Origin of the sequence: Legionella steigerwaltii (genome assembly GCF_001468065.1) — a bacterium.
Taxonomy (GTDB): Bacteria; Pseudomonadota; Gammaproteobacteria; order Legionellales; family Legionellaceae; genus Legionella; species Legionella steigerwaltii.
Window position 1 is genome coordinate 57,672 of the sequence record NZ_LNYZ01000008.1, and the last position, 57,671, is coordinate 115,342.

A 57,671-nucleotide genomic window follows, 5' to 3' on the forward strand; every position below is an offset into this window, starting at 1 on the left:
TTGGTAAAAATGATTGTCATTTTTCTTCTGGATGTGAGAGAGTTTGACAATCATTTTTTTATGAAATGAATGATTTTTGTAAGTCAATCGTATAACTATTAGATACCGGTGTTTGTATTATGAAGGAATTATCTGCCCCTAAAAGTACTGTGAGCCCAGATGTGGCTGAAGACAAACTTAAAGCTTTGCAAAAAGCAAAAATCGATCAAGATCTATTTATCCAGGCGTTATTTCAATTTTTGCAAAGGATGTTTGATTCAACTCTAAAATACGAAATTGATTCCGAAGCAAAAACTAAGTTAACTGATCTAGCTAAAGATTGTGGCTATCAAGACTTACCTACTGCTTTAAATTCTGCAAAAAATGCACGCGGACAGTCCCCACTAACTCAAGCACTGCAAAACCAAGATTTCTCTCTGGCGCAATCTTTACTGGATTCAGGCGCGAAATATGATGTCCAATCAATGGATGAATATGGTATTGCAATTCATAGTCAGCGAGGACAACAGGCGCTTCAAGAACACACAATCACTGCTCCTGAGGGTGCTTTTCAATCACGCCCAGATGAATTGCATCGAGTTAAAGAATTTGGTCTTGTGCTGGGTATCGTCATGGTAAGTGTCGATAATACATCTTCTCAACGAGCAGAGGTTGGTCCTACTTATGCATTGATGACAGAGGCAGTAAGCGACTACAGTTGTAGTAACCAACCTGCAAAAGAGGACTTCGAGCAAATCAAAGAAGCGTTCGTTTTTACAAATAGAGAAGCAAAATTTGAATTCAGCACTCCTGAAGGGAGCCCTGAAGCAGGCGCTGCGCTTTCTGAGCGAATAAAAGACAGAGAAGTAACCTCAGTCCCTATCAATTGTAATGGACATGCCATGGGTTTATCCTTTGTGCCGGTTGAAGGAAATCGCGACAAAACTTATTTAGTATTCACTAATAGAGGGGAAGGAGCGAAAGGAAAATATGGGACGCAAATCTACGAGGTGGATACGAAGGATGTGACCCCAGATTTTATAAACAAGGTGATGAGCGGTCATGATCAAGGACTATCACACGCACAAGTTATGGCTGAAATTCATCAGGTTACTAAAGGTAAAGAGCCAATATATACTATCGATCAGAAAAAGCAATCATATGATAATTGTACTATAGCGAATACCCGCGCAAACATTCATGGGGTTCTCCTATGTCAAGAAGCAAATCGCAGAGGTGGCTTTGAGAATGTGACACCAGAGGTGAAAGCTGAAGTTAAAGGACGATATAAACAGTTTACTAGTGATATGAGAGATAAAAAAGTCCAAAAATTGGAAGGCTTGTTACAAGATCATCCCAGCGATCCTGATTTAAAAGCTCTGGCTAAGGGGTTTATGGAAAAACCCAATCATAAACATTCGGATGTATTACAAGCTGCAGTTACTGAAGAAATCCCCATGAAAGCGATGAAATAGAGAATTTGCAGTGCTATTAGAAGGGGGATTTAATCTAATTTGTCTATGAAAAGTTACTCTAAAGATCGCTGCAATAGTTAAGATCATCTTGACGTTTTTTCGTGAATGTTCCAAACGCTTTGGTGAGTCTATTGTTGATATTCTTTAGCGCCAGCAATAATTAATTTGTATACCCGCTCACTAATAATACCCTGTTCGAATTTCGCTTTTGCATCCCAAGTCATAAGCTGGCCCTTTTGGCGTACTAATTTACGTGTAGCAGAGGTTACATCATTAGGATCGCTTTCAAGTAAAATATCTCGGACCTCTTCGTCAAATACAAGATACTCTCTTAAAGCGACTCGTTTTTCGTCTACTGTAGGCACAAGTTTTTGCCAAATACACAATCTAATCGTTTCCAAAATATCAATAGTTCTTCCTAAACGCTCTTCACCTGAGAATGAGGTGACAAGACGGCGCATGGTTTCAGCAACACCCGAGGTGTGCAAGGTTGTATATACTGGGTGCCCAGTAAGTGCAGCTTCCAATGCGGCACTGATTGTTTCTGCATCACGACACTCACCCACCATAATTAAACGTGGTTTACGACGTAAAGCGTTTCTTACCCCATCAGCAAAACTTGGCAAGTGGCGAGGAATTTCTGACTGGCTTACTACAGCAGATATGGTTTCAATTTCATCATAAACAAATTCTATTGGCGATTCATAGGTCAATACTTTACGGTTTGAATCTTCCGTTTCAATTAGGTCACGAATAATAGAAGCCAATAATGTCGATTTACCCGAACCTGTTGCTCCTGTTATAAATACGATTCCCTCTTGAGGAGCAATTGCTTCAAGCACATTATCTGGCAGATTCATCGTCTCAAGTCTAGGAGGTGTTGTAGGAATTGTTCTTAAAGTAATCTGAATGGCATCATGACCTTCTACAAGACATGCTGTTCCATTGACCCGGTACCTGTATCTAACTCCACGATTAGGGCGGAATTCATAGTGAGTATCAATATCCTTACCTGAAAGAAGCTGTGTTGTGGCGTTAGGGCCATAGATTGCATTAATTAAATCACCGAGTTCTGTATTGGATAAACGACGATTTGTGATGCGTAAAAGTTTTCCATACACCTCTGCGTAAATCGGTTCGCCTGTTTGAATTGTAATATCAGAAGCACTTAAGCGTTCTGTATGTTCCAGCATTTTATCCATAAACAGTGGCGTAAAACGTGTTGGTTCATCAGGCATTAAATAAGTTTTATTGTTCATACTTAAAATCAGTGAATACTATTGTTATCGTTAACTGGGGCAATCGTAGGCTGCCAGGATTTATCTGTTATTATAATTTTAGAACGATTTGCTAATTTTTCCATGTTTTTAAATTGTTCTAGCGCATTTTCATCTTTAGACACTGCAGCTCTCCACTGCTCGCTATTCACATTTAGAGCAGGCAATGCAGTAATTCTTAGTACTCTATCGTCAATATGAATTTCAGAAGCATCACCTGTAATCCCCAAGTCTGTATGAGAAACAAAAGGAGGGGTGACCATATTCATTGCCAATAACTTCCTGTAAAGAATCATTCCAGTAAAATCTTCTTTGATGCGGGCTATGTTTTCCTCAAGAATGGTATTGGCTTGAGCAATACCATTATTCCAGCCTTTTTCTACGTACAGACACCATATCTTCTTCTCTACCTTGGTCTTAGGCAGCAAAGTCCAGTGAGGGTATTCCGGTTTTACATAATCCAACCATAAGTATTGCCGCCAATTTGGTGGTGTAGTAACAAAATGTGCTTGTTTTGCCACTCTGTATGTACGATCGGAAATGCGAATGGTTTGGGCATCCGCAAGATTGAGGGTATTCCTGCCTTCTAAGAGTACTGGGGGCAAAATGTTATGCTCTAGAATCAAAGAATTAAAATCATAAATGGCGTCGAGTCTGCGCGATTGTCTAATAAGATGTTCATCAATAATTTTGGCTCGATTTGCCAGGCCAGCTTGGGCGCCAAGACTTAAAGCAGTTTCCTTCAAAGCAATTTGACGAATTTTACCGTTTTGTCTTTTATTTCTATCCTTTTGGTTAACATTGGCCATAGCTTGTAGTCCTGCTAATGAGTTTGTATCACCCATATATTTTGATGAGTGACATCCAATCAATAAAGCAGATAAAACAACTATTAAACTAGGAATAAATTTTGGCATAGCGCAATTCAACAACCTGACTGTTAGGGTATACGTGAATATTAGCTTTTTGAGCAGCTTGGTAATCAATATCACGCAGGATTTCAGCTAAACTTTGATCTTTAATATTAAGACTAATTAATATCGGAATTGAAGGGGCTTTTCCTAAAACACGGAGCCTGAAATGTGCTGATTTGGCAATACGAGCAGTTAACTCTTCAATAGGGCCAGACCAGTCTACGCTTGCTCTGGCTTGTAAGTTATACGCATTAGGTATAGTCAATGTGTTGTCTACAGGCGGCGGCATAATTACTTTTTCGACTCGAGCCATTTCATGCATGGAATCACTTACCGATACTGCTGCCTCTGCTAATTTTATGTTAGCGTCATCACTGGGATTGTTCATTGGTGGCTTTTTAAAGAGCACACCATGTTTACAACCTACAAGCAGGATTGAAACAATAAATAGCATGACAATCTTGTTGTTCATTCAATGTTCTTAATGTCTTGGATTATTCGTTTGATTGAAACAGGAGCTAGGCTGCTTGTCAAGCCTATAAATAAGGAATTGTATGAATTTAAATGAAAATAAATTTCGAAAAAATTTTTGACTTTAATTATTTGCAGCCTGGGCGCAGTAAAATGAACTGCTGGGTTTTTGAGTGTATAAAAGTTCCTGGTTCGCCTGTTCAGAAGCTCAATTGAGTTTCTCAAATAATGCATATACAACTTGGCCTGCTTGTTTCAGTTTAATTTGTCGCCACTTTTTTTCATCTAACTGAATTACAGAAGGAGACTCCACATAAATCAAACCTCCCCGTTTGAGAATATTGCTTTGCGTTATATTTGAAATACATTGAGGGAGGTAGGTTTGTGCAAAAGGAGGATCCAGAAAAATAATATCGAATTCTTCTTGGCTGTGCTGAAGATACCGTACTGCATCTGTTTGGAGAAGTCTGAGTTTTGGACTGTCGAATGAGGTAATTATTTTTTGTAAATTGGCATAAGCTTTGGGTGATTGTTCAAGGAACACAACTTGCCCAGCACCTCGGGAAAATGCTTCCAAACCTAAAGCACCACTCCCTGCAAAAGCATCCAGGCAGTGTGCTTCTCTGATGTCATGCATCAGCCAATTAAATAAAGTCTCACGCACACGATCCGGGGTGGGACGCAGGCCTTCTACATCTGGGAAAGGTAGTTTTTTTCCGCGATATATCCCGCCTATAATACGAACAACCTGTTTCACGATTTACCCACAGTGACTAGTAATAATTTATCGGGATTGACTTGTTGTTTGAATGCTTGTTGTACTTGTTCACTGGTTATCGCATTGACACGAGCAGTATAGGTGTCAAGAAAATCTTCCGGTAAATGATAAAAAGTCATGCGCAATAAAAGCGTTGCAATACTGCGATTACCTGATAAAGAAAGTGGAAAACTCCCAATGAGATATTGTTTTGCAGCATTCATCTCTTCATCAGTAGGCCCCTGATCAATGTAGGTTTGCAAAACACTCTGAATCACATCCAATGCTTCTTTCGTTTGTTTGTTCTTGGTTGATAAGCTGATGAGGAAAGGCCCGTTTCCTGACATAGGAGCAAACTGACTTTCTATCCCGTAAGTTAAGCCACGTTTTTCCCTGACCTCCACTGCAAGTCGGGAAACTAAAGCACCTCCTCCTAAAATATAATTTCCTACAAGGAGAGGAAAATAATTGGGAGTATGATGATCAATACCAATCTGGCCAAGGCGTATCATCGTTTGTGATGATGGAAATGGAATATTGATTGTTTCTGCATGAGTGAGTTGGGTAGCTTTAGGTATAGCTGGGGCTGGTTGTCCTTCTGGAAGTTCTTGAGTCAATTGATCGGCAAGTTTGTGTGCTGCCTCGCTACTAATTGCTCCCACCATAACCAGAATGGCGTTTTTTGCAACATAATAACGTTTGTTAAATTCAATCAATTGGCTTTTATTCAGTGCATTGACCGTCGCAGCTGTCCCACGAACAGGATGTGCGTAGGGATGCTGTTGGTATAAAGCCTGAAAAAAGCCGATCTGGGCTACGTCATTAGGTGAATCCTGAGACTGTTCAATGGCCATCAGTTGTTGTTTCTTTTCTCTTGAAAATGCTGCATCAGGAAAGTCGGGATGATTAATGATTTGAGTAAAGGTATAACCCGCTTTGGATAGCGCCTCTTGGCTAACTAATGTTCTAAGACTAAATACCACCATATCTCTATTGATTTCGACTTTATATTGAACGCCTACGTCAGCCAGAGATTCAGCTACGGCTGTTGCAGTTTGACCAGAATTTCCCTGATTCATCATGCTGCTGGTTAAGGCACTGAGTCCATATTGGTTTTCGTCATAGGCGGATCCCGCCGCAAAAGCGATGCTGATATCAAGCATAGGTACTTCCATAGCTGGATAAAAAACAACTTGAACTCCATTTTTAGTGAACCATTTTTCGGTTTTGAATGTACTCGCAGTTGCTGGATGTGACAGTCCAATCGTTATTGCCAAAATACATGCGCTAAAAATTCTCATGGTGTCACCTTTTGTGTTTGAGGTTCTAAAATTGCAGTAGTCATATTCTTTTCTTGAAAATAACGTTGGGCTGTTTGCTGAATTTGTTGTGGTGTAATAGCATTGATTGCTTGCGTATAACCCACACTTTTTTTCCAACCAACTCCGATTGTTTCTAAAAGACCTAATTCAGAAGCTTGTCCGTAAATGGAGTCTTTTTCAAAAGTTTTTTGCGCGATGATTTGATTTTTAATGCGTTGCAATTCGGCATCACCTACCAGATTTTTTTTCAAATCATCCAATTCTTTAAGAAGTCCACTTTGTAAATCGCCAATTGTATGATTTTGATTAGGGGAGCCATACACGATAAACTGGGTTTGATATCTTGTGTAGGGGTTGTAATAGGTATCTGCATCATTAGCAATATGCTTGCTACGAACTAGATTCTTAGAAAAACGAGCGCTTTCACCCGCGTCTAAAATTCCAGCGATGAGCTCTAAAGCATAAGGCTCATATGCTTCTTTGGCAGTATTTACGCTGGGAACTGAGTAGCCTATCATGAGTAAAGGTAATTTTGCCGCAGTGTGAATATGAACAATCTTCTGACCTAATTCAGGTGGTTCTTTTTTTAATTTTCGTTCAGGAATGGGTTGTTTGGGCAACGCGCCAAAATAATTTTCTGCTAAAGCACGAACTTGTTCTGGATTAACGTCCCCAACAACCACCAAAGTCGCATTATTCGGTGCATAATATTTTTTATACCATTCCCTCAGATCTTCAACCTGCATTTGTTTCAAATCACTCATCCAGCCAATAACAGGATGATGATAAGGAGCACTTAAGTGCGCCGCTGCCAAAAAACGCTCAAAGGCGAGTGCTTGCGGATTATCATCTGTACGCAGACGTCGCTCCTCCTGGATTACTTTGATTTCTTTATTAAATTCATTGGCATCGAGAAGCAAATGATTCATACGATCTGCTTCCAGCTCAAAACTGGTAGCAAGTTTTGAAGCATCTGTTTTTTCAAAAAAAGCAGTATAATCATTACTGGTAAATGCATTCGCTTGGGCACCCATTTCAGCTATGGTTTTGGAAAAGACGCCTAAAGGAAATTTTTCAGTGCCTTTAAACATCATGTGTTCCATTGCATGGGATATGCCTGTAATCCCACCAGGCTCATCGGCGGAGCCTACGTTATACCAGATCATTGATACGGCAATAGGAGCTCGGTGATCTTCTTTAACTAATATTTTTAATCCATTATTCAAGATAAACTCTTGAACTTGGCTGAAGGTCTGGCAAGATAGTACCATGAGTAAAGTAAAGAGTATTTTGCGCACAACTTAACCTCAAAGTAAAAAAGATGATAGAATTTCATATTTTTCAGGATTTGTATACTATATGATTAAATGGTTTAAGCGAAGTCATGATTCTACCCCTGCAGAGGCTGATCAGTCACAAAGTGTTACTGATTCATTGCCCCAAGCTCCTGTGGAGGTAACTGAACAAAACCAAGACCTTGTAAAAGAAGGGATTTTTGCACGTTTCAGGAAAGGATTAAGTAAAACACGCCACCAGCTAGGTGATGGAATTGGGCGCTTGTTGCTCGGCAAAAAAGAAATCAGCCAAGATTTGTTGGATGAGCTAGAAACCCTTTTAATCAGCGCTGATTTGGGTATGGAGACAACACAAGCCGTATTAAAGCAGTTGACTGAAAGCTTAGCCCGTAAGCAGTTATCCGATGGCAATGCTGTTTATGATGCGCTGAAATCTCATTTACAAGCAATTTTAAGTCAAAACAACCAACCTTTAACTTTAGAAACCGCAGATCATGCTCCATTTGTTATTTTAATGGTCGGAGTGAACGGTGCTGGTAAAACGACTACTATAGGGAAACTGGCGAAACAATTTCAGCAGCAAGGTAAGAAGGTCATGCTGGCTGCGGGAGATACTTTTAGAGCAGCGGCAGTGGAGCAGTTGCATGTTTGGGGGGAGCGGAATGATATTCCCGTGATTGCCCAGCATACGGGAGCAGATAGTGCTTCAGTAATTTTTGATGCCTTGCAAGCAGCAAAAGCGCGTAAAATAGATATATTAATTGCTGATACGGCGGGTCGGCTGCATACACAAGACAATTTAATGGACGAATTGAAGAAAGTGAAACGAGTATTGCAAAAACTTTGTCCAGAAGCTCCTCATGAAACGATGTTGATATTGGATGCAAGTATCGGGCAAAATGCTTTGGTTCAGGCCCGACAATTTCATGAAGCAGTAGGACTGACTGGGATTACCATGACTAAATTGGATGGTACAGCTAAAGGCGGGATTTTGTTCGCTATCGCAAATGAACTAGGAATACCCTTTCGTTATATAGGGATTGGTGAAGGGATAGAGGATTTACGACCCTTTGATGCAGCGCAATTTGTTGGTGCACTATTCAATGATCACATTTGACCAAGTAACTAAACGTTATCCAGGCGGTTTTGAAGCACTAAGTCAAGTGAATTTTTCCTTAAAAAAAGGAGAAATGGTTTTTCTTACTGGGCATTCAGGAGCAGGAAAAAGCACCTTACTAAAATTGATCGCTCTTTTAGAATGGCCTACTTCGGGTCAATTAACGGTAAATGGCCTGCGTTTGAATCACTTAAAAAAGCGCGATGTTGCTGCGCATCGCAGTCAACTGGGTATTACGTTTCAATCACCCTATTTACTTAATGATCGTACAGTATTTGATAACGTTGCATTACCATTACAAATTCAAGGTATGGCATATCCCATGATTGCCAAAAGAGTGCACGCTGCCTTGGATATGGTGGGTTTATTAAGCAAGGAAAAAATGCTTCCTGTCCATTTATCAGGTGGTGAGCAGCAACGTGTAGGAATTGCGCGTGCAGTTGTGCATAAGCCCTCCGTATTATTGGCTGATGAGCCTACAGGAAATCTTGATCCCAAACTTTCTACAGAAATCATGTCTATTTTTGAACAGTTTAATCAAGTGGGTGTAAGTATATTAATTGCTACACATGATTTGGCATTGATAGCAGGAATGAAGCATCGCATTGTCATGCTCAAAGGAGGACGGATGTGTTAAAGCGAGCAAAAGCAATCCTTTCTTATCATCTGCAGGCAGCAGTACAAAGCTTAAATTTATTATGCCGAAAACCTTTGGCAACTATGATGACTTCTATTGTGATCGCTATTGCTTTAGCCTTACCAGCCCTCTTTTGGGTATTTTCTGATAATATAGCCAAATTAACTGCAAGCTGGCAGCGTGGAGGACATATCTCTCTTTATTTAAAACCCGGTTTATCTGAAGCAGAACAGCAGCTTGTACTACAAAAAGTGCGTGAAACGGATGGTGTAGCTCAAGTTTCCTTAAAATCCTCTACTGATGGTTTGTCAGAATTAACCCATCAAGAGGGGATGCAGGATATTATGCGTTATCTTCCTGAGAATCCTTTACCTGCTTTAATAGATGTAGTACCTGCACTGATTGTTGATTCACCTGCAAAATTGGATTTATTAGCGCGGCAGTTAAAAACTGTATCCCAAGTAGAAAATGCAAAAGTTGACATGGAGTGGATAAGTCGTTTGCATGCCTTGCTAGGTTTTGCAGCGAAGTTTGCCGATGCATTGCTGGCTTTATTAGCAATGGCAGTAATTATGATTGTTGGCACTACCCTGCGTTTAGCGCTTCATAGTCGACAAGAAGAAATTCAGGTTTTAAAGTTAATTGGAGCAAAAGATCCTTTTATTCTTAGACCTTTTTTGTATTCAGGTGTTTGGTATGGTGCTTTAGGCGCTGTTTTTGCTGTTTTTATGGTTAATATTTTTATTTTCAGCCTAGGTGCGGCTGTAAATCAGTTGGCAGTTGCTTATCAAATGCACTATCCGTTAACAGGCCTGTCAGTGCGGCAGATCTTGCTACTTGTCTTGTTTGCCATTATACTAGGATGGATGGGTGCACGTTTATCTGTAAAACGTCAATTGGCTTCCATTGAACCACAATTATGAGTTTTTGTTCTTACTTTTCACCTAATTTTTACAGAGAAATTTTAGAGGAAGAAGCATGAGTCAATATTTGCAACTTGCCGAAATGAATTTACCTGTGGGCAGTCTTGATTCTTACATTCACAGGGTTAATCAAATTCCTATGTTATCATTAGAGGAAGAGATTGCCTATGCTGAGCGTTTTCATTCTGAAGGGGATCTTGAGGCTGCACGACATTTAGTTCTTGCTCATTTGCGTTATGTTGTTCGCGTAGCTCGTGGTTATTTAGGCTATGGCTTGCCTTTGAATGATTTAATTCAGGAAGGCAATATTGGATTAATGAAGGCGGTAAAACGTTTCGATCCTAAGATGGGTGTACGTCTTGTCTCCTTTGCAGTGCACTGGATAAAAGCAGAAATTCATGAATTTGTTTTACGCAACTGGCGTATTGTTAAAATTGCTACAACTAAAGCACAGCGTAAATTATTTTTTAATCTTCGCCAAATGAAAAATCGTTTGGGTTGGATGAGTCATGAAGAAGTGACTGCTGTAGCAAACGATTTGGGCGTAAGTTGTGAAGATGTTTTAGTCATGGAACAACGTTTGAATGCAATGGACACACCTTATGATGCTCCTGATGCAGATGATCATGATGAATTTTTTACAGCCCCTGAGCGTTACTTGTTTAATGCGAATGACGACCCTTCTATAGTGTTAGAAAAGGAAAGTGCTGGGGAGCAAGGCCGTGAGAAGTTGATGCTTGCCCTAGAGCAATTAGATGAGCGCAGTCAGGATATTTTACAACAGCGTTGGTTAGCTGAGGAAAAGCTGACATTACATGATTTGGCTAAAAAATATGGTGTGTCTGCTGAGCGGGTCCGACAGCTTGAAAAAAACGCCATGAAAAAATTGCGACAGTATATAGAAAGTGTTTAAAAACGTAGGTTGGGCCTTGGCCCAACACTACAGATTCACATCAAAAAATCACAAACCAATCGTTCAACTCGTTCATCAAATAGAACGCTCACATGATTTGCCTCAGGGAGTAGACAAAGTTTGGCACCTGGGTATTTTTTACAAAATTCAATCGATTCTTTAGTGCTAATCGTTTTATCGAGCTCCCCGTGAATGCATAAAAAAGGGATATTAGGTGATTGAGAAATGAAATGGCGTAGGCGCACTAGCTTGATATCAAAACGTGCTTGCTGCTGCATTACCTGGCGTAATTGCAGATACCCATGACCACTTAGCTTAAATTTTTTTGCGATTCGGTTAACAGGACTACGCATTTGTGTTGGTGATGCTATTAAAATCGCACGCTCGGGTTTTTGGTTCAATTGCCAATCGGGAAGTTGACCGGCTACATTCAAGGTATTAAGTAGCATAGAACCACCAAAAGAATGTCCAATAACTCCATAAAAAGGGCCATATTGATTGATTGTATCCTTTAAAATTGCAACCGCATCAGTCCAAGGTAACTGCAACCCCTTGGCCTCACCATGTGCAGGAAAATCAAGAGCATATACTTCATATCCTTGTTGATGTAGCACTCTGATTAGGCGCGCCATATAAGCTGCGCGTGATATCCATCCATGAGTGATCAATATTTTTTTTCCTTTTGAGTTTTTCTGTGGCGCAAAACGATGCAATACATGATGGCGTGGAAATTCATTATGTATGACTTCCGTACGCCGCCCCTCAATAAACTCACAAGCCAGTTTTGCGATATCCCTATACTCTTTTTCCAATGGCAAAAAGATAGGAGTAATAAAAGCCTGATAACACAGTTGTGCGTGTAAAATATCTCGTACATGGATTAATGATGAAGTTATCATAATTATATCCCCTTCAGAGTTTACTTTAAGTTTAGTCTAAAAAAGAATAAATAATCGTTTAATAAGCATTGCTCACTAATGGTTAATGTCAAGTTAAGGAAAATCCGAGAAGAGGGGGAGAGAAGATACTAGGGTATAAGATGGTCGTGATCCGGCTAAATTATACTTAATATATTTCATAACTTTATCTCTTTAGCTCAATTTTATAAACTAGGGTCATAAAGAATTTAATTTTGGTTTATTTTAGGGAGCTTGGGATGCATACTTCAAATAATATTTATCATGATAATGGACAGGAGTTTCATGGCTTTATGGCTTATGATAAGGCACTTGCTGGCCCTCGTCCTGCAGTATTAGTTGTTCATGATTGGTCCGGTCGTAATGAGTTTGCATGTGAGAAGGCAAAATTACTTGCTCAGATGGGTTATGTTGGTTTTGCTGTAGATTTATATGGTCACGCTCAACTTGGTTCCACTACAGAAGAAAAACAAGCGCTGATGAAACCGTTGGTTTCCGATCAAAATTTATTACGCCGACGCATCCAAGCAGGATTAACTGCCGCATGTTCTATGTCCGAAGTCGATAGCAAACGAGTAGCAGTTATTGGATTTTGCTTTGGCGGTATGTGTGCACTTGAGTTAGCACGTTCTGGAGCTGATCTCAAGGGAGTAGTTAGCTTTCATGGTTTGCTGCATAAACCTGGCAGTCTAAAATCTGAACCAATTAAAGCTAAAATTTTAGCTTTGCATGGCTATGACGACCCTATGGTTCAGCCCGATCAGGTGCATGCATTTTGTAAAGAGATGACTGAAGCAAATGCGGATTGGCAAATGCATATGTATGGGCATGTGCAGCATGCTTTTACGAATCCACTTGCACATGATACGCAACTGGGAACCATTTATAATGAGGTTGCTGCTCAACGTTCCTGGCAATCCATGACCAATTTTTTGCAGGAAATTTTTAGGTAAATAGCTCTTCTATTAGGTGAAGCGAAGTAAAATTCGAGTATTTAGGACTGTTTCGCTTCGTTTCATCTAGACTGCTCATGGTTTTTGGTTAACGAACGGATGGATTAGCGGAACAGGGAATAAAAAGTTAAAAAAAATATTTCAAATAGGGCTCGATTGTAATTCGACAAACAATTATAATCCCCGAAAAATAATCTTACTTCCGTGTTTTTTTCCATAAGCCTTTTACTTTGATGCTAAATATAATATATTGAGAATGTAATTTCTTGCTCGCTTCTTTTTATTAAAAAAAAGCAATAAAATCAATTAAACTGTGGAAAAATAGCGCAATTAGTAGGAGTGGACCAATTTGAGTTTTTCATCCGGTTATAACACTATGCAGTTGCATCATTTTTTTGAGCAGTCAGTTGATAATTATTCAAGCAATATTGCCTTAATTTGCGATAACGCATTTATTTCTTATCAAGAATTAGAAAATCGCGCAAATCAATTAGCCCATTTTCTTTCTGAAAACAAAATATCCAAAGGGAGCATTGTCGGTATTCTATTAGAACGCTCTGTAGAATGTTATGTCGCTATACTTGCCACGTTAAAAACAGGTGCTGCTTATGTGCCTATTGAAGTAGATTACCCAGACGAGCGCATTAATTATATTTTTTCTGATCTACCTTTTGATGCTGTTTTAACTTCGTCCATGCAATTGGTTCAAAAAAACCTGACATGGCCAACTACTTACACACTTGACATACTTGCTGAAGAAATTTCTAAACGCCCTACACAAAGATTAATTCAAGAGGGTTTGAGTCCCGATGACTTGTGTTACATCATTTACACTTCAGGCTCAACAGGAAAGCCTAAAGGAGTGGAAATTACACAACGCAGCATTTGTCACTATGTTCAAGTTGCAAGTAAGCTTTATGATATAACCAGTAATGATAAGGTATATCAAGGATTTTCTTTAGCATTTGATGCTTCTTTAGAAGAGTTTTGGATGGCCTTTGCCAATGGTGCCGCTCTTATTGCGTGCACGGCAAAAGAAGTCCGTTCTGGTTTAGGTTTAGTTTCCTTTTTACAACAGCACCGCGTTAGTGTTTTTTCAACAGTGCCTACATTATTGTCTACTTTAGAGGGACAGTTGCCTGATCTGCGCCTTTTAATCTTAGGAGGCGAAACGTGCCCATCTACTTTAGTTAATCGGTGGAGTAGAGAGGGACTGAGGATAATCAATACGTATGGTCCTACTGAGGCAACGATCGTCGCAACTTATGCGGAGTGTCATCTCGAAAAAGAAATCACTATTGGAAAACCCCTGCCAGGTTATGAAGTACTTATTGTGGATGAACAACTGCAAGCAGTAGCGGATGGTGAAGAAGGTGAGTTGTGTATTGCTGGAGTTGCGTTGGCTCGAGGTTACGTCAATCGACCGGAAAATACAGCCGAAAAATTTGTTTTAAACCCAGCAAATAAAAATCAGCGTTTATATCGAACAGGTGATTTGGTTTCAAGAGATCCTAATGGTGACTTACATTTTGCAGGGCGCGTGGATGATCAAATCAAATTGCGCGGATTTCGCATTGAATTAAACGAAATCGAAACAGTGATTATGCAATATGCTGGAATTAAGCAGGCGGTGGTTTCTTTACATGTACTGGAACAGCCTACCCTGGTTGCTTATTTGATCCTTGATAAAAATCATGTACTTGATGTAAATGAGCTTAAAGACTTTTTAAGATCGCGTTTACCCGATTACATGCTACCTGCGTTAATTGAAATTTTAGATGCTTTTCCAGTTTTGGCGAGCGGTAAAGTGAACCGAAAAGAGCTCCCTAAACCAGCACAACAAAAGACAGAAAATATTTATAAAGCACCTGATTCTGAACTAGCGCGTGAAATTGCACTTGTCTGGGAAAAAGTGTTTGATTGTCAAAATATTTCTGTAAACGCAGACTTTTTCTATGATTTAGGTGGGCATTCATTACATGCTGCTAAAGTGATTTCTAACTTACGTAAAATACCTGCCTTAAAAAATATCTCAATTCTTGATTTATATAAAAATCCAACAATCAGTCAGTTGGAGCAAAAATTTAATGATCCTAATGCTAATCCTCAAGTGAACGAGGAGCAATTGGCTAAGAAAAAATATAGGGCACCTCAGTGGAAGTATTATTTATGTGGTGTCGGTCAATTTTTTGGGTGCTTGTTGCAATATGCAGTAGGTACGTTACAACTATTGGCCGTTATTTTGTGTTACAGCTGGGTTAGTTCTGAGTATTCAATTATTTCCAGAGAATCACAGCTTGCGTTTTTAGCCTTGTTTTTATCTATGCCCATCATTTCACTATTTATTACCATCTGTTTGAAGTGGATATTACTTGGCCGTGTGAAACCTGGTGAATATCCACTTTGGGGATGGTTTTATTTTCGTTGGTGGTTAGTACAAAGACTGCTCAAGAATTTGTTTTTAGCTAAATTTTTGGTTGGCTCACCATTAGCAGCCATATATTATCGATTGTTAGGTGCCAAAATAGGAAAAAACTGCCATTTGGGTTCCATGCAAGTTTCTGCCCACGATTTGTTAACTATAGGTGATAATACTTCTATAGGGTCTGATTGCAGACTTAATGGTTATATAGTTGAAGATGGCTGGTTAAAGATAGGCTCTATCCACATAGGTAATAACTGCTATGTAGGTTCACGTGCGGTTGTGGGTTTAAATACTCAGATCGAAGACAATGGGGTTTTGGATGACATGTCCATGCTTCATAATCAAGGATTAATTCCTCAAGGAGCTTATTTTGCTGGTTCTCCTGCATTGCCTGGTACTGTTCCTGCAGATCACATAACCCGGAAAAAAATTGCAGTCGAAGAGTCTACTATGCTGGAGAATACCCTTTTTGGTATTTTGCATTATTTAGGTGTTGTGTTTGTCATGGTGGTGTATTACTTATGCCTAATACCCTCCATCTCTTTGATTAGCTATTACTATGATCAAAGCCACTATTTCACCACAATGTTTTTTGCTATACCTTTAGGCGCGATACTCTTTTTAGGATTATATTATTTATGCATAGTAATCTGTAAAAAGATCATTATGGATAAGATAAAACCAGGTGAATATCCCTTAAAGAGCTTTTATTATTTCCGCCATTGGATTATGGTGAAATTATTGGATGGCGATGAAATCTCAGTGATGGCAGATACCTTGTACTTGCCTATGTTTTTACGCTTACTCGGTGCAAAGCTAGGTAAAGGGGTTGAACTGGGAGAAACACCCCATATTATTCCTGATCTGGTAACCATTGAAGAAGGTGGCTTTGCCGCCAGTTCAGTCGCTTTGGCTTGGCCCAGCGTGTGTAACGGTTTTATTTCTTTTGCGCCAGTAACTGTTGGACGAAGAGCTTTCGTAGGTAATGTAAGTTTATTACCAGCGGGTAAATCGATGGGGGAAGGTGCTTTATTAGGATGTTTATCAGTGACGCCACCAGGAGATAAAGCAACGGCGCCTTATTCTGCTTGGTTGGGGTCGCCAGCTGTCTTTCTGCCAAAACGAGAATTATTTGTTGGTTTTTCCGATAAGGATACGTTTTATCCATCTAAAAAACTCTACTGCATGCGTTTAGTCATTGAGTTTATGCGAATTATTTTACCATCAACATTCTCATTGATTGCTTTATTCAATATGCTTTATGTTTTAGATTATATGTTAAGCGAATACTCTTGGTTCATTACAGCGCTGGTTCTACCACCAGCCGAAATGTTCTTTACGGTTTGCCTTGTTGGTGTATTGGTAGCTCTAAAATGGCTGATGTTGGGTAAATTAAAACCATTAACCAAGCCTATTTGGGACCCATTTATTTGGAAAAATGATGTTATTGAGTATTCATATAACTATTATACGAACCCACATTTAACGAATAAAGTTTTGGGAACACCTTTCGCGCTTTGGATACACCGTTGTCTAGGAACTAAAGCAGGAAAAAGGATTTTTACAGACAGTGCTGAGTTTTCAGAGTTTGACTTAATTACTATAGGTAATGATGTCTGTATTAATGCAGAGACAATTATCCAAACTCATCTCTATGAAGATAGAATATTTAAAGTATCTAATGTAACTATCGGTTCTGGTTGTAATATAGGCGTCGGTTCAATTGTTCTCTACAACACGTTAATGGAAGAAAATTCTTCTTTAGGAAGCCTTTCTTTATTAATGAAGGGTGAGCGTTTGCCGGAAAATACCCATTGGGCAGGTATTCCTGCTCAATCGACAGCTCTTGGAGCTCAACATCAGCAAGTTGCTCCACAGCCAGCGATTACAGAAGAAGTTCCAGAAGAAGCGATTCCAGAATTATTGTAGCCTGGTTGTTTGCAAGGAGTCTCTAGAACTAGAATGTGTCTATTAAATCCTGGCTGCAAGCAGCCAGGCTAGATGCTTTTAAAAGATGTTATTAAATCACATGTGAGCTGTAGGCTGATCAACTAACTGATTGGATTTGATATAATCAAATAACTGGGGTGCAACTTCCAAGATATGCAATAAACTAGGAAAAGCCCTATCAATCTCTACCTGGTTTTTTCGTTCCATATTAAAAACAATCCAATTTATCCAACACTTATGGATGCTCGCGTAGAATGCATTTTCCAGGTTATCCTGCAATTTACATCCTGTACTACGATATCCATCAATGAATTGCAATAAAGCATTTTCGTTAAACCCATTATCTGTCGCAATTCCTGAGAAGGTAATTAATCCCGTAAAAAATTCCATGTCAGGATTAATCAAACCAGCTAATTCCCAATCGATAATCTTAAGATCAATTTGCTCTGTACCCGTATCAACAAGGAGGAGATTGTGCGGCTGATAATCACCGTGTCCATAAACCATGTGTGCTCGACTTTGTTGATAAGCAGTTTGGGTTTTCTCAGCTATTTTGGCAAACTTATCTGTCAATTGTGGGTATTTAGGTAATAACTCGTTCAACCGAATAAAATTCAGTGAATAGTTGTATTCAAATATTTGGCCTTTAAATAGATTGTTCAGATTAAGAGTTTGACCTAATTGGCCATTATGGATTTGACCTAATAATTTACCTGCTTGAAATGCTTGCTTAGCTTCCACAGGACCTATGGGGCCAGCAAGTGTACGTGAAGGAACATAAGGATAGACTAATACAAAAAAATGATCATATTCAAACACTCGTTCATAATTGATAGCCTTGGCTAACACTCCTGGTATTTGATGTTCATCAACAAAAAATTTTTGCAAACGTTCCATATTATTGTAATCGTGCTTTGTTCTAGCGCGTGGAGCGGTTCTATCAACAATTTTGATAACATACTCATTTACTTTGTCTTCGCAACTTGTTTTTACATGGAGCACCCTATTAGTCAAACCGCTATTTAATTCCTTCGGGGATTGTACTAATTGACCCAATTTATAATGGGTTAACACAGCATTAATTAAGGGATCATTAAAATGATTAGGTATTATTTTTTCCAACGAAGAATGCATGAAAATCCTTATTTTCCAATAAATTGCGTCATCGTAAGATAAATACAATGAGTAATCAACTAAGATTGCAATGCTGGAAAATAGTGTAGCCTGCTTGCTTGCAACCAGGTTTTTCTAGAATGTATCCATTAGATCCTGGCTGCAAGCAGCCAGGCTACATTCAAGTAGGCCTACGTTCTGTGGTTTGTCTCTGAAAGAATCTACCCTAATAAGTAATTATCAATTAATCGTATGTCACCAATTCGTATTGCAGCAAAACGCCGATTTTGATGTTCTTCAATATATTCTACGGCGATGCCCTTTGCGGTTAATTGTTTTATGATTTGTGCACATGTTAACTCTTTTCGTTGAAATAATGCAGCAAACTCTTCGGCTAAAGCCCTTTGCTCATTATTGAGTCGATTATTGCGTGAACTGTATGCCAAACTACTCGGTTCTCGAATAGTTGGGCAGGCTTTAATGTCTATATCCATAAAAAATGCCTTAACCATTCCTTGAATTAATAAGTATTGTTGGTAATCTTTCTCGCCAAAATAAGCCCTATGTGGTTTGACCAAGTTAAGTAATTTCAATACTACAGTTAATACTCCATTAAAGTGACCTGGCCTATGTTGTCCTTCCATCAGCTGGCACAGTTGATTTTCATGTACCTGGTAATTGTATTGATCAGCATACATTGATTGTTCATTCGGAAGAATACAAAAATCAACACCAGAATCCTCCATAATCTTAAGGTCAGCTTCTAAAGTGCGAGGATAATTCTTAAAATCTTCAGCCTGATTAAATTGGGTCGGGTTGACAAATAAACTTGAAACAGTATGGTTATTTTCTTTTTGGCTGGCTAAAAACAAAGATGCATGTCCTGCATGCAAATTACCCATTGTTGGTGCGAAGCCCAAAGTTAATTCAGCAGATAATGTTTTACGAAAACGTATCCATTCGCCAAGATCGTGAAAAATTTGCATGGATTACTCCTCTGGAATTTATGAAAACCGTTCGTCGGCATAGGTATTGTAGCCTGGGTGAAGCGAAGCGTAACCCGGGAAATTTGGACTGAAACCCGGGTTACGCTTCGCTTCACCCAGGCTACAATTTAGTATTCTTATGTGAACAGTTTCATTCTTTAATTAAAATGAATGTTCAGCTGCTGGGAAACTCACTTGTTGCACCTGTTGCACATAAGCATTTAATGCATTCAATACAATGTCTTTGCCTTGAATGAATCGTTTAACAAACTTTGGATTAAAATCAGTTTGTAAACCCAGCATGTCATGCCAAACAAGTACTTGACCATCAGTACCTGATCCCGCTCCAATACCAATAGTGGGTATATTCAGTGACTGAGTTATAGTTTCTGCTAATTGTTGGGGGATACATTCGATGACAAGGGCAAAGCAACCGGCTGCTTCTAAATCAAGTGCTTGCTGAATGAGTTTTTCTGCTTGCTCTTGATTTTTTCCTTGTACTTTATAGCCACCTAATTGATGAATGGATTGAGGTGTTAAACCGATATGACCTATCACAGGAACTCCTGCATTGACTAAATAGGAAATGGTATGACACGTATCTGCATCACCCCCTTCAATCTTCACCGCATGTGCCCCTGCCTGTAATAGACTTTTTACATTTTCTACAGTTTGGGTCAGTGAGATTTTATGGCTTAAAAAGGGGAGATCACTGATTAAAAATTGCTGTTTTAACCCACGAGCAACGGCTTGCGTATGAAGTATCATCATCTCCATAGTCGCTGTAACTGTCGTTTCATGGCCATGAACTGCCATAGCCACAGAGTCACCAACAAGAACACAATCAATATTCGATTCAGCTACAATACAGGCAGATGGATAATCGTAGCAGGTAACCAGGGAAATCTTTTGTTGCTCTTCTTTTTTACGTTTGAAATCATTAATTTTCATATTGCGTTACTCCTTAATACAATGAAGCAGGCATTATGAAAAGCGGGGTATACTATAGGTACCTGTCGCATGGATCAAGTCCTCCAAAATAATTTAAAAAAAAGTCACTGCCAACTTAGGTCAGTGCATTAGCTATCATATTTCAAATTCAGGTAATTGAGAAGTAGTTGATCTTTTAGAAGGTGGTTTAAGCAAAAACAAAAGCGGGAAAGCAAATAATACCAACCACATCATGAAGCGAAAATCTTGTAAGTAAGCAAGTAATACCGCTTGTTTGGTCACCGTTGCATCGAGAAAGGCCAGTCCTTGTGTTGACTGTAGATTAAAAACTCCTGACTCACTCGCATGATTTAAGCTGATGTTAAATGGAGTAATAAAATGGGCAAAGGCCGAATGATTTGCTTGCGTATTTTGAGCTAATTTGGTCATGACAATGGAAATACCAATACTACTCCCGATATTTCTGAGTAAGCTAAACAAGGAAGTGCCATCATTACGATACTGAGACGGTAAGGTGGTGAAAGTGAGCGTAGATAATGGAACAAAAATAAAACCCAAACCCAGTCCCTGAATGATTCCTGAGGAAATGATGTCGCTGCTGCTGATGTCCACATTGAATAAAGTCATAAGCCATAAAGAATAATCGGTCAAAATTAACCCGAAACCAATTTGATAACGTGGGTCAATTTTTCCTGATAATTTGCCCACAATCATCATCGCGAGCATAGTACCTACCCCTCTAGGAGCTAAGAGTATCCCAACGTCAATTACTGGATAATTCATTAAACCTTGCATGTAGGGTGGTAATAGGGCCATGGTAGCCAGCAAAATAATCCCAATAATAAAAATAAAGCTGAGGCCCACACTAAAATTACGATCTTTAAACATGGAGGGCTCGATAAAAGGGGTTTTTGAAGTGAGTATATGGGCAATAAACAAATACAAGCAGATGAGCGCCACTAATCCTTCAATAATTATTTCATTGCTATTAAGCCAATCCAGCGATTCGCCACGGTCAAGAAATAGCTGCAATGAGCCTATCGCGATACTTAAAAATGCGAAGCCCATTAAATCAAAATGTTTTTCGGTTTTTAATTTATTTTCCTGGAGAAACATGGTTAAACCGATCCAGGCAAGTGCCCCAAAAGGAAGGTTAATATAAAAGACCCAACGCCAGTTGTAATATTCAGTAAGCCATCCCCCAAGAGACGGGCCAAGAATTGGGCCAACCATAACTCCCATACCCCAAATAGCCATTGCCGAGGCTTGCTTTTCTGGAGGATTTGAATCTAAAAGTATGGATTGGGATATGGGAACCAAACTGGCACCGCAAATTCCCTGAAGCAGACGAAATAATACAATTTGGGACAAACTCTGAGCAGCGCCACAAAGCATGGAAGCAATAGTAAATCCAATTACGGACCAAATGAAAATTCGTTTTCTGCCAAAACGGTCCCCCAGGAAACCAGTCAATGGAGTGAATATTGCTGCCGCAACAATGTAGGAGGTAAGAACCCAAGAAATTTGCTCTTGAGTAGCGCCCATCCCGCCTTGCATGTGGGGTAAGGCTACATTAGCAATGGTTGTATCTAATGATTGCATCACTGTTGCAAGCATCACAGACAAAGTAATAAATACTCGTTGTGAGCCTTGGGGTGCTTGATATGTTTTTGCCATAGATCTCGCTAATCTATTGTTAAAATGTAGCCTGGGTGCAGCGAAGCGGAACCCGGGTTTTATTGGGTAAATGAATTTTATAATCCCGGGTTCCGCTTCGCTGCACCCAGGCTACAAAGGCTTTAACCCTCCCCTACTTTGGGAAGAGGGGGATTTTTAAATGAATATCTTTTATGTCCTGTATCAATTTCTACCCAGGAGCTGAGCCCTGAGCGCAGTGGTGGACTGTTAGGGTCTGCTTTCAATTGGATACGGACTGCAATGCGCTGAGCAATTTTAACCCAATTTCCTGTAGCATTTTGGGCTGGAATAATTGAAAATTCTGAACCAGTTGCAGGACTTATACTTTGGACCGTACCTTTCCATTTTTTTCCAGGATAAATATCAATGCTAGCAGTTACCTTTTGTCCTGGATGTACATAGGTCAATTCTTTTTCAGTAAAATTTGCTTCTATCCAAGGATGTTCATTAGCAACCAAGGTCATGGTAATCGAACCTTTGCTGACAAATTGCCCTTTTTTGGGAGGGGCACTAATGGTCCCAGATACTGGCGCTTTAATTTCAGTATGCAGTAAATCCAATTTTGCTTGTTCGTACTCTGCCTTTGCCATTAAATATGAAGGATGAGTCTCTACAGGTTCATCAATACTGCCCGCAAGTGATGCTGCTAAGCCTTGCAGATTATGCTCTGAGGTGACGATCTGTTGTGCAGCAAGTTCCGCGCCTTCATTTGCATCATCTAAACTGGATAGCGAAGCGAAATGTTTCTCAGCAAGATCCATCTGACGCTTTTTGTTGCGTAAGGAAAAATTATATTTAGTGCGGGCAAGCTCTAATTCAGCCTGCTTTTCACGATAATTGGCTTTCATCGCTAAAATATCAATACGGACTTGAGCTAACTTAGATTCAGCTTTAGTCAAAGCAACTTTAAAAAGTTCTGGATCAATGCGATAAAGAAGCTGATCTTTTTTTACATTCTGATTTTCTGTGACAAAAACTTCTTGAACTGCACCTGATACTTGTGGACTCAAAGGAATCATATCTGCTTTGACATAGGCATTATCAGTTGCAACATAACGGCCGCCCAGAAGATACAGAATCATTCCGATTAGTACAAAAACAGCCGGAATTATAACTAAAAGAATAAAACGGTTAGAAAAAGGGATGTATTTTGTTAGGGACATTGTTTCTTTTTGCTCTTTATGCATTTTGTTCAACTATAATTCGAGTTATCATTCATGCTTCATGCAGGGTACCTTCTTTTAGTAAAGCGGTTGAAGTCATTGCGTGAAATATGTACTTATAATAACAGGTTTTTTATGCAAATCACTGAAAAATTAGCTGTCCCAGGTGAACATGCTTTATTTCTGCAAGGAGCTGTTGGGAAATTGGAAGCAGTTTTAACTGTTCCAGAACAAAATCATTCTGCGTTCATCGCTTTTTTGGGACACCCTCATTCACTGCAAGGCGGTACAATGAGTAATAAAGTCGTTACTACTTTGGCCCGTGTCTTTAGGGAGTTAGGCATTCCTTCATTACGCTTTAATTTTCGCGGAGTCGGTCAGTCTGAGGGAGATTATGATGCAGGGCATGGTGAAAGTGAAGATATGCTGTTTTTAGTTAATAAATGGCAAAAGGAACAACCGGAGAAGGAACTTATTTTTGCTGGTTTTTCTTTTGGCTCTTATGTGGCTTATCGCGCTGCGGCCCAAACGGACTCAAAATTATTAATTACGGTAGCCCCTCCGGTGCATCATTATAATTATCGTGAGTTTAATCCTTCTCCTCGCCCTTGGCTTATTATACAAGGTGATGAAGACGAAGTAGTTCCTTCCAATTTGGTTTTTGAGTTTGCTGCCCAGACTAATCCTGAGATCCCAGTGATTCGTTTTGCCAATACGGGGCATTTTTTTCATGGGAAATTAATCGAACTGAAAGCAAAACTTATAGAATATATTCATTCTCAGGTTGTTTTATGACGAATTTGATTGCCCAATATGAAGCTGCAATTCATCGTGGTGACATTGATGATGATCCGCTGCAACGAGATATATTGGCCCAGATGCAATATTTAGCGGATGAGGTAAAAAAATCGAATTCATCTTGGTTTTATCCATTAATTAAAACCCGAATTAGGGGTGTGTATCTTTATGGACCTGTTGGGGTGGGAAAAACCTACTTGATTGATTTATTTTATGATTGTCTTGAAGAAAAAAAGAAAGCGCGTTTCCACTTCCACCATTTTATGCAACAAGTTGATTCGCAGTTAAGACGATTACAAGGACAAAAAAATCCACTTCGTAAAATTGCTAAAGAATTGGCTAAAACGACGCGAGTGCTTTGTTTTGATGAATTTATGGTTCATGACGTTGCTTATGCCATGATTTTAGCGGAATTGTTACAGGCTTTAATTGCTAATGGGGTTATTTTGGTCATTTCTTCGAATATACCTCCAGATGATTTGTATCGAAATGGGGTGCATCGAAAGCGATTTTTACCTGCTATTGCAGCAATTAAAGAAAATTGCGATGTATTGCATTTAAATGAACAAAAAGATTATCGAGTTGGACGCGTTCCTTTACTCGATGCTTATTTATTTCCTTTAAATGAGCATACGGCTTTGACTATGGAAAAACAATTCATGCTTTTAGCCGGCGAATTTAAGGAAAATGGTTTCATTACAATACAAAATCGTGAAATTCCTTACCTTAAGCTCGCTGAACAGTCGATTTGGTTTGCCTTTGATATTTTGTGTAATTTGCCACGCAGTCAATTGGACTACCTGGAGCTTGCAGATAAATTCGACACCATTTTTTTAAGTAACATACCTTCCTTAACAGTAAATCATACCTTACAAGCAATTATGTTCATTCACTTTATCGATGTGATGTATGACCGTGGTATTAATATTATTATTTCTGCAGAAGTTGCAGTTGAAAAGTTGTATGTTGAAGGAGAAATGAAAGAAACCTTCACACGGACATTAAGTCGTTTGCTGGAAATGCAGTCTGTGGATTATTTGGCACGCCACCCTAAAAGAGAGCTTAAAGAGTTTGGGGTTGCTGATAGCTCTTGATTATATTAACGTTTTGCCATCCTGAGTATCGTAGCCTGAGTGCAGCGCAGAGGAACCCGGGTTTACGGAAATGAATAAACTGCTTCGATCCCGGGTTCCGCTGCGCTGCACCCAGGCTACGGTTTTGTTCCAGGGATGAAATGTATAATTTTTTTCTTAATTGAGAATGATTATCGATTTCATTTGTGTTAAGATTAATATTATTTCACTTTTGTGCTGTTAGGACATGATAAGAATTACAGAGGTAGTACCAGGTGATAAAGTACGGTTAACCAGTTTTGGTACAACCGATATGCAATATAGACGCAGACTTTTGTCTTTGGGCGTAACCTGTGGCACAGAGCTTTTAGTGGTTCGAATTGCTCCTTTAGGATGTCCCATTCAAATAGAAGTCAGAGGAACTGCCTTAACCTTGCGTAAGGAAGAAGCGAGTCAATTGATTTTGGAGCGTATATGACTCATGTGCTGTTAGTAGGTAACCCTAATTGTGGTAAGACTACCTTATTTAATGCATTAACTGGTGACAATCAGCGAATAGGAAATTGGCCCGGTGTTACCGTTGAAAAGAAAACCGGAGAATTCTTTGTAGGTCAACAACGCATTGAAGTAACTGATTTACCGGGGGTTTATTCTCTGGTGGCTAATGCCGAGGGTGTTAGTCAGGATGAGCACATTGCTGCGCACTCGGTTGTAACTATGGAAGCAGATTGCATTGTTAATGTGATCGATGCCTGTCACCTGGAGCGGCATTTGTATTTGACGACTCAAATTTTGGAATTAGGCAAACCCGTATTACTTGCACTGAATATGATGGATATTGCTCAGCAACGTGGTATCTCTATTGATATCAATGCCTTGTCTCAGCAATTAGGCTGTCCTGTTATTCCCATTCAAGCACATAAAAAGATAGGTATCCCACAATTAATGCAGGCATTAATTCACGTGCCTCAAAAAAATATCTCCTGGATACTTCCTGTGCCCAAATCGGTCCAACAAACATTAATGACTCTGGAAAATACATTAGTTCATGAGGGGTATAGTCAATCTCTTGCCTATTATTATGCACGTAGGATTGCAGAGGGAGATAAGTTGTTATTCGATAAAACACTTACCAAAGATTTGACCCTACTGAACGAATTGGAGCCTAGCCTTGATATCTTATTAGCTGATGCTCGATATCACGAAATACATAAAATGGTGACAGCTGTACAAAAAAAACGAAGCGATGCCAGTGAAGATTTTACTGCAAAGCTTGATAAGATCATGTTACATCGTTTTTTTGCCCTCCCTATATTTTTTGGCATGATGTATTTGATGTTTTTATTTGCGATTAATGTAGGTGGTGCGTTTCAGGATTTTTTTGATATCAGTACCGATACAATATTCGTTCAAGGTACTGCCTGGTTATTACAACAGTTTCATGCGCCCAATTGGTTGATTGCTTTATTGGCAAATGGAGTGGGGAAAGGAATTAATACCACGTTAACGTTTATTCCTGTCATTGCTGCGATGTTCTTTTTCTTATCCTTACTGGAGACGTCAGGATATATGGCCAGAGCTGCCTTTGTCGTCGATAAAGCAATGCGTATGATGGGTTTGCCCGGCAAGTCTTTTGTGCCGATGATCGTTGGTTTTGGTTGCAACGTTCCTGCGATTATGGCAGCACGTACACTGGATTCGGAACGGGATCGCTTACTCACGGTGATGATGAGTCCTTTTATGTCATGCAGTGCACGTTTGGCGATTTATGCAGTATTTGTCGCTGCTTTTTTCCCATCGGGCGGCCAAAATGTAGTGTTTTCTTTATATCTTGTAGGGATTTTGATGGCTGTATTAACAGGATTCATCTTGCGCAAATCTACTTTAAAAGGCCATGCTTCTCCATTAATTTTGGAATTACCAGCGTATCATAAACCTGCACTCAAACGGTTATTTAAAGAAACCTTTATGCGACTACGCTTTTTTGTAGTGCGGGCAGGAAAATTAATTGTACCCATTTGTGTTATTTTAGGTGGTTTAAACGCCATCACTTTGGGTGGTGGCATTAATTCAGGTGAAGCCAGTGCTCAATCATTGCTTTCTTTAATGGGACAATGGATTACCCCTCTATTTGCACCCATGGGAATACATCAAGACAATTGGCCAGCAACGGTAGGATTGTTAACGGGTATGTTAGCTAAGGAAGTAGTAGTAGGTACGTTAAATTCACTTTATGCTCAGGTAGGCCATGTAGGTGAAATTGCCGCCGCTCATTTTGATTTCTGGGCAGGCATCAAAGCAGCTTTTTGGTCTGTTCCTCAGAATTTAGCTCAATTGGGTTCTGCCTTGACAAATCCTATATTAGCCAGTGCAGCAGATAACCCAGTATCTCAGTCAGTATATGGAATTATGGCCCAAAGGTTTGACGGTAAAATAGGCGCCTATGCGTACCTGTTGTTTGTACTTCTTTATATCCCATGTGTATCGACAATGGCGGTAATTCGACAAGAAGCAAACAGGAAATATATGTGGATTTCTGTGGTTTGGTCTTTTGTAGTTGCTTATGCTGCCGCCGTTGTGTTTTATCAATCTGCTAAGTGGATTCAAAGTTCAGAACACAATGCTCTTGAGATGATGGTTTTTTTATTGGTTTTTTTTCTTGTTATAGGATTACGTCAATATACCAAACGAAGTATGCGGAGGAATAATGCTGTTGCAAATACGTGATTACATCTGCCGTGAAGGTGTAGTGAGTACCCAACAATTGACTCGCGAGTTTCGTTTGGATCTGCCAGCATTACAGCCTATGCTTGATTTATGGATAGGCAAGGGGGTCATACGTAAATGCCAGGAAAGAGCAAACTGTGGAAGCACATGCTTTAAGTGTCGTGCCAACACTCCTGAATATTATCAATATATTTAGGGGCTCCCATCATCACTGCCTTATGAATTAATTTATTGATTTAAATTGAAATTAATTGGGTGCGATAGCGCGCTCATTCACGTGAACGCTTGCGGGCCCGTCTGCGATTGCGACACTCTATTGAACACATACCCTTATTTTTATAAACTGCCCGTTACAGCGAATAGTAATCAGAACCTTATCTCATGCATTACATTTTTTTACAGCTTTTTTACTAAAGCGGATTTAACTTTCGTGCTCATTCACCAAATTTGGGCTAATATAACCGTATAAGCTTGATTTATATGTGGTATGCAAAATGGCTGATGAATCAGATCTCCCTACTACTGACGAAAACACAGAACTACAAGAGGATTTTGATAGTATTGATAACGATAGCAGTATGGACTTGCGTAAACTGCAAATGGAAGAGGATTTAAATGATCCTATAACTTTAGTTGAGCGCGTTTATCAAATCTGGTGGCGTTGGGCTGATTTCCAACTTTATATTGTGTCTCCAACTATAGATCTTATTTCACCTCCAGTAATTATCAAACCTGAACTAATTTCAGGAACACATGAGTATGAATTCGTATATTCCATTCTTGATTCAGGATCAAAATTGTCTACTTCCAAAAGTGAGGAGATGCTCTCTGCTGGGATGTCTATGTATAAGCTCTATATGACCATAGAAAAAATGATTTATATTTTGGTTGAACGTTTAAAAGAAGGAGGTATTGATAAAGAAACGGAAGTGCAAGTATCTTTTGGTGGGCATTTGCTTCCCCAAAGAAAAGCCTTTGAGTCAATTATCAATTTACCTTACAACGTTGTGGTAACTAATTTTGATCCGGGTGCATGGGGTGAACGTTATTTACAAATTGTCAAACAAAATGCAGACAAGTACGGATATCCGCTTGAGGCCCCACGCGACACCTATAAACATCCTAGAACATCTTCTGTACGACCTAAATAAAAAAGCCCCTATTAAATATAGAGGGCTTTCTGTTAATAATCTACTCAAGAAAATCAAAGCTCGGCTTTTAGTGAAGGAGATTCTTCAATTTTACCACAGTGTGCTTTAATGAAATCAACACGACCAAGTAATTCTTTATTATCAGCCATAACTTTTTGTAACGAATGAACTACTTCAAGTACTATTTGATTTCTTGAACTTTCGTCATGTACTTCAGTTGCCTTACGTTTCACTTGAGAAAGGATATTCTTCACCCCTTTGACTTGACTATTAAAGAAACTACTTCCTATAAACGAATGATCAACATAATCCTGAAGTATGGCTTGTGTGAGTGCCAAAGGGTCTTTTTCTAAATTATGCTGATGGATGAGCTCACAAGAAAGATAACTGACAATTTCATGATGTCCTGTACGTTTTGCATCTTTGTATGCTTTTTTAATAGCACTCTCAGCAGGAGTATTTTCTGGAGACAAACTGCAAAGCAGTTTCACTGCATCAAATTGTCCAGATTTTGCTGCCATACGGAGCAATTGGCTTGCCGCGCCCCAATTAGGCTCTTGATGACTCAATAGAGAAGAAAATATCTTCCATTGCTCATTGAGTGTCGCGACATGTAATGCATAACCTATTACAGCCTGAGAAGGCTTCCTCCCACTTTTCTTGATGTGATCAAAAAAAGTATTCCATTCACTATCTCCCATCTTGTCTTTGATTAATTCTCCCAGCATGTCATCGAATTGTTCTTGTAGTTGTTGTTGGTGTTCCTCTTCTATTTGTTGTTGGCGTTCTTGTATTTGTTGTTGATACACTTGGTGCTTCACTAAAGCATTTTTTACAACTTTGGGGTTTGGGTGAGGTCCATTTTGGGACAAATTGCATAATTGAATTATTATTTTCCATAGTTTATCAATTTGCTCACTGCTTAATTTATCAGAACGGGTTTCCTTTAATGCCTTATTTATAGCCTCGTCAATTTTTTCTGGTTGAAGTTGCCTTATATTTTTTTTTAAAATATTACCCACAGTTACATCAAGCCCTTTAGTGGCGCAATAGATAAGTCGTTCATTTGGATCGTCAGAGATAGGCATAGTTGATTCCTAAAACAATAAATGTATATTAATTATACCAATTAAGCGAGAAATTAAAAAATTAAACTGACTGATTAATTTTTTATCTTTGGATTAAAAATATTTTTTCAAGTAAAAAGATCCTTTAAGGAATGGAGACAATGAATGAATTTATTTGAATAAGAGATCGACAAGTTAAATTTTGCTTAGAATCCATATCGACTTAATCTTGCGCGATAGAAACAGAGTGCTATACTTCGCATTTGTGCTTTATTTAATTAACTTTTCTAATTAAGGAAGAAACTCACAGTGAACAAAAAAAGACCCGTTAATCTGGATTTGGGTAGTTTAAAATATCCCCCTATGGCTATAGCGTCCATTTTACATAGGATTTCAGGGGTAGTTTTATTTTTACTGTTACCCATAATGCTTTATATTTTTGGCCAGTCAATGCAATCAGAAGAAGCTTTTATACAAGTGAAAAGTTTACTGTCTCATCCTGCTTATAAGATGATCATGTGGGCATTTGGTGCAGCAATGATTTATCACTTACTTGCAGGGATTAGGCATCTTGTGATGGACATGGGGTTTGGTGAGCATCTTGATGCTGGTCGGCGTTCCGCTGTTTTAGTCATTATTCTTGCCATTATTTTGTCAATTTTTCTAGGAATCTGGATATGGTAAATAATGTCACCAGCTTAACAGGTAATGGGTTAAAGGATTGGTTGATTCAACGAGTCACCGCGGTTTATTTTGCTCTTTATTCTTTTTTTATTATTGGATTTTTGTTATTGCATCCTGAACTAGGTTTTGCACAATGGCATGCTCTTTTTTCTAATACTTTAGTTCGGATCGCGTCACTTATTGCATTGTTTGCTCTTTCATTGCATGCATGGATAGGTATTTGGACAGTGACTACAGATTATATGAAGTGTACTGCATTGCGTTTATCAGTACAAATGTTAGTCGTTTTATGGCTCCTTAGTCAATTTGTCTGGGGCTTAATGATCCTTTGGGGGCAGTAGCATGGCAATTGCACGTAACACATTTGATGCAGTAATTATTGGTGCAGGCGGAGCTGGAATGCGTGCTGCACTGCAGATGGCAAATTCTGGTTTAAAAGTTGCACTTTTATCCAAAGTATTTCCAACACGTTCACATACGGTATCCGCCCAAGGCGGGATTACTTGTGCATTAGGAAATGCTCATGAAGATGATTGGCGTTGGCACATGTATGATACCGTGAAGGGCGCTGATTATATTGGTGATCAGGACTCAATTGAGTACCTCTGCAAAACAGGTCCAGAAGCTGTATATGAACTCGAACATATGGGCTTACCTTTTTCACGTATGGATAACGGAAGAATTTATCAACGTCAGTTTGGTGGTCAATCAAAAAATTTTGGTGGCGATCAAGCTGCCCGTACTTGCGCTGCAGCTGATAGAACAGGACATGCTTTATTGCATACGCTGTACCAGCAAAATTTAAAAGCCAAAACACATGTATTTAGTGAATGGTATGCTCTTGATCTCGTTAAAGATGCCCATGGTCACATATCTGGCGTTACTGCAATGTGTATTGAGACTGGTGAGATAGTCTTTTTCCAATCCAGGGTATGTATTTTGGCAACTGGAGGGGCAGGACGTATTTACCAATCTACAACCAATGCCTTTATTAATACAGGTGATGGTTTTGGTATGGCGCTCAGAGCAGGCATTCCGTTACAAGATATGGAAATGTGGCAATTTCATCCTACCGGTATCGCCGGAGCAGGCGTTTTGGTGACTGAAGGTTGTCGTGGTGAGGGTGGTTATTTGATTAATAAAGACGGTGAACGCTTTATGGAGCGTTATGCACCGCGGGTTAAAGATTTAGCTTCTCGGGATGTTGTTGCTCGTTCTATGGCTCTTGAAATTCGTGCCGGCAAGGGTTTTGATCCTAAAGGGGTTGATCACGTTAAATTAAAACTGGATCATTTAGGTGCTGATCTCATTATGTCGCGCTTGCCAGGTATTCGTGAATTATCTATGAAATTTGCTGGAGTTGACCCCATTGTTGAGCCGATCCCGGTAGTTCCTACATGTCACTACAGTATGGGTGGAATACCAACGAATATGTATGGACAAGTCCTCACTAAAACTAATGGAACGGAGCATGTTGTAGAGGGATTATACGCGGTTGGTGAATGTGCTTGTGTTTCTGTACATGGTGCGAACCGTTTAGGTGGTAATTCGTTACTGGACTTAGTTGTTTTTGGTCGTGCAGCAGGATTGCATGTTGAAGAGTTATGGCTGGCAAATCAATTGCCTGAAATGACTTATATTAGTGATGATGATCTTGCCCCATCTTTGCAACGATATAATCGATGGAATGATTCAACAGAAGGCGAAAGCCCCGCTGTGATTCATGATGAAATGCAACGTGTGATGCAAGAAGATTTTGGTGTATTCCGTACCGGTGAAGTCATGGCCTCTGGTTTAAAACGGCTACAGGCTTTACGTGAGCGATTGGCCCATGCCAAATTAGAAGATAAAAGCAAGGTATTTAATACAGAACGAGTCAGTGCATTAGAGTTGGATAATTTAATGGCAACTGCATACGCAACAGCGCAGTCTGCTATTGTTCGTACTGAAAGTCGTGGGGCTCATAGCCGTGAGGATTATCCGAAACGTGATGATGAGAACTGGATTAAACATACGCTCTATTTTGAGGAAGGTGAGAAAATTGATTTTCGTCCAGTTAATGCATCACCTAAGCATGTCGAGCCTTTTGCGCCGAAAGAACGCGTTTACTAAAGAGGATAGATTACATGGCAGATAGTAAAAAATTGACCCTATCAATATATCGCTATAATCCTGAGGTGGATGCTAAGCCTTATATGAAAGATTATGAGTTGGAGATCCCGGTTAAAAGTGATCCTATGTTGCTCACCTTACTTGAGCGTTTGAAAGCAGAACAGGATCCTTCTATAACTTATAGACGCTCATGTCGTGAGGGAGTATGTGGTTCCGATGGTATGAACATTAATGGGACTAATGCTTTGGCATGTATTACTCATGTATCCCAGTTGAAGACAGACAAAATAGTTATTCGCCCTTTACCCGGTTTTCCAGTAATTCGTGATTTGGCTGTTGATATGTCCCAGTTTTATCAACAATATGAGCGCATAGAACCCTATTTACAAAATGATGAGGTTGTACCTGCTCAGGAGCGTTTGCAATCTCCAGAAGAACGTGCGCAGCTTGATGGGTTATATGAGTGTATATTATGTGCATGTTGTACCAGTGCATGCCCTTCATACTGGTGGAATCCAGAGAAATATGTAGGTCCTGCGGGATTATTACAAGCAAGACGATTTTTAGCAGACAGTCGTGATACAGCAACCGAGCATCGCTTGGATAAATTACAAGATCCGTTTAGTGTGTTCCGTTGCCGAAGCATTATGAATTGTACCAGTGTCTGCCCGAAGGGTCTCAATCCAATGAAAGCAATTGCTGAAATTCGTCTGCAAATGCTGACACAAGAAACCTGACGGTACTTTTTTGTTATTTAAGGTACCTGGTAAAACTCATTGAAAATAGGAAATTTTATTCTCATAAAATGAGAATAATCCTGAAATGAGCTCGAAACCAGAATAAGGATGGATCCCCGCTTTTGCGGGGATAGCTGTTTTATCCACGGGGATGAGTGGAGTAGCCAATTTAAGTAATAGCTCAGGCCCCTATGTTATTCGGATGGTTGGATTTGAGCGTAGGTTGTGAGAAAATTTTTCTATGCAAGCGCAACATACATCTGTATGTGCGCATCGAGTAGGAGAATTTTCTCGCAAGATGCGCCAAATACAGTCGTTCCCTGATAGGGCTGAGCATTTACCAATTTAATGGTGGTGTGATTAATACCCTTTGGAGAGTAAGAAAATGAGCAGTTCCGATCTGCAAAAAGAATGGGCTTCTTCCTATTTATCTGGCGGAAGTATGGCATATGTTGATAGCTTGTATGAAGATTATCTTGCTGATCCGAGTTCGGTTTCCGCCGATTGGCGAGCAGTATTTAGTGCCTTACCCAAGGTTAATGGTGCTGAAAAGGAACGTTCACACAGAGATATTCGTGATTATTTTTTGCAGAATGCAGATAAAAAAGCAATACCAGTAATCCAATCTTCAGATAGCCAACAATTTCGAATCGCAGATTTAATTAATTCATACCGCTCATTGGGACATCATGCTGCCAAACTCGATCCCCTTGAAATGACAGAGCGTACTCCAGTTCCCGCATTGGAATTAGATTATCATCACTTATCTGATGTAGATAGAAGCCGTAAGTTTTTTGCAGGGACTACATTTAATGGCCCGGAAATGACTCTGGATGAAATATATCGAGCATTGCGTGAAACATATTGTGGCAGTATTGGTATTGAGTACATGCATATTTCTAATACCGAAGAAATCGAATGGCTACAAGAACGAATGGAATCTGTACGTGGACGTCTTCATTTAGATACAACAAAGAAACTGCAAATTTTAAAAGACTTAATTGCTGCGGATGGCTTAGAGCGTTATTTAGGGACACGTTATGTAGGGCAAAAACGATTCTCTCTCGAAGGGGGTGATTCTTTAATTCCCATGATGAAAGAAATCATTGAGTGTTCCGGAAGAGATAATGTTAAGGAAGTGGTAATCGGCATGGCTCATCGTGGCCGTTTAAATGTCCTCGTAAATGTGTTAGGTAAAGAGCCTAACCAGCTTTTCCAAGAGTTTGAAGGAAAAATAAAATACGAACGTACTGGTGATGTGAAATATCATTTAGGTTTTTCCTCAGATATAAAAACAAATTCAGGTTCAGTAGTACATTTGGCTTTGGCCTTCAATCCGTCGCACTTAGAAATTATCGGGCCTGTGGTAGAGGGCTCCGTTCGCTCTCGTTTAGGTCGTCGTAATGATCTAATTAAAAAGGAAAAAGTTGTTCCTATTGTTATTCATGGAGATGCTGCCTTTGCTGGGCAAGGTGTCGTAATGGAAACCTTTAATTTTTCTCAGGCTAGAGGTTATTCTACTGGTGGTACGGTTCACATCGTGATTAATAACCAAATCGGTTTTACTACCAGCAATCCTTTGGATGCACGCTCTACTTTATATTGTACCGATGTTGCGAAAATGGTGCAGGCTCCTGTTATTCACGTGAACGGTGATGATCCTGAAGCAGTTGTATTTGTGACCAAATTGGCATTTGATTTCAGAATGAAATTTAAACGAGATGTAGTCGTTGATCTTGTTTGTTACCGACGTCATGGCCATAACGAGGCAGATGAACCCGCTGTAACTCAACCTTCCATGTATCGAAAAATTAAATCTATGCGTCCATTACGTGAAATCTATGCCGATCAGCTTATTCAAGAAGGTATACTGACTAGCAAAGATTCTGAAAAATTAGTAGATGCTTACCGCGATTCTTTGGATCAAGGTAAGTCTGTAGTGGATTTGGTTCATGGTGATTATGAAGGGAAATATGCGGTAGACTGGACTCCTTATCTGAACGCAAAATGGACAGATAAAGTAGATACCACGATCTCTAAAGAGAATTTTAAAAAATTAACCAAGCAATTAAATGAACTACCTAAGGGGTTTACATTACACCCAGTGGTACAACGCTTGTTAAATGAACGCGATAAAATGACCGCTGATGAATTACCGATGAACTGGGGGTATGCTGAAATTATGGCATATGCCAGTTTAGTTCAAGAAGGTTATGGGGTGCGTTTATCGGGTCAGGATTCTGGAAGAGGGACTTTTGCTCATCGTCATGCGGTATTACATGATGTAGAAACGGGTGAAACATTTATTCCTTTAGAGCAAATAACGAATGAACTGAACCGACCTTTTTCTGTAATCGATTCCGTGCTTTCAGAAGAAGCGGTATTGGCATTTGAATATGGTTTTTCTGCTTCTGCTCCAAATTTTCTGGTACTTTGGGAAGCTCAGTTTGGTGATTTTGCCAATGGTGCGCAAGTTGTTATCGATCAATTCATTAGTTCCGGCGAACAAAAATGGGGGCGCTTATGTGGTCTAGTGATGTTATTGCCCCATGGATATGAAGGACAAGGCCCCGAGCATTCATCCGCGCGCTTAGAACGTTACATGCAACTTTGTGCCCAGCATAATATGCAAGTTTGTACGCCAACTACACCTGCTCAAATTTTCCATTTATTAAGAAGACAAGTTATTCGTAATTTCCGAAAACCATTAATTGTAATGACCCCCAAGAGTCTTTTACGGCATAAATTAGCGGTTTCCCCTTTGGATGATTTGTTTAAAGGTAAATTCCATACCATTATCCCAGAAATTGATGTTCTGGATGCCAAAAAAGTTACAAAAGTGGTGCTGTGCTGTGGAAAAGTTTATTATGATTTACTGCAAATGCGTCGTGATAAAGAATTAAATCACGTTGCTTTAGTGCGAATCGAGCAATTGTATCCGTTTCCTAAAAAAGCACTTTCTACTGAGCTAAATAAATATCCTCAGGCCAAGAAAGTTATTTGGTGTCAGGAAGAGCCACAAAACCAGGGAGTATGGTTCTCCTCTCAGCATAATATAATAGATTGTTTGCTTCCTGAACAAACCTTGCACTATGCCGGAAGAGAGTTTGCTGCTGCACCCGCTGTAGGAAGTCCAGCTCTGCATGCACAGCAGCAACAAGCTTTAGTTGAGCAAGCTTTATTGGACTGAATTTGAGTTTATCGTAGTCTGAGTACCTCAGACTACAATTTGTTAACGAATTTAGGGTCTGTTTACATTTCGCTAGTTTGAGTCAAAATGGCCTGATTTTAGAGCACCGAAGCGCAGAAAGTCAGGACAGCTTGACCAAGGTAGTAGAAATGTAGACAGGTCCTAATAAAATAAGAAGGTATAACCATGTCTATCGAAGTCAAAGTACCTGTTTTGCCTGAATCAGTTGCTGATGCAACTGTGGCTGCATGGCATAAAAAAGTAGGTGATAAAGTTACCCGTGATGAAAATTTGCTGGATCTGGAAACAGACAAAGTCGTACTAGAAGTTCCTGCTCCAGCGGATGGGGTACTGGCCGAAATAATGTTCCAGGAAGGTGATACAGTAAATTCCGGTCAAGTATTGGCAAAAATAAAGGAAGGTTCTGGCTCTGAAGCTAAAGAAGAAAAGAAAGAAGAAAAGAAAACGGAAACTGCTAAGGATCATGAAGAAGCAGGAAGTGATAAAGTAAGTGCTAAGGAAGATAAGTCAACAAGTCCTGTAGTACGACGAATGATGGCTGAACATGATCTGCAACCAGGACAAATCCAAGGTAGTGGCAAAGACGGTCGTATCACGAAGGAGGATGTTCTTTCTTATATAGAATCCAGCAGAGAGAAAACATCTAAATCCTCAGAAAGCCAAAAAGAGCAACAACAAAAAGCACCCATGGGCTTACGCGAGGAACGTCGAGTTCCAATGACGCGTTTAAGAGCTAAAATTGCGGAACGTTTATTGGAAGCACAGCATAATGCAGCAATGTTGACAACCTTTAATGAAGTCAATTTAAAAGCTGTAATGGATATGCGTGCTCAGTATAAGGACAGTTTTGAGAAAAAACATGGCGTTAAACTTGGATTTATGTCGTTTTTCACTAAAGCAGTTGTTGAGTCATTAAAGCGTTTCCCTGCAGTCAATGCGTCTATTGATGGTCAGGATGTGGTCTATCATGGTTTTTATGATATTGGTATTGCGGTATCTACGGAGAGAGGATTAGTTGTCCCTGTGATCCGTGATGCAGATCAAATGAGCATGGCTGATATTGAATCGGCTATTAATGATGCAGCTACAAAAGCCAGACAAGGCAAATTAGCAATGGAAGATATGCAAGGTGGTACTTTTACCATTACTAATGGTGGGGTATTTGGTTCTTTATTGGCTACTCCAATTATTAATCCGCCCCAAACAGGTATTTTGGGAATGCATAAAATTGAAGATAGACCTGTAGTAGAAAAAGGACAAATCGTGATTCGTCCTATGATGTATGTCGCGTTGTCTTATGACCATCGATTGATTGATGGCAAAGATTCAGTACAGTTTTTGGTGAGTGTTAAAGAGTTATTGGAAGATCCTGCTCGTCTTTTACTTAATGTTTAATGAAATGTAACAGCGAGATTCGCATTGACACATAAATGTACTCTGGGTGAAGACAAGGTTGGAACCCGGCAGTTTTAATTCATTGATGGTAAATCTGGGTTTGGCTTTCCGCCTACCCAGCGCTACTATGCATCAATTGACACTTATGAGTAGTGACGAATTTTGCTTTTTTAAGAAAGGTAATTGCAATGAATTTACATGAATACCAGGCTAAACAATTATTTGCTAGCTACAATTTACCCGTTCCTAACGGTGAAGTAGCTTATAGTGTTGAAGATGCTATGCAAGTCGCTTCACAGTTAACTACTGATCGTTGGGTTGTTAAGGCGCAAGTTCATGCTGGCGGTAGAGGAAAAGCAGGTGGTGTGAAATTAGTATCGAACAAAGATGAACTCGCTACAGCTGTAAAATCATTATTAGGTACTCGCTTAGTTACCTATCAAACTGATGCTCATGGTCAGCCAGTTAATGCTGTTTTAATTGAGGAAACGTGCGATATTGGCAGAGAGTTATACCTTGGCGCTGTTGTTGATCGCGCTACTCGTCGCGTTGTATTCATGGCGTCAACCGAAGGCGGTGTTGAAATAGAAAAAGTAGCTGAAGAAACGCCTGAGAAAATTTTCAAGGTTATTGTAGACCCATTAGTTGGTGTCATGCCATTTCAATGTCGTGATGTAGGTTTTAAATTGGGCCTTCAAGATGATCAAATTAAGCAGTTTACTCATTTGATGATGGGATTGGGTAAAATGTTTGTTGATTGTGATTTGAGTTTATTAGAAATCAACCCATTAGTTGTAACAAAGAAAGGACAATTAATTTGTTTGGATGGAAAAATTAACATTGATGGTAATGCCTTATATCGCCAACCTAAATTAAAAAGTATGCGCGACACAACTCAAGAAGATGAGCGAGAAAATCGCGCGAGTGATTGGGAATTAAATTATATTCCTTTAGATGGATCCATTGGTTGTATGGTAAATGGTGCTGGTTTGGCTATGGCGACTATGGATGTGATTAAGCTTCACGGTGGCGAACCGGCCAACTTTCTAGATGTAGGTGGTGGTGCCACAAAGGAACGAGTGAGTGAAGCACTAAAAATTATTGTCTCCGATGAACATGTCAAAGGTATTTTAGTAAATATTTTTGGTGGTATCGTTCGTTGTGACCTCATTGCCGATGGTATTCTTGCTGCAGTGAAAGAAGTGGATGTGAAAATTCCTGTGGTGGTACGTCTTGAGGGTAATAATGCGCAACTCGGTGCTGATATTTTAAATAAAAGTGATTTGAATGTGATTGCTGCAACCAGTTTAACTGATGCTGCAAAGAAGATTGTGGCAGCTGTGGCCTAATCCTAAAAGCCGCAGTTGAATCTACTACGCATTGCCACTGAGCTGACATGAGCAGTTCTTGCGATTCAACTGCATTTTTTAGGTTAATTACTAAATTTCGAGGTTAACAATGAGTGTATTGGTAAATAAACATACTAAAGTACTGTGTCAGGGGTTCACTGGAAAACAAGGCACGTATCATTCAGAACAAGCGATAGCTTATGGCACACGTATGGTTGGTGGTGTGACACCAGGAAAAGGCGGACAAAAGCATCTAGGCTTACCGGTATTTAATACCATGCGTGAAGCCGTTGAAGAAACCAAAGCGGAAGCAAGCGTGATTTACGTCCCAGCTCCCTTTTGCAAGGATTCTATTTTGGAGGCGGCTGATGCAGGGATTCAATTAATTGTTTGTATCACAGAGGGTGTTCCCGTATTAGACATGCTGCAAGTAAAAGTCTATTTGGAAAACAACACTCAAGCACGTTTAATTGGACCGAACTGCCCTGGAATTATTACTCCCGGCGAATGTAAAATTGGCATTATGCCAGGTTCAATTCATTTGCCTGGTAAAGTAGGCATTGTGTCACGCTCTGGTACTCTAACCTATGAAGCAGTAAAGCAGACTACAGATAAAGGCTTTGGCCAAAGTACCTGTATAGGTATTGGCGGTGATCCAATTCCTGGAACCAGTTTTATTGATGCATTAGCTTTATTTGAGCAAGATTCTCAAACGCAAGCCATTATCATGGTGGGTGAGATCGGTGGCTCTGCAGAAGAAGAGGCTGCAGAATACATTAAATCGCATGTAAGTAAGCCTGTAGTTTCCTATATTGCAGGTGTTACAGCACCCGCTGGAAAACGTATGGGGCATGCTGGGGCGATTATCTCTGGTGGTAAAGGAACTGCAGCCGAAAAATATAAAGCTTTGGAAGCTGCTGGCGTAAAAACTGTGCGTTCACCCGCGGATTTGGGCGATGCAGTTGCTTCAGTAACTGGCTGGTAAACTGTTGTATTGTAACTTTGTGTGAAAGCAAAGCAGTCATTAAGCTAAGGTGTAAATACATTGGCCGACGACGTCCTGCAGACAAGGAGCAGGGCGTCGGACTAACGTATCAAATACTTAGATACCCAATTTCTTTTTTTATGGTATTTCATGACAAATTTTCGAAGCATAGCTGATATAAGACGTGAATATGGGGATTTGAATTTAAGTGAAAAATCACTTCCAAAAGATCCACTTGTCCAATTTAAGCTTTGGTTTGAAGATGTTTTAAAAAATGAAAAAAATGATCCAACCGCTATGGTCCTTTCTACTGTAGATAATCGTGGTTGTCCTGACTCCAGAGTGGTTTTATTAAAGGGATTGGAGGAAGGAAACTTTGTTTTTTATACCAATTATCAAAGTACAAAATCAAAACAAATTCAAAATAACCCTCATGTGGCACTTAATTTTTATTGGCCACAAATGGCAAGACAAGTGCGTATTCGAGGCCAAATCAAACCAGTTGATGAGAGGCAGTCCGATCTATATTTTTCTTCAAGACCAATTAAAAGCCAATTCAGCGCTATTGTTTCTCCTCAAAGTTTTGAAATTGAGAGTAGGGAATTATTGGAGAAAGCCCTTAATGATTTAATTCAAAAACATGGGCAAGAACCTGTATTACGTCCTACCTACTGGGGCGGTTATATGGTTATTCCTAATGAAATCGAGTTTTGGCAAGGGCGAGATAATCGTCTACATGATAGAATTCATTATTATCAACAAGATGGGCAATGGGAGCATCATCGTTTAGCTCCATAGTCATAACATCACACTAGTACCCTTTCTACGTAATTTGACCAGTAGCATTTCATTTTGCATCCATTTTCTAGCGACGCATAATAGTTCAAAACTATTCGAATTAGTCCTGTACGTCCTGCGCTTTTTTCAGCTATTACCAAGGTCTGTGATACAATCTGAGCGCTACTTGTCAAAATTAAGTAGAAAGGGTACTAGCGGCAAAATTTGCCGGCAAAAAGTTAAGTTCTGCCACAAATATATTTTTTTTCCCTCTTTTTGTTCTTACTCTATTTTTTGTGTTTTTTAAAGAGACAAAAAAACTTGGCATAGTAATTGCTTTATAAGTATTAGAAATAACAACTAAATTATTTTGAAGTTATTTTTCTGGGTTAAAAAAGAAATTTGTCAAGAATTAGTAAATGTTTTTATTTGGTAAATAAGCGTTAACATAAAGTCGTAAAATTAACTTAAATGTTGAAATTATTAACAGTATTAACCAATACAAAATACTGTATAAATAGAGGGTATAATCATGAACGACATAACAGCCTTACTACCACATATTAAATTACGTTTTAACATTGAACATCCAACTTATGAAGACAGCTATGCATTTGGTTATGAATGTGCGCTTGCTGATGTTGCTGAGGAGGATAATCCTTTTCATAAGGGTACACAACAAGCACAACACTGGCTAGAAGGTTGGTGGGATGCAATTGAGGGAGAAGAACCTTTATTTGCATTAAATGCTATAGGAAATGACGAACTGTCTGTAAGCGAAGAAAGAGCTGCAAATGATCAAGAGTATGGCCATAAGCACAGCTTTCTGTCACTGGTTATTGAAATTAGTGGTGCCATAGCAGCTTCAGCAATAGTTGGCTATCAATTATTCGAGTTAGTAGCATAGATTTTGCAAGTTGGTGAAGCATTAAATAAAAAAGATAGAAATTCATCATTGTCGTGCTGCGTAACCCTCATTATTTCTTTCTCCCGTTGAGGGAGAAGGAAAAAATCTAAATATATATCAAAAAACTTCCTGTGTGCAAAAAAATAATAGGCTAAAAATAGCACTATAGAATTTATTGAGAATATATCTTAATCCTTGAAAAATTTTAATACCATAGATCGCATTCGCGCTAATTCTGAAGGATTAAATTCTTTGTATATTTCGCTGCCTATATTAAGACATACGGTTATATTCTCACCAAGTCCCTTAAGTAAATCGACACCCGATAATTTAAGAAGTTTTATCTCGTTCGCTATATCGAGAGCCCATGCGTCAAAATAACTCATTTCAGAAAACACAGGTAGAAATACATGTTCTTTATCTTGTAAAAACAATACCTTAGGTTGATCATCTGCTGAATTTTTTTCTATGGGTACAATAAAGTTTGCTTTAATAAACTCAAGATAGGCTTTATTCGCTTCTTTATTATTTCCAGCCGCATTAAGCGCTTCTTTTATTGCAAGATTAAGAGCATTCATTTTGAGCCTTAGTAAAATTTAGATCAAATTATCAGCAATGTTCCTCAATAAGATAACATTTTTTTTACAATAATGCTGATAAATTATGTCCGTAAATTATAATCATTTTCTGTACCTATGAAAATGAAATCAAACTATGTGTTGAAATAAATGACAACACTAGTATAATGTAGGTTTTGTTTTGCAGATTAATTGCTCATTTTTTGGATAAGTATATTAGGGTTTGATTCCATTTCATACCGTTAACGATGTACTAGTGAATTCGGAATGTAAATGAATGTTAGCAAACTCTATCCTGGAGGTTAGTTTTTTTGATGTGTCTACCAGTTAGAATTTCTTCAATTGAACAAAGCCAATTAGGATTTTTATTAACGTAGAGAGTTTATGAACAAAATACATGAGTCTAGAGTAGAAGTTTATAACCAAAAAAGTTATTTAGGATTTGCTTGGTTAGTTTGGGGGTTGGCTGCTGCGTTCTATTTTTCTGATTATATGGCTCGTGTTGCTCCTGGAGTAATGCATCGATATTTGCAAATGGATTTTGGGATTAATGAAGCTGGGTTTGGCATAATAACCGCCTCATTTTATGTTCCTTATATTTTAATGCAAATCCCTGTAGGACTTACTGTAGACCGCTTAAGCATACGGTGGCTACTTACAGTAATGTCATTAGTTACCGCGTTTGGTTGTTGTGTTTTTGGTCTTGCAGATGGCCTGTTTATGGCCTCAATAGGTAGGATGCTCATAGGTTTTAGTGCCGCCTTTGCTTTTATCTGCTCCTTAAGATTAGCTACATCATGGTTCCCACCGACAATGTTAGGTTTATTGGCCGGTTTAACTCAAGCCTTAGGAATGCTAGGAGCCGCTGCTGGAGAAGCGCCTGTTTCATTTTTAGTGACTAATGTGGGATGGCGCCACAGTATGTTGATTATTGCTTTTCTATTTATCGCACTTGCAGCTTTATTGTACCAATTTGTGCAAGATAAACCAGGCGAGCATCGTAGTGAAGTTCACTCCATGAATCAGCTCAGCATTCTTCAGAGCTTAAAAATTGTATTATCTTGCAGGCAAACCTGGCTCAATGCGTTATATGCTGGATTTTTATTTGGACCAACTGCGGTGATTGGTGAGGCAATTGGACCTGCATACCTGCAATTTGGTAGGGGGTTGGGTGCTCATGCAGCTGCTTTTGCTACAGGATTAATTTTTATCGGTTGGGGTATTAGCGGTCCTATATCCGGTTGGCTTTCAGATAAGATGGGACGCCGTAAGCCTTTAATGATTCTTTCAGCGGCTTTTGGGGTAGTTCTGACTTCTGTTTATGTATTTATCCCTACTTTAAGTCAAACCTCAGCTTATTTGCTCTTCTTCTTTTTTGGTGTAACGAATACTGGTGTTGCTATTGCCTATGCAGTGTCTACTGAGATACACGATAGAAATGTGGTCGGAACTTCTATTGCATTTACCAATATGATATCAATTTTTGTAGGGGCTCTATTGCAGCCTTTAGTTGGACGATTGGTCGATATGGTCTCAGGTGCCCGCGCCTATAATGTTGAAACTTTATTGCTCTCTGATTTCCAAGCGGGCCTGAAGATCCTTCCACTTTGTTCTATTATTGCATTGATATTAGCATTTACTGTTAAGGAAACTTATTGTAAGCCAAAAAATCATGCCTAATCTTTGAGATTTTTTAGGTTTGATCTCGCTTAACCAAATGATGCGCCCCGACACTTACATACTTTGTATATGCTGTGTTTCGGGGCGTCTAAAAAGAACCCATTTTTGTCCCAATTTAGCGAATTGTAAATAAACCCTATTGCTCTAAAAAATAGTTATAACTGTTTTTTTATAAGCTTATCGCACTCAGATGTTATTTGCTGTTATACTTTCAGCTGCAGTTTTGCTGCATGCGAATTAATAACATGGAGAACAGAATGAAAAAATTTACAGGATTAGTAATTATCCTGGCCGTTCTAATTCTAGGCGGATATTATGGCATGGGGGTTCTTACTGAAAGAACAATCAGAAAAAATATAGAAGTTATTGATCAATCTAATGGCTTATATGCTGAAATTGAGCAATACAATAAAGGATTATTTAGTTCTGACGCCAAAATCAAATGGCGCTTACATATTCCAGAACGCGTTGTAAAAGATGCGAATGGACAACCTCAAACTCTTCCTGCCCAAGACTTTAACATGGAGACGCCACTAACAATCCATCATGGCCCTGTTATTTTTGCTAACAATCGTTTACGTTTTGGATTTGGTTATGCTGAATCAGTTTTCCCATTTCCATCACAATATAATGAACAATTTGATGCGCAATTTACTAAAGATTCAGTGAAGCCTCAGTTGGATTTAAGTATTTTTGTTAATTACCTGAATGAAAGTACAGTGGATTTCAAAATTCCTAACTTTAAATTAATTGCAAAAGATGGTTCTGGTAACTTTGCATGGTTAGGTATGGACTCTCGTACAACGATGTCCTCTGGGATGAAAAAAGTTGAAGGTAAAATTAAGCTGGATGGCATAGATGCTATTAAAGACGATACTAAATTCACTTTAAGTAAGGTATCGAGTGATTATGATTTGCATGAAACACCTGCTGGATTGTATCTGGGGGATGCAAACTTCATATTACCTGCTTTTGCTGTTTTTGTTAAAGATCAAAAAATGTTTGAGATCATCGAGCTGGCAATTAAAACAGATAGTGATATCGAGCAACATCTTTTTAATACCCATTTTAATGTGACTTTAAAATCCATATTAGCAAATGGACAAAATTATGGTCCGGGAGAGTTGGAAGTTGCTTTAAGAAATCTTGATGCTGATGTGCTGGCTAAAATTAATCAGCAAACAACGGCAATGCAAAATGGTAATGACATGCAACGCCAACAGGCAATGCTTGCTTTGCTTCCTGAGCTACCCAAATTGTTTAACAAGGGAGCAGAATTTGAAATCTCTAAATTGAGCTTAAAAATTCCCCAGGGACAGATTGAAGGAAATCTTTTTGTAACATTGCCCAAAGGTGAAAATGCTAACCCATTTGAAATGATGCAAAAAATCCAGGGTAAAGCGAAGTTGCAAGTTCCTGCCGAAGCGGTAAAAGAAGTTATGAAGCAATCTGTGATTCAACAAATTGCCAAAAAACCTGAATTGCAACAAACTTTAACGCAACAATTGCAAGCGAACCAAACTGCAGCTCAGACAAATCAGCCTGCGCCAACCGTAGAACAATTAGCTGAAATGCAAACAAACAAACAAATAAATGCATTACAGCAAAGTGGTTTAATTACAGTTCAAGGAACTGATTTTGTTATTGAAGCAAGTTTGGACCAAGGAAAGTTTACAATTAATGGCAAACCTTATGACCCTTCAATGATGAAATTTTAGGCTGTAACTGGAGTAATTTTGTAAGGAGTAGATTGTAAAAAACAACCTACTCCTTATAAGAGCTTCTTGCGCTGCGAATGAACATTATATATTGATTTTTAATGCAGTTTTTTCTGTTCTGCCCTTGTCTCAATGGGCTTGTTTCGGTAATATACTGTTTTTAAAAGGAGGAGCTAATAATAATGACAACAATCAGTAACGAAGTAGTGGATAACACCGCTTCTCTGGCCGAAAGTGTAACTCATTCGGTGCAAAAATATTTTTCAGAGCTTAAAGGAACTGATCCTGTTGACTTATACCAATTTGTACTTGAAGAGATTGAAACACCATTGTTTCGTGCAGTGATGGAACATTGCAAGTACAATCAGTCACGTGCAGCAATTATGCTGGGGATTAGTCGAGGCACATTGAGAACTAAGTTACGTCGATATTTCGATGATAAATATGTTGGTACTAGGGACTAACTGAAATTTAAGTTTTAAAGAGGAGCTAATAAAGCTCCTTTTTTTTAATTGAAAATTTATGGTGATATTCAAGTGCAGCATATATTTTAGAAAAACCTGCTTGCAATTAACTGAGTTTTAAATCACATCTTTGCTTAGAAAAAAGTCTCATGCTAACAACTGAATAAATAAGATGTAGATATGGGCGCATTGGTCCCATATTTCTTTAAATGCAAATACATTAGGGAGCGAGCTATTTGTTTGGCCCAACCTACATCAAATTCAACAAGTGTATAGACAGGCTTGCTTGCAGCAGGAGTTAAGATATTCCAGAATACCCCTGGCTGCCAAGCAAAACCAGGCTACATTTTACTCAGCAAACATAGAGCTTACAGACTCTTCAATATTTACTCGTTTGATAGCCTGTGCGAGCATGTCTGATAAACTGACTACACGAATTTTTTCACATTTTCGTGCTTCATCAGATAGAGGAATAGTATCGGTTACTACAATTTCATCGAGGCCTGAATTTTTAATGTTATTGACCGCAGGGCCGGATAACACAGGATGTGTTATATATGCTCTAACACTATGAGCTCCATTTTTCTTAAGCTCATGAGCAGCAGAGCAAAGAGTGCCTGCCGTATCAACAATATCATCAACAATAATGCAGTCTTTATTTTTTGGTTCACCAATAATATGCATTACTTCCGATTTATTGGGGCCACTACGACGTTTATCGATAATACACAACTCAGCATGGTCCAGGCGTTTCGCTACAGCTCGAGCTCTAACAACACCTCCTACATCCGGGGAAACGACCATTATGTTCTTTAGTTTTTGATTTTTTATGTCTTCGAGAAGTATCGGAGTTGCATAAACGTTGTCTACAGGCATATAGAAGAAGCCTTGGATCTGATCTGCATGCAAGTCTACAGTAAGAACGCGACAAATACCCACAGAAGCCATCATATCAGCAACGACTTTTGCTGTAATAGGTACGCGTGCAGAGCGAACTCGACGGTCTTGACGAGCATAACCAAAATAAGGGACTACAGCAGTGATCCGAGCAGCAGAAGATCTTCTTAGTGCATCAGCCATTGTCAGGAGTTCCATCAGATTATTACTTGCTGGAGCACAGGTTGATTGAATTATAAAAACGTCCCTACCTCGGACATTTTCGAGAATTTCAATCATTGTTTCTCCATCGCTAAAAGTACCAACAGTCGCCTGGCCAATAGGTATTTTCAAATGCGAAGAGATTTGTTGAGCTAATTCCGGAGTTGCATTTCCGGCAAAAATCATCATTGTGGACATGTGTAAAAAGCCTTTAGATTTAAGGTTTAATCATTTAACTTAAACACATAGCAGAAGACAGCCAAAAAGATATTATTATTATTTGAGCATTTCAAGAACGCATCCTTCCAGGTTATCTTCTGCTGTCTGTTTACTTGAATCAACAAGAAAGTGGCAGGGGTGCTAGGATTCGAACCTAGGTATGCAGGGATCAAAACCCTGTGCCTTACCGCTTGGCGACACCCCTAAAATTTGCAGATTCTTACAATCATCCATTATAAAATTGCGTTCATCCCTGCAAATGTGTTGCGTATTTTGCAGTGCTTTTGGAAACATGTCAACTTTGAAAGCAATAATTATTTTATTTTTTAAATGGAAATAGGAGTTGACATTATAATATGAATATCATATGAGACTTAAGTTAAGACAAAGCAGAATTTGGAAAAAAGAGTTTCTAAATTCCGCTTTGTGAATCCAAATTTGGGAACTGGATTTAAACTGTCCAATTTTGGATAACTACTTTAACCATTACTCCATTGCCTTCTAGACGAATCATACTTGGCAAATCAATGCCTTTAACTGAAGTATATTTTGTGAAATTAATGGTATAACCACTTTGTTTCAGTTGTTCCAGGTGATTGTACTTATCACGGTGCTCCGCTTGAACTGGGCCGGGGGCCGGGAGTCCTCTAACCCAATAATAAAGATTGTTTACTGGGAGACGAATTCCTGTTTGTTCTACTAATAATTTGTCCGCATCGTGTGAGCTGATTTTTTTAGGACCATCTTGGTATGTTACTGTATCGCCTTTTTTGTCAATAAGGACTGTTCCGCTTCCCAAAGGACCCATGAGTCGGATTTGATAAGAACTAGGCCCATTTTGTCTCCAGTTCATAGCAGCTGACCATCCTTTTTCTTTATTTTTTGCTGCCATGGCCCCACGAAGTTCCCAGGAGGAAACGGTCTCTGTTTTTGCTTTACGTTGCTCTACCGGCATAACCTTATTTTCGGGTAATTCTGCTGCAGGTCGAGGAGGAGCGCAGGCGGTCAATAAAATGGGAGTTATAATTATTAATCGTTTTATATTATTCATTTATGTCACCTCAAGTCCATTTTTGTAGTTTTTCAATTAACAATACGCTAGACTGTTCGCATATGCAATCAGTCTTAATCAATATGAAATTAAAAGCAATTTATCCTGGTACTTTTGATCCCGTTACGAATGGTCATGTTGATATTATTAGTCGCGCAGCTAAGATTTTTCCTGATATTATTGTTGCTGTGGCGAGCAATAAGGCAAAACGTCCTTTTTTGCCGCTAGAGACACGAATTCAACTCGTAGAAGAGTCAATTACCGACATACCAGGAGTTCGTGTGCTTGGATTTGATAATCTTTTAATTGATTTTGTATTAGAACAAAATGCGGGAATTGTTTTGCGAGGTTTGCGAGCAGTGTCTGATTTTGAATATGAATTTCAGCTGGCCGGAATGAATCGAAAATTATCCAAACAAATAGAAACAATATTTTTAACCCCATCAGAAAATTTTATGTATATTTCTTCTACTTTGGTGCGTGAAATTGCACTTCTGAACGGAAATATTTCTCAGTTCGTTCCTTCATGTGTCGTCAGAGAACTCCAAAAGAGACAAAGTGAACATGGAGCTTAGAAGACTATTTAATGGCTTTTGCCTGATTATTAATTTTTTATATTTCCCCATTAATGCGGTTGCTCTGCAAAATAATATTCTACCTCCTGGTTATGCGATTGCTAGTGCAAATCCATTTGCAACGAATGCCGGACTTGAAATTTTAGCCAACGGAGGAAATGCATTTGATGCAGCAGTTGCAGTATCGGCGGTACTCGCTGTAGTTGAACCATATCACTCGGGACTAGGTGGGGGAGGATTTTGGTTATTGCATCAAGAAGACCAGCATAAAAACATCTTTATTGATGGACGAGAGGTTGCACCTCAAAAAGCGAAAAAAGACATGTATTTGGCGCCTGATGGCAGTGTGATACCTGGGCTATCCTTAAATGGAGGGCTAGCCGCTGCAATTCCTGGCGAACCTGCTGCTTTGGTATACATTGCAAAAAATTATGGACGATTGCCGCTGACAAAAACACTGGCTCCTGCCATTAAGTTAGCACAAGAAGGATTTTTGGTTGATAAGCAATTAAGCTTATTTTTGAAGAATGAAGATCGATTAGAACAAATAAAGAAATATCCTTCTACAGCTAAAATCTTCTTGAACAATGGTCGTCCTTATCTTATTGGTGAACGTTTCATTCAAACTGACTTGGCGAATACTTTAAAGTTAATTGCAGAGAAAGGAGAACAGGGTTTTTATGCAGGAGAAGTTGCAGAGCAGTTGGTTAAGGGTGTTAATGCTGCAGGAGGGATTTGGACACTTGAGGATTTAGCTAAATATCAGATTAAAGTCAGAGAGCCATTAATTGGCGCATATAATAACATGTTAATTATAACAGCGCCGCCACCTTCGGCAGGGGGTATTGCGTTATTGACTATGTTAAATATTTTGTCTCACTACCCCTTGTCTTCATTCTCAAAAATTCAATGGGTACATTATCTGGTAGAATCCATGCGCTTGGCGTATTGGCAGCGCGAGCAGTTTCTGGGTGATCCTGATTTTGTGACTATTCCTGTTGAGAAATTAATCTCGGCAGAGAATGGAAAACAGTTAAGTACATTAATCCCAGCAAATAAAGCACTACCCAGTGTAGTTTTACGAGGACAGGTAAAACAACCTAAAGGCAAACGAACCGAGAATACGAATACAACTCATTTCTCTATCATTGATGCCGAGGGTAATCGTGTTTCTGCGACCATGTCCATAAACTATATTTTTGGCTCCAGTGTTGTGGCTGACGGTACTGGTGTTTTGCTAAACGATGAAATGGATGATTTTTCTACCAAAGTTGGAGAGGAAAATGTTTTTGGCATTGTTGGTGGAGATAAGAATGCAATTGCTCCCGGAAAAAGACCATTATCCAGCATGACCCCTACTTTCCTTGAATCACCAGGACGGGTTGCCATTTTGGGCACACCAGGAGGAAGTCGTATTCCGACTATGGTTTTAATTGCATCGTTAGTGTTTCACGATGCGTACGGTGCAATAAGTATGGTTTCAGCGATGCGTTTTCATCATCAGTATTTACCTGATGTATTGCAGTTTGAACCAGACACTTTTCCTCCAGCACTACAAGAAGCCTTAAAAGCCATGGGATATCATCTAATACAATTAGAGAAATACTACGGTGATCTGCAAGCGATTACTTGGGATAAGCAAACGAATCTCCTTACTGCGGCATCAGATCCGCGAGCTATTGGATTAGCTGCCTCTATAGTGAATGCTCCAAGTGGATATGGGCATGGAGCAAAGTTTTGATTACTTTTAATAATATCAGATTATAAAAATCATTATCGTAGCCTGGGTGCAGCGCAGCGGAACCCGGGTTTTGTTGGCGCCGGATACCTCGGGTTTCGCTGCGCTGCATCCAGGCTACAAGAGACTGTTGTTCTGCACTAAGGCTGCAAAAATTGCGCTAGCCAGGCGGATTTTCTCCGACCAGCTCTTTAATTACTGCATAAGTTTGCTGAATCAATTGTTCTTTATTTTCAATAGTGAACTGCGATGCATCGATTGGTTTGCCTATATGTATTTCTGCTTTTTGTTTCAGATGAAAATTAAAGGTTCGCGCGGGTAAAATATTATTAGCACCGCGTATGCCTATAGGAATAATAGTTGCCTTGGATTGAATTGCAGTGATAAACCCTCCTTTTTTAAAAGAACCCAGTTTCCCATCTTTGGAGCGAGTTCCTTCAGGAGCAATCCACATGATAATTCCACTTTCCATTAATTGCTGAGCAAACGCTAGGTCTTTAATGGCTTGATATTTATTTTTTCGATCAATAAAAGGAAATTCTGCTGCTTGCATTGCTTTACCCATTAAGGGGACTTTAGCAAGTTCTTTTTTTGACAGCATACGAATGGAGTGTTCTGGAAATGCTTTAAATGCAAGTGGAATATCGTAGGCGCTTGAGTGATTACACATAATAATCGTAGCTTTTCCAGGTTCTGGTTGGACATTAAATGGATTTATTACCTTATATTCTACTTGTACTGCATTAAGTAATTGATCAACCCAATGATGTATTGCCTTATCTGTCCACTTACGATTTATGGTGCTAAAAAAATATTTAGAAATACAGCGCATGCTGGTGATTGCTGTATAAAACATAATATTACAAAGAACAAATGCGGTTCGTAATTGATTTATTTTCATCGATGACAGGAGTAAGTAAATTAGCGGTAATATAGCGCAAGTTCATCCGATTGCCCAGGTTTTTTAAAAGAGCCTAGTTCAAAGTAAGATCGTAAGCTCAATATAGAAAGTGTAGCAGGTTGTTCAAAAAATATTAAATATATCCTATTCTCCTCCCTAGAGTGCCTAAAAATGAGTCATCTTGGGGGATGGCATGAATATCAAAACCATTGGACATAATTTTATCTTCGCCCCAACGTTCGACCATGTATGCTTGATATAAAGTTCCATGTAGGTGAGCAATAGCATTTATTTTTTCTCGAACAACATGTCTTTTTTTATCTCCAACAAGTTCAAAATAACGTACACTATAATAAAGGTTTTCAGGCATGAGCTCTGTTGCTTTTTTGAAGTAGGGAATAGATTTTTGTTTTTTTTCTTCAAAATAAACAAGAGTATCTGCCAGCAAATAATACATTTTCGCTAGGGTTTGACGCGATTCTTTTGATTGTTTTTCATTAATAGAAATAAATAACTTAAGTTCCTTTTTTAACTCTTTTATTTCGTCCATGTGTTTTTTTACAAAATCGATTCGAACATCTAAACAATCGTTATAGTTTATGGGCACAGCTAGTCGTGCAATAAGACAATAAATTTTTCGTAATGATAATTTATTATAAACTTCCATTAGCTCAGTATTGTTGCTCAGGAATAGATATTCATTTAGTCGATGTTGTGCTTTATTCAATTGTTTGCGATCGGTATCTTTTGTAGAGTTCTTTAACACATCAACTGCCAGTAGCGTAGACGCATAATTTATAGTTGCTTTCATAACGAGTGAATCTTGAGGTCTAATTCGAACTATCTTTTTAGCCAGTTCTATTTGTTCTTCAGCCAATTGTGTTGTTGTTTCGATATTTTGGCTTAATAACGCTTCGGTTATCTTGGTTGCATTTGAGTAAAATTGGTTAAGGTAATGTTCTCGTAAGCATTCAAGCTTACTTTTATTGTATTTGAGATCTGGATTTTTTATATATAGTTCATCAGCGTCTTGAAAACGATTGCTATCTATTGCAAGGTCAAACTGATACAGCAACCATTCTTCCTTTATCAAAAGGTCTTGCAACGAATCATCTTGACCAAGCACTGGAGGATGAAGTCTAACTGCTTGGGCTAAAAACTCAATTGTTTGATTACCCATGAGCATTTTAGTGATACTCCATTTGCCTTTTTCCCTTTTGGCATCTTCTAAATATGCTTTGGCCACTTGAGTACGTAATTCAGGGTAGGGCACTAAATAGACAGCTTGTTCTTCGTAATTAAAATTCGCTTTGATGTAATCAATCGCTTTTTGCTGATCTTCTACTATTGTTGATAAGAATAATGCAGCAATGAGCTCTACAGCCATTTTTAATGCTTGAGGGTCAGATTGTTCTTGAGTTAAATAAAATTCAATAAAAGATTCTTTTAATCTTTTTTTGACTTCTGGAGACCACTCTAGTGCCTCTTGGTATTGCTCTTGGCCAGCCAGATATTCTGCATAGGCTTCGGCAAAGGGACTGGATTGAAAACAATCGGTTTTGTTAACTAATTGTCCGTAGTCTCTGATTTGGCAAATTGCATCTTGAACGGTTTTATCATCTTGAGGATCGATTGATGGTGCTAAATGAGCCAGATATTCTTGTATAAAAGTTTGACCAAATGGGTAGCCTCTATGAATGAAACTATTGAATTCAGGAAAGGCATATGAATGAGTTATGAAATAGCTCATTAAGAGGTGTTGGAGATCGCTAGAAATTTGATTCGTTCTGGGTGAGTTGACTAACTCTATAAAATGTGAAGAGATTGGGAATGCATCGGTGCCTTGTTGCAACACTGGGGCTTTAAAACCTTTGACATAACCCGCATAAGCAATTTTACCTAAAGTCATCTCAACCCGGTTAGGATGGCAATGATTCTCAAAGCCTAGCCACCCTTTAAATGACTCAAAAAGATGACGCAACCAATTGACTCGAAACACATCAACTCCATCAGTGTATAATCTCTTTCTTGGAGATGATGCAATTTCTTGCCAAAATGTTTGGTATTCAATTTCATCAAAATCATAAATAAGAAAATCCGGACGATGGACTATTCCTCTATCTTGATATTCTTCAATAATATGTCGAGCTAATCTTAATCGCAACATGAAAAATCTCAGTAAAATTAGGCAATTATATGGTAATTGAAAAGCAAGTCTTGGGCAATTGAGATAGATAATGAGCAAATTACGAGAACACAGTTTTTTTAACAATTAATTCTGGCATGTAGGACAGAAAAAAGAATTGCGTCCGGCAATTACGATGGATTCAATAGGATGTTGGCACCGCAAACAGGGCTGGTTTTTTCGGCCGTAGACTTTGAGTGATATGCTGAAATAACCCGGTTTGCCATCAAAAGCGTAAAAATCGCGTAGTGTTGTACCCCCCGAGATTATGGCCTGTTTTAGTACTTCTTTTATATGAGTAGTGAGCCTGCAACACATCTCTTCAGAAAGCATTTTTGCTGGGGAATTAGGGTGTATATTTGCCAAAAATAGGCTTTCTGAAGCATAAATATTACCAACACCTACTACAATTTCATTATCCATAATCAATGACTTGATGGGTTTATTTTTATTTTTAGCTCTTTGGAATAAATAAAGGCCATTAAATTCTTCAGAAAGAGGTTCAGGACCTAAATGGGTGAGCAGTTGATGTTGGTATGGATTTTCATGGATATAAATAAATAATCCAAAACGCCTGGGATCACAGAAGCGTAGCATAAGACCATTAGTCAGGATCAACATAATGTGATCGTGTTTTTCGGGTTTGCTCTTAGCTGTTCCAATGCGTAAGTGTCCTGACATGCCTAGATGAATTAAAAGATATCCTTTTGAGAGTTGAAGTAGAATGTACTTCGCTCTGCGGGTAACGGCGATTATTTTTTTACCGACACAAAACTCATCTAAATTATCAGGCACAGGGATACGCAGTTTGGGATTACGCACAATAACCCCTTGGATTATTTGTCCTTCAAGATGGGGTTTAATTCCTTCTTTAGTAGTTTCAACCTCAGGCAATTCAGGCATTATTTTTTATCGTCATGCTCAATGATACGGCCCTGGCTTTTTTTAATGACTTCTGTTTTAGTCGAGCTGCTTGGGAATAGGTATTGTTTTATTGTGGAAACCAACCATAGGATACCACCTATAATGATCCCCCAAACTAAAACGTAGGAAAACATAAATAACAGACCAAAAAATAGGGCGATAGCACAACCTGCTACGATAAAAGGCACCAAGGTTTCAAAGATTTTTCCGAGAGGAAATTTATCGTTCATAGCATGATTCCATAGTTTATTCTTTATTAATTATCGGCTACATAATGAAATGTTGCAACGTAAAGAGTAAAATTGTGGTATCCTTAACATGAGATAAGGATTTCCTGGAATTCTTACATGAGGTACCCAACTAAAGGATGAGTTTTTTCTTAATTTGCATTTTTGCATTTGAAGCGGAGCTATTATGGTTTTTGGTTATTTAAACCTGTCTTTTTGGGGATATGTGGTTGCAACATTGATTTTAACGCAAATTACTATTGCGGCAGTAACACTGTATCTTCATCGAAATCAAACCCATCGCGCGTTGACACTACATCCTATCATCAGTCATTTTTTTCGTTTGTGGCTGTGGTTAACTACAGGGATGGTTACCGCAGATTGGGTTGCTATACATCGTAAACATCATGCATCATCAGATGTTGAGGGCGATCCTCACAGCCCAGTGGTTTTCGGCATTAAAAAAGTGTTTTGGGAAGGAGCTGAACTCTATAAAGCAGCTCGTAAAGATAAAGAAATGGTTGCCAAATACTCTCATGGTACTCCTAAAGATTGGCTTGAACGAAAAGTTTATTCCCCTCATTCTGCCAAGGGAATTATTCTTATGTTGTTCATCGACCTATTTTTATTTGGTATCCCTGGAATCACGATTTGGGCAATTCAAATGATGTGGATACCGTTTCATGCCGCTGGAGTAATTAATGGAATTGGCCATCATTGGGGCTATAGAAATTTTGAATGTCCCGATGCAGCAAGGAATATTTTCCCTTGGGGTTTTTGGATAGGTGGTGAAGAGTTACATAACAATCATCATACTTTTGCTTCCTCAGCGAAGTTTTCAATTAAATGGTGGGAGTTTGATATAGGTTGGATGTACATTCGTATTCTTTCCTTTTTAGGCCTTGCCAAAGTGAAAAAATTACCACCAAAATTGGCTATGGACGCAGGTAAGCTGCAAGTTGATTTGGATACCGTGAGGGCAGTGATTGGGAATCGCTTTCAGGTGATGTCTAATTATTATAAAAGTGTGATTCGACCTATACTCAAACAAGAAAAAAGTAGCAGCGTTGAAACTGATGAAGGAAAGAAACTTTTTGCGCGTGCTGGCAGTTTATTGCGTCGCGAAAATTGCCTGTTGAATACAAAAGCAAAAATTCGTTTATCGAATTTGCTGGAGGCCCGTGAACAATTACGTGTTGTTTATGCATACAAGCAATCATTACAAAATATTTGGTTAAAAACTGCATCGACCCAAAAAGAGTTAATTGAAGCATTACAACAATGGTGTAGACAAGCAGAAGAATCAGGTCTTGAGGTATTGAGGCAGTTTGCGCAACAACTAAAAGGATATGTTCCTGTATATAGGTAAAATTCTTTTATAATTTTTTAATTCACTCTCCTCTCATTTTATGGAGATGAGATGAGGGGGAGAGTGATGATATTTGATTTTTAGTTTCAATTTTCTATAGTAGTATTTTATTATCGCAATAACAGGGAGTTGGTTATGATGAAAGGTGTAGCAATAGTTACTGGTGGAACTGGTGGTATCGGCACAACCATTTGTCAACGTTTGGCTGCCGATTTTCAAGTTGTCGCGTGTTATTTCAAACATGGAAAGCATGAAGAAGCGAAGCAGTGGCAAGAAGAGCAAAAAAAGCTAGGCTATGATATCGATATCGTTTATGGAGATATCGCGCAATTTGCGGATTGTGAAAAAATAATGTCCTTAATCATGGAGCGTTATGGTCGTGTTGATGTCCTAGTTAATAATGCAGGCATCACCCAGGATTGTAGCTTAAGGAAAATGACTCCTGAACAATGGCAAAATGTTATCGATGCGAATTTGACTAGCGTATTTAATATGACCCGCAATGTAATTCCAGTGATGATCGATAGGGGCTATGGTCGTATCATAAGTATTTCTTCAATTAATGGCCGAAAAGGTCAATTTGGACAATGTAACTATGCTTCTACTAAGTCTGCGCTGTATGGCTTTAGCAAAAGCTTGGCTTTAGAAGTAGCAAATAAAGGCATAACCGTAAACACGATTTCTCCTGGCTATATAGAAACCCCAATGCTTGCTTCTTTAAAAGAAGAAGTACTA

At 39.0% G+C, this 57,671-nt stretch carries 50 protein-coding genes and 1 tRNA gene (1 of these 51 only partly in view); 30 read left to right on the forward strand and 21 right to left on the reverse strand.

The annotated features are described in order from the left end of the window. The first annotated feature begins 119 nt into the window (after positions 1-119). A complete protein-coding gene (ankD, locus tag Lstg_RS05620) occupies positions 120-1,454 on the forward strand; it encodes a Dot/Icm T4SS effector AnkD/LegA15 (RefSeq protein WP_058476683.1) in 1,335 nt (444 codons plus the stop codon). A 128-nt stretch (positions 1,455-1,582) separates the two neighbouring features. Here the strand turns inward: ankD and dotB are convergent, their stop codons facing one another. From dotB to Lstg_RS05650, 6 genes are all read right to left on the reverse strand, one after another. Next, entirely contained in the window at positions 1,583-2,713 is a 1,131-nt protein-coding gene (gene dotB / locus Lstg_RS05625; protein ID WP_058476684.1) for a Dot/Icm type IV secretion system ATPase DotB, read from the reverse strand. A gap of 8 nt (positions 2,714-2,721) precedes the next feature. Continuing rightward, complete coding sequence (locus Lstg_RS05630) at positions 2,722-3,648, reverse strand: type IV secretion system DotC family protein (RefSeq protein WP_058476685.1); 927 nt, start codon at positions 3,646-3,648, stop codon at positions 2,722-2,724. After that, on the reverse strand, positions 3,629-4,117 hold the full coding sequence (gene dotD, locus Lstg_RS05635; RefSeq protein WP_058476686.1) for a type IVB secretion system lipoprotein DotD: 489 nt from the start codon (positions 4,115-4,117) through the stop codon (positions 3,629-3,631). The genes Lstg_RS05630 and dotD overlap by 20 nt, the downstream gene beginning before the upstream one ends. 207 nt (positions 4,118-4,324) lie before the next feature. Further along, a complete protein-coding gene (rsmD, locus tag Lstg_RS05640) occupies positions 4,325-4,873 on the reverse strand; it encodes a 16S rRNA (guanine(966)-N(2))-methyltransferase RsmD (protein WP_058476687.1) in 549 nt (182 codons plus the stop codon). After that, positions 4,870-6,174: a M16 family metallopeptidase gene (locus Lstg_RS05645; protein WP_058476688.1), complete on the reverse strand. Its 1,305-nt coding sequence runs from the start codon at positions 6,172-6,174 to the stop codon at positions 4,870-4,872. Before Lstg_RS05645 ends, rsmD begins: the two co-directional genes overlap by 4 nt. Then, positions 6,171-7,493: a M16 family metallopeptidase gene (locus Lstg_RS05650; protein ID WP_058476689.1), complete on the reverse strand. Its 1,323-nt coding sequence runs from the start codon at positions 7,491-7,493 to the stop codon at positions 6,171-6,173. Before Lstg_RS05650 ends, Lstg_RS05645 begins: the two co-directional genes overlap by 4 nt. Positions 7,494-7,554: 61 nt before the next feature. On the opposite strand from Lstg_RS05650, the gene ftsY reads away from it, so the two are divergent. Genes ftsY through rpoH form a run of 4 tightly spaced genes read left to right on the forward strand, consistent with a single transcriptional unit; the run spans position 7,555 to position 11,080 of the window. Next, positions 7,555-8,607 (forward strand): signal recognition particle-docking protein FtsY, encoded by a 1,053-nt coding sequence (gene ftsY / locus Lstg_RS05655; RefSeq protein WP_058476690.1) that lies wholly within the window; start codon positions 7,555-7,557, stop codon positions 8,605-8,607. After that, positions 8,594-9,244 (forward strand): cell division ATP-binding protein FtsE, encoded by a 651-nt coding sequence (gene ftsE / locus Lstg_RS05660; protein ID WP_058476691.1) that lies wholly within the window; start codon positions 8,594-8,596, stop codon positions 9,242-9,244. The genes ftsY and ftsE overlap by 14 nt, the downstream gene beginning before the upstream one ends. After that, positions 9,238-10,167: a permease-like cell division protein FtsX gene (gene ftsX / locus Lstg_RS05665; RefSeq protein ID WP_058476692.1), complete on the forward strand. Its 930-nt coding sequence runs from the start codon at positions 9,238-9,240 to the stop codon at positions 10,165-10,167. Before ftsE ends, ftsX begins: the two co-directional genes overlap by 7 nt. Positions 10,168-10,222: 55 nt before the next feature. Continuing rightward, positions 10,223-11,080 (forward strand): RNA polymerase sigma factor RpoH, encoded by an 858-nt coding sequence (rpoH, locus tag Lstg_RS05670; protein ID WP_058476693.1) that lies wholly within the window; start codon positions 10,223-10,225, stop codon positions 11,078-11,080. A 35-nt stretch (positions 11,081-11,115) separates the two neighbouring features. On the opposite strand, the gene Lstg_RS05675 is transcribed toward rpoH, so the two are convergent. Beyond that, positions 11,116-11,979 carry an alpha/beta hydrolase gene (locus tag Lstg_RS05675; protein WP_058476694.1) on the reverse strand — a complete coding sequence of 288 codons (864 nt, stop codon included), beginning with the start codon at positions 11,977-11,979 and terminating at the stop codon, positions 11,116-11,118. Between the two features lie 257 nt (positions 11,980-12,236). Here Lstg_RS05675 and Lstg_RS05680 point away from each other — a divergent pair, with 257 nt between their 5' ends. Continuing rightward, positions 12,237-12,950: a dienelactone hydrolase family protein gene (locus Lstg_RS05680; protein WP_058476695.1), complete on the forward strand. Its 714-nt coding sequence runs from the start codon at positions 12,237-12,239 to the stop codon at positions 12,948-12,950. Positions 12,951-13,299: 349 nt separating this feature from the next. Then, entirely contained in the window at positions 13,300-17,304 is a 4,005-nt protein-coding gene (locus Lstg_RS05685) for a Pls/PosA family non-ribosomal peptide synthetase (RefSeq protein ID WP_238585377.1), read from the forward strand. 96 nt (positions 17,305-17,400) lie between these two features. On the opposite strand, the gene Lstg_RS05690 is transcribed toward Lstg_RS05685, so the two are convergent. The 5 genes from Lstg_RS05690 to Lstg_RS05710 all read right to left on the reverse strand — a co-directional run bounded on the left by Lstg_RS05690 (position 17,401) and on the right by Lstg_RS05710 (position 23,260). Then, positions 17,401-18,459 carry an aminoglycoside phosphotransferase family protein gene (locus Lstg_RS05690; RefSeq protein ID WP_058476696.1) on the reverse strand — a complete coding sequence of 353 codons (1,059 nt, stop codon included), beginning with the start codon at positions 18,457-18,459 and terminating at the stop codon, positions 17,401-17,403. 200 nt (positions 18,460-18,659) lie between these two features. Further along, positions 18,660-19,424 carry a pantoate--beta-alanine ligase gene (gene panC / locus Lstg_RS05695; RefSeq protein WP_058476697.1) on the reverse strand — a complete coding sequence of 255 codons (765 nt, stop codon included), beginning with the start codon at positions 19,422-19,424 and terminating at the stop codon, positions 18,660-18,662. Positions 19,425-19,586: 162 nt separating this feature from the next. Further along, positions 19,587-20,375, reverse strand: coding sequence for a 3-methyl-2-oxobutanoate hydroxymethyltransferase (panB, locus tag Lstg_RS05700; protein WP_058476698.1), 789 nt, complete (start codon positions 20,373-20,375; stop codon positions 19,587-19,589). 135 nt (positions 20,376-20,510) lie between these two features. After that, positions 20,511-22,052, reverse strand: a complete 1,542-nt coding sequence (locus Lstg_RS05705; RefSeq protein ID WP_058476699.1) for a DHA2 family efflux MFS transporter permease subunit — start codon at positions 22,050-22,052, stop codon at positions 20,511-20,513. 122 nt (positions 22,053-22,174) lie between these two features. After that, entirely contained in the window at positions 22,175-23,260 is a 1,086-nt protein-coding gene (locus Lstg_RS05710; protein WP_238585378.1) for an HlyD family secretion protein, read from the reverse strand. A gap of 111 nt (positions 23,261-23,371) precedes the next feature. On the opposite strand from Lstg_RS05710, the gene Lstg_RS05715 reads away from it, so the two are divergent. The 6 genes from Lstg_RS05715 (at position 23,372) to Lstg_RS05740 (ending at position 28,985) form a co-directional block, all read left to right on the forward strand. After that, positions 23,372-24,031 (forward strand): alpha/beta hydrolase, encoded by a 660-nt coding sequence (locus Lstg_RS05715; RefSeq protein ID WP_058476701.1) that lies wholly within the window; start codon positions 23,372-23,374, stop codon positions 24,029-24,031. Further along, positions 24,028-25,128 carry a cell division protein ZapE gene (zapE, locus tag Lstg_RS05720; protein WP_058476702.1) on the forward strand — a complete coding sequence of 367 codons (1,101 nt, stop codon included), beginning with the start codon at positions 24,028-24,030 and terminating at the stop codon, positions 25,126-25,128. The genes Lstg_RS05715 and zapE overlap by 4 nt, the downstream gene beginning before the upstream one ends. Before the next feature lie 226 nt (positions 25,129-25,354). Further along, complete coding sequence (locus Lstg_RS05725) at positions 25,355-25,585, forward strand: FeoA family protein (protein WP_058476703.1); 231 nt, start codon at positions 25,355-25,357, stop codon at positions 25,583-25,585. Further along, on the forward strand, positions 25,582-27,834 hold the full coding sequence (gene feoB, locus Lstg_RS05730) for a Fe(2+) transporter permease subunit FeoB (RefSeq protein WP_058476704.1): 2,253 nt from the start codon (positions 25,582-25,584) through the stop codon (positions 27,832-27,834). The genes Lstg_RS05725 and feoB overlap by 4 nt, the downstream gene beginning before the upstream one ends. Further along, entirely contained in the window at positions 27,815-28,030 is a 216-nt protein-coding gene (locus tag Lstg_RS05735) for a FeoC-like transcriptional regulator (RefSeq protein ID WP_058476705.1), read from the forward strand. Before feoB ends, Lstg_RS05735 begins: the two co-directional genes overlap by 20 nt. A 298-nt stretch (positions 28,031-28,328) precedes the next feature. Then, a complete protein-coding gene (locus Lstg_RS05740) occupies positions 28,329-28,985 on the forward strand; it encodes a hypothetical protein (RefSeq protein ID WP_058476706.1) in 657 nt (218 codons plus the stop codon). A 53-nt stretch (positions 28,986-29,038) separates the two neighbouring features. Here Lstg_RS05740 and Lstg_RS05745 read toward each other — a convergent pair whose 3' ends face one another. Further along, positions 29,039-30,073, reverse strand: coding sequence for a hypothetical protein (locus Lstg_RS05745; protein ID WP_058476707.1), 1,035 nt, complete (start codon positions 30,071-30,073; stop codon positions 29,039-29,041). Positions 30,074-30,361: 288 nt separating this feature from the next. Here Lstg_RS05745 and sdhC point away from each other — a divergent pair, with 288 nt between their 5' ends. The 10 genes from sdhC (at position 30,362) to Lstg_RS05795 (ending at position 42,209) form a co-directional block, all read left to right on the forward strand. Beyond that, positions 30,362-30,736 (forward strand): succinate dehydrogenase, cytochrome b556 subunit, encoded by a 375-nt coding sequence (gene sdhC, locus Lstg_RS05750; protein ID WP_058476708.1) that lies wholly within the window; start codon positions 30,362-30,364, stop codon positions 30,734-30,736. Next, positions 30,730-31,077, forward strand: a complete 348-nt coding sequence (gene sdhD, locus Lstg_RS05755) for a succinate dehydrogenase, hydrophobic membrane anchor protein (protein ID WP_058476709.1) — start codon at positions 30,730-30,732, stop codon at positions 31,075-31,077. Before sdhC ends, sdhD begins: the two co-directional genes overlap by 7 nt. 1 nt (position 31,078) lies before the next feature. Then, a complete protein-coding gene (sdhA, locus tag Lstg_RS05760) occupies positions 31,079-32,848 on the forward strand; it encodes a succinate dehydrogenase flavoprotein subunit (protein WP_058476710.1) in 1,770 nt (589 codons plus the stop codon). 14 nt (positions 32,849-32,862) lie between these two features. Beyond that, complete coding sequence (locus Lstg_RS05765) at positions 32,863-33,585, forward strand: succinate dehydrogenase iron-sulfur subunit (RefSeq protein ID WP_058476711.1); 723 nt, start codon at positions 32,863-32,865, stop codon at positions 33,583-33,585. Positions 33,586-33,970: 385 nt separating this feature from the next. Then, on the forward strand, positions 33,971-36,775 hold the full coding sequence (locus Lstg_RS05770) for a 2-oxoglutarate dehydrogenase E1 component (RefSeq protein ID WP_058476712.1): 2,805 nt from the start codon (positions 33,971-33,973) through the stop codon (positions 36,773-36,775). A 186-nt stretch (positions 36,776-36,961) separates the two neighbouring features. Further along, complete coding sequence (gene odhB, locus Lstg_RS05775; protein WP_058476713.1) at positions 36,962-38,191, forward strand: 2-oxoglutarate dehydrogenase complex dihydrolipoyllysine-residue succinyltransferase; 1,230 nt, start codon at positions 36,962-36,964, stop codon at positions 38,189-38,191. Positions 38,192-38,379: 188 nt separating this feature from the next. Continuing rightward, positions 38,380-39,540 (forward strand): ADP-forming succinate--CoA ligase subunit beta, encoded by a 1,161-nt coding sequence (sucC, locus tag Lstg_RS05780; RefSeq protein ID WP_058476714.1) that lies wholly within the window; start codon positions 38,380-38,382, stop codon positions 39,538-39,540. 109 nt (positions 39,541-39,649) lie between these two features. Next, positions 39,650-40,525, forward strand: a complete 876-nt coding sequence (gene sucD / locus Lstg_RS05785) for a succinate--CoA ligase subunit alpha (RefSeq protein ID WP_058476715.1) — start codon at positions 39,650-39,652, stop codon at positions 40,523-40,525. A gap of 150 nt (positions 40,526-40,675) precedes the next feature. Further along, complete coding sequence (gene pdxH, locus Lstg_RS05790) at positions 40,676-41,323, forward strand: pyridoxamine 5'-phosphate oxidase (protein ID WP_058476716.1); 648 nt, start codon at positions 40,676-40,678, stop codon at positions 41,321-41,323. A gap of 511 nt (positions 41,324-41,834) precedes the next feature. Then, positions 41,835-42,209 (forward strand): hypothetical protein, encoded by a 375-nt coding sequence (locus Lstg_RS05795; protein WP_058476717.1) that lies wholly within the window; start codon positions 41,835-41,837, stop codon positions 42,207-42,209. Between the two features lie 188 nt (positions 42,210-42,397). Here Lstg_RS05795 and Lstg_RS05800 read toward each other — a convergent pair whose 3' ends face one another. Further along, complete coding sequence (locus Lstg_RS05800) at positions 42,398-42,787, reverse strand: SseB family protein (RefSeq protein ID WP_058476718.1); 390 nt, start codon at positions 42,785-42,787, stop codon at positions 42,398-42,400. A 384-nt stretch (positions 42,788-43,171) separates the two neighbouring features. Here Lstg_RS05800 and Lstg_RS05805 point away from each other — a divergent pair, with 384 nt between their 5' ends. From Lstg_RS05805 to Lstg_RS05815, 3 genes are all read left to right on the forward strand, one after another. After that, positions 43,172-44,467 carry an MFS transporter gene (locus Lstg_RS05805; protein WP_058476719.1) on the forward strand — a complete coding sequence of 432 codons (1,296 nt, stop codon included), beginning with the start codon at positions 43,172-43,174 and terminating at the stop codon, positions 44,465-44,467. A gap of 257 nt (positions 44,468-44,724) precedes the next feature. Continuing rightward, complete coding sequence (locus Lstg_RS05810) at positions 44,725-46,185, forward strand: YdgA family protein (protein WP_058476720.1); 1,461 nt, start codon at positions 44,725-44,727, stop codon at positions 46,183-46,185. Between the two features lie 182 nt (positions 46,186-46,367). Then, positions 46,368-46,649, forward strand: a complete 282-nt coding sequence (locus Lstg_RS05815; RefSeq protein ID WP_058476721.1) for a helix-turn-helix domain-containing protein — start codon at positions 46,368-46,370, stop codon at positions 46,647-46,649. Between the two features lie 348 nt (positions 46,650-46,997). On the opposite strand, the gene Lstg_RS05820 is transcribed toward Lstg_RS05815, so the two are convergent. The 3 genes from Lstg_RS05820 to lolB all read right to left on the reverse strand — a co-directional run bounded on the left by Lstg_RS05820 (position 46,998) and on the right by lolB (position 49,017). Then, entirely contained in the window at positions 46,998-47,945 is a 948-nt protein-coding gene (locus tag Lstg_RS05820; protein WP_058476722.1) for a ribose-phosphate pyrophosphokinase, read from the reverse strand. Positions 47,946-48,096: 151 nt separating this feature from the next. Next, positions 48,097-48,171, reverse strand: a tRNA-Gln gene (locus Lstg_RS05825). A 246-nt stretch (positions 48,172-48,417) separates the two neighbouring features. After that, positions 48,418-49,017, reverse strand: coding sequence for a lipoprotein insertase outer membrane protein LolB (gene lolB / locus Lstg_RS05830; RefSeq protein ID WP_058476723.1), 600 nt, complete (start codon positions 49,015-49,017; stop codon positions 48,418-48,420). A gap of 62 nt (positions 49,018-49,079) precedes the next feature. Between lolB and coaD the strand changes: the two genes are divergently transcribed. After that, the gene (gene coaD, locus Lstg_RS05835) at positions 49,080-49,592 is read left to right on the forward strand and encodes a pantetheine-phosphate adenylyltransferase (RefSeq protein WP_058476794.1); all 513 of its coding nucleotides are present in this window, start codon (positions 49,080-49,082) and stop codon (positions 49,590-49,592) included. Beyond that, on the forward strand, positions 49,582-51,333 hold the full coding sequence (gene ggt / locus Lstg_RS05840; RefSeq protein WP_058476724.1) for a gamma-glutamyltransferase: 1,752 nt from the start codon (positions 49,582-49,584) through the stop codon (positions 51,331-51,333). The genes coaD and ggt overlap by 11 nt, the downstream gene beginning before the upstream one ends. 157 nt (positions 51,334-51,490) lie before the next feature. Here ggt and Lstg_RS05845 read toward each other — a convergent pair whose 3' ends face one another. From Lstg_RS05845 to Lstg_RS05860, 4 genes are all read right to left on the reverse strand, one after another. Next, a complete protein-coding gene (locus Lstg_RS05845) occupies positions 51,491-52,231 on the reverse strand; it encodes a lysophospholipid acyltransferase family protein (RefSeq protein WP_058476725.1) in 741 nt (246 codons plus the stop codon). 133 nt (positions 52,232-52,364) lie between these two features. Continuing rightward, positions 52,365-54,398 (reverse strand): hypothetical protein, encoded by a 2,034-nt coding sequence (locus tag Lstg_RS05850; RefSeq protein ID WP_058476726.1) that lies wholly within the window; start codon positions 54,396-54,398, stop codon positions 52,365-52,367. 105 nt (positions 54,399-54,503) lie between these two features. Further along, complete coding sequence (gene mutM / locus Lstg_RS05855; RefSeq protein ID WP_058476727.1) at positions 54,504-55,319, reverse strand: bifunctional DNA-formamidopyrimidine glycosylase/DNA-(apurinic or apyrimidinic site) lyase; 816 nt, start codon at positions 55,317-55,319, stop codon at positions 54,504-54,506. Next, positions 55,319-55,570 (reverse strand): hypothetical protein, encoded by a 252-nt coding sequence (locus Lstg_RS05860; RefSeq protein WP_058476728.1) that lies wholly within the window; start codon positions 55,568-55,570, stop codon positions 55,319-55,321. Before Lstg_RS05860 ends, mutM begins: the two co-directional genes overlap by 1 nt. Before the next feature lie 184 nt (positions 55,571-55,754). On the opposite strand from Lstg_RS05860, the gene Lstg_RS05865 reads away from it, so the two are divergent. Beyond that, a complete protein-coding gene (locus tag Lstg_RS05865) occupies positions 55,755-56,936 on the forward strand; it encodes a DesA family fatty acid desaturase (RefSeq protein WP_058476729.1) in 1,182 nt (393 codons plus the stop codon). 135 nt (positions 56,937-57,071) lie between these two features. Further along, a protein-coding gene (gene phbB, locus Lstg_RS05870) for an acetoacetyl-CoA reductase (protein ID WP_058476730.1) crosses the window boundary here: on the forward strand, positions 57,072-57,671 show its 5' portion. 141 nt of this gene lie beyond the right edge of the window; the window shows 600 of its 741 coding nt (coding positions 1-600); its start codon is at positions 57,072-57,074; the stop codon falls past the right edge of the window.

Excerpts from the sequence above, each read along its gene's own strand:
- ankD (WP_058476683.1), top strand. The coding sequence starts at position 120 with ATGAAGGAATTATCTGCCCCTAAAAGTACTGTGAGCCCAGATGTGGCT.
- dotB (WP_058476684.1), bottom strand. The coding sequence starts at position 2,713 with ATGAACAATAAAACTTATTTAATGCCTGATGAACCAACACGTTTTACG.
- Lstg_RS05630 (WP_058476685.1), bottom strand. The coding sequence starts at position 3,648 with ATGCCAAAATTTATTCCTAGTTTAATAGTTGTTTTATCTGCTTTATTG.
- dotD (WP_058476686.1), bottom strand. The coding sequence starts at position 4,117 with ATGAACAACAAGATTGTCATGCTATTTATTGTTTCAATCCTGCTTGTA.
- Lstg_RS05645 (WP_058476688.1), bottom strand. The coding sequence starts at position 6,174 with ATGAGAATTTTTAGCGCATGTATTTTGGCAATAACGATTGGACTGTCA.
- ftsY (WP_058476690.1), top strand. The coding sequence starts at position 7,555 with ATGATTAAATGGTTTAAGCGAAGTCATGATTCTACCCCTGCAGAGGCT.
- ftsE (WP_058476691.1), top strand. The coding sequence starts at position 8,594 with ATGATCACATTTGACCAAGTAACTAAACGTTATCCAGGCGGTTTTGAA.
- rpoH (WP_058476693.1), top strand. The coding sequence starts at position 10,223 with ATGAGTCAATATTTGCAACTTGCCGAAATGAATTTACCTGTGGGCAGT.
- Lstg_RS05675 (WP_058476694.1), bottom strand. The coding sequence starts at position 11,979 with ATGATAACTTCATCATTAATCCATGTACGAGATATTTTACACGCACAA.
- Lstg_RS05680 (WP_058476695.1), top strand. The coding sequence starts at position 12,237 with ATGCATACTTCAAATAATATTTATCATGATAATGGACAGGAGTTTCAT.
- Lstg_RS05690 (WP_058476696.1), bottom strand. The coding sequence starts at position 18,459 with ATGCATTCTTCGTTGGAAAAAATAATACCTAATCATTTTAATGATCCC.
- panC (WP_058476697.1), bottom strand. The coding sequence starts at position 19,424 with ATGCAAATTTTTCACGATCTTGGCGAATGGATACGTTTTCGTAAAACA.
- panB (WP_058476698.1), bottom strand. The coding sequence starts at position 20,375 with ATGAAAATTAATGATTTCAAACGTAAAAAAGAAGAGCAACAAAAGATT.
- Lstg_RS05705 (WP_058476699.1), bottom strand. The coding sequence starts at position 22,052 with ATGGCAAAAACATATCAAGCACCCCAAGGCTCACAACGAGTATTTATT.
- Lstg_RS05710 (WP_238585378.1), bottom strand. The coding sequence starts at position 23,260 with ATGCATAAAGAGCAAAAAGAAACAATGTCCCTAACAAAATACATCCCT.
- Lstg_RS05715 (WP_058476701.1), top strand. The coding sequence starts at position 23,372 with ATGCAAATCACTGAAAAATTAGCTGTCCCAGGTGAACATGCTTTATTT.
- zapE (WP_058476702.1), top strand. The coding sequence starts at position 24,028 with ATGACGAATTTGATTGCCCAATATGAAGCTGCAATTCATCGTGGTGAC.
- Lstg_RS05725 (WP_058476703.1), top strand. The coding sequence starts at position 25,355 with ATGATAAGAATTACAGAGGTAGTACCAGGTGATAAAGTACGGTTAACC.
- feoB (WP_058476704.1), top strand. The coding sequence starts at position 25,582 with ATGACTCATGTGCTGTTAGTAGGTAACCCTAATTGTGGTAAGACTACC.
- Lstg_RS05735 (WP_058476705.1), top strand. The coding sequence starts at position 27,815 with ATGCTGTTGCAAATACGTGATTACATCTGCCGTGAAGGTGTAGTGAGT.
- Lstg_RS05740 (WP_058476706.1), top strand. The coding sequence starts at position 28,329 with ATGGCTGATGAATCAGATCTCCCTACTACTGACGAAAACACAGAACTA.
- Lstg_RS05745 (WP_058476707.1), bottom strand. The coding sequence starts at position 30,073 with ATGCCTATCTCTGACGATCCAAATGAACGACTTATCTATTGCGCCACT.
- sdhD (WP_058476709.1), top strand. The coding sequence starts at position 30,730 with ATGGTAAATAATGTCACCAGCTTAACAGGTAATGGGTTAAAGGATTGG.
- sdhA (WP_058476710.1), top strand. The coding sequence starts at position 31,079 with ATGGCAATTGCACGTAACACATTTGATGCAGTAATTATTGGTGCAGGC.
- Lstg_RS05765 (WP_058476711.1), top strand. The coding sequence starts at position 32,863 with ATGGCAGATAGTAAAAAATTGACCCTATCAATATATCGCTATAATCCT.
- Lstg_RS05770 (WP_058476712.1), top strand. The coding sequence starts at position 33,971 with ATGAGCAGTTCCGATCTGCAAAAAGAATGGGCTTCTTCCTATTTATCT.
- odhB (WP_058476713.1), top strand. The coding sequence starts at position 36,962 with ATGTCTATCGAAGTCAAAGTACCTGTTTTGCCTGAATCAGTTGCTGAT.
- sucC (WP_058476714.1), top strand. The coding sequence starts at position 38,380 with ATGAATTTACATGAATACCAGGCTAAACAATTATTTGCTAGCTACAAT.
- sucD (WP_058476715.1), top strand. The coding sequence starts at position 39,650 with ATGAGTGTATTGGTAAATAAACATACTAAAGTACTGTGTCAGGGGTTC.
- pdxH (WP_058476716.1), top strand. The coding sequence starts at position 40,676 with ATGACAAATTTTCGAAGCATAGCTGATATAAGACGTGAATATGGGGAT.
- Lstg_RS05795 (WP_058476717.1), top strand. The coding sequence starts at position 41,835 with ATGAACGACATAACAGCCTTACTACCACATATTAAATTACGTTTTAAC.
- Lstg_RS05800 (WP_058476718.1), bottom strand. The coding sequence starts at position 42,787 with ATGAATGCTCTTAATCTTGCAATAAAAGAAGCGCTTAATGCGGCTGGA.
- Lstg_RS05805 (WP_058476719.1), top strand. The coding sequence starts at position 43,172 with ATGAACAAAATACATGAGTCTAGAGTAGAAGTTTATAACCAAAAAAGT.
- Lstg_RS05810 (WP_058476720.1), top strand. The coding sequence starts at position 44,725 with ATGAAAAAATTTACAGGATTAGTAATTATCCTGGCCGTTCTAATTCTA.
- Lstg_RS05815 (WP_058476721.1), top strand. The coding sequence starts at position 46,368 with ATGACAACAATCAGTAACGAAGTAGTGGATAACACCGCTTCTCTGGCC.
- Lstg_RS05820 (WP_058476722.1), bottom strand. The coding sequence starts at position 47,945 with ATGTCCACAATGATGATTTTTGCCGGAAATGCAACTCCGGAATTAGCT.
- lolB (WP_058476723.1), bottom strand. The coding sequence starts at position 49,017 with ATGAATAATATAAAACGATTAATAATTATAACTCCCATTTTATTGACC.
- coaD (WP_058476794.1), top strand. The coding sequence starts at position 49,080 with ATGCAATCAGTCTTAATCAATATGAAATTAAAAGCAATTTATCCTGGT.
- ggt (WP_058476724.1), top strand. The coding sequence starts at position 49,582 with ATGGAGCTTAGAAGACTATTTAATGGCTTTTGCCTGATTATTAATTTT.
- Lstg_RS05845 (WP_058476725.1), bottom strand. The coding sequence starts at position 52,231 with ATGAAAATAAATCAATTACGAACCGCATTTGTTCTTTGTAATATTATG.
- Lstg_RS05850 (WP_058476726.1), bottom strand. The coding sequence starts at position 54,398 with ATGTTGCGATTAAGATTAGCTCGACATATTATTGAAGAATATCAAGAT.
- mutM (WP_058476727.1), bottom strand. The coding sequence starts at position 55,319 with ATGCCTGAATTGCCTGAGGTTGAAACTACTAAAGAAGGAATTAAACCC.
- Lstg_RS05860 (WP_058476728.1), bottom strand. The coding sequence starts at position 55,570 with ATGAACGATAAATTTCCTCTCGGAAAAATCTTTGAAACCTTGGTGCCT.
- Lstg_RS05865 (WP_058476729.1), top strand. The coding sequence starts at position 55,755 with ATGGTTTTTGGTTATTTAAACCTGTCTTTTTGGGGATATGTGGTTGCA.